At 69.7% G+C, this 55,393-nt stretch carries 57 protein-coding genes (2 of these 57 only partly in view); 20 read left to right on the forward strand and 37 right to left on the reverse strand.

Going from position 1 to position 55,393, the window contains the following annotated elements; translation table 11 throughout:
• Together DNK54_RS16510 and DNK54_RS16515 are read right to left on the reverse strand one after the other, a co-directional pair.
• A protein-coding gene (locus tag DNK54_RS16510) for an aminoglycoside phosphotransferase family protein (protein WP_239460145.1) crosses the window boundary here: on the reverse strand, nt 1–211 show its 5' portion. 728 nt of this gene lie to the left of the window's left edge; only the first 211 of its 939 coding nucleotides appear in the window; it begins with the start codon at nt 209–211; its stop codon lies beyond the left edge, outside the window.
• A complete protein-coding gene (locus DNK54_RS16515; RefSeq protein WP_420846384.1) occupies nt 208–984 on the reverse strand; it encodes an isoprenyl transferase in 777 nt (258 codons plus the stop codon). Before DNK54_RS16515 ends, DNK54_RS16510 begins: the two co-directional genes overlap by 4 nt.
• An 85-nt stretch (nt 985–1,069) precedes the next feature.
• Between DNK54_RS16515 and trhA the strand changes: the two genes are divergently transcribed.
• The 3 genes from trhA to DNK54_RS16530 all read left to right on the forward strand — a co-directional run bounded on the left by trhA (nt 1,070) and on the right by DNK54_RS16530 (nt 3,994).
• Entirely contained in the window at nt 1,070–1,810 is a 741-nt protein-coding gene (trhA, locus tag DNK54_RS16520; RefSeq protein WP_110208091.1) for a PAQR family membrane homeostasis protein TrhA, read from the forward strand.
• Nucleotides 1,811–1,907: 97 nt separating this feature from the next.
• A complete protein-coding gene (locus DNK54_RS16525) occupies nt 1,908–2,387 on the forward strand; it encodes a SigE family RNA polymerase sigma factor (protein ID WP_110208092.1) in 480 nt (159 codons plus the stop codon).
• Nucleotides 2,387–3,994 (forward strand): PASTA domain-containing protein, encoded by a 1,608-nt coding sequence (locus DNK54_RS16530; RefSeq protein ID WP_110208093.1) that lies wholly within the window; start codon nt 2,387–2,389, stop codon nt 3,992–3,994. Before DNK54_RS16525 ends, DNK54_RS16530 begins: the two co-directional genes overlap by 1 nt.
• Nucleotides 3,995–4,111: 117 nt before the next feature.
• Here the strand turns inward: DNK54_RS16530 and DNK54_RS16535 are convergent, their stop codons facing one another.
• From DNK54_RS16535 to DNK54_RS16545, 3 genes are all read right to left on the reverse strand, one after another.
• Complete coding sequence (locus DNK54_RS16535; RefSeq protein ID WP_110208094.1) at nt 4,112–4,762, reverse strand: PaaI family thioesterase; 651 nt, start codon at nt 4,760–4,762, stop codon at nt 4,112–4,114.
• Entirely contained in the window at nt 4,759–6,390 is a 1,632-nt protein-coding gene (locus tag DNK54_RS16540) for an acyl-CoA synthetase (RefSeq protein WP_110208095.1), read from the reverse strand. The genes DNK54_RS16535 and DNK54_RS16540 overlap by 4 nt, the downstream gene beginning before the upstream one ends.
• A gap of 62 nt (nt 6,391–6,452) precedes the next feature.
• Nucleotides 6,453–7,691: a hypothetical protein gene (locus DNK54_RS16545; RefSeq protein ID WP_110208096.1), complete on the reverse strand. Its 1,239-nt coding sequence runs from the start codon at nt 7,689–7,691 to the stop codon at nt 6,453–6,455.
• Nucleotides 7,692–7,747: 56 nt separating this feature from the next.
• Here DNK54_RS16545 and DNK54_RS16550 point away from each other — a divergent pair, with 56 nt between their 5' ends.
• Nucleotides 7,748–8,593 carry an LLM class F420-dependent oxidoreductase gene (locus tag DNK54_RS16550; RefSeq protein WP_110208097.1) on the forward strand — a complete coding sequence of 282 codons (846 nt, stop codon included), beginning with the start codon at nt 7,748–7,750 and terminating at the stop codon, nt 8,591–8,593.
• Between the two features lie 19 nt (nt 8,594–8,612).
• Nucleotides 8,613–9,254, forward strand: a complete 642-nt coding sequence (locus DNK54_RS16555; RefSeq protein ID WP_110208098.1) for a TetR/AcrR family transcriptional regulator — start codon at nt 8,613–8,615, stop codon at nt 9,252–9,254.
• Between the two features lie 11 nt (nt 9,255–9,265).
• On the opposite strand, the gene DNK54_RS16560 is transcribed toward DNK54_RS16555, so the two are convergent.
• A complete protein-coding gene (locus tag DNK54_RS16560) occupies nt 9,266–9,781 on the reverse strand; it encodes a hypothetical protein (protein ID WP_162602510.1) in 516 nt (171 codons plus the stop codon).
• A 126-nt stretch (nt 9,782–9,907) separates the two neighbouring features.
• Complete coding sequence (locus DNK54_RS16565) at nt 9,908–10,354, reverse strand: hypothetical protein (protein ID WP_110208100.1); 447 nt, start codon at nt 10,352–10,354, stop codon at nt 9,908–9,910.
• 41 nt (nt 10,355–10,395) lie between these two features.
• Between DNK54_RS16565 and DNK54_RS16570 the strand changes: the two genes are divergently transcribed.
• On the forward strand, nt 10,396–10,938 hold the full coding sequence (locus tag DNK54_RS16570; RefSeq protein ID WP_110208101.1) for a TetR/AcrR family transcriptional regulator: 543 nt from the start codon (nt 10,396–10,398) through the stop codon (nt 10,936–10,938).
• A gap of 13 nt (nt 10,939–10,951) precedes the next feature.
• On the opposite strand, the gene DNK54_RS16575 is transcribed toward DNK54_RS16570, so the two are convergent.
• The 17 genes from DNK54_RS16575 to DNK54_RS16655 all read right to left on the reverse strand — a co-directional run bounded on the left by DNK54_RS16575 (nt 10,952) and on the right by DNK54_RS16655 (nt 28,154).
• Complete coding sequence (locus DNK54_RS16575) at nt 10,952–11,503, reverse strand: hypothetical protein (RefSeq protein ID WP_110208102.1); 552 nt, start codon at nt 11,501–11,503, stop codon at nt 10,952–10,954.
• 4 nt (nt 11,504–11,507) lie between these two features.
• Complete coding sequence (locus tag DNK54_RS16580) at nt 11,508–13,061, reverse strand: choice-of-anchor P family protein (RefSeq protein ID WP_110208103.1); 1,554 nt, start codon at nt 13,059–13,061, stop codon at nt 11,508–11,510.
• Complete coding sequence (locus tag DNK54_RS16585; protein WP_110208104.1) at nt 13,058–13,762, reverse strand: ABC transporter ATP-binding protein; 705 nt, start codon at nt 13,760–13,762, stop codon at nt 13,058–13,060. The genes DNK54_RS16580 and DNK54_RS16585 overlap by 4 nt, the downstream gene beginning before the upstream one ends.
• A complete protein-coding gene (locus tag DNK54_RS16590; protein ID WP_110208105.1) occupies nt 13,759–14,550 on the reverse strand; it encodes an ABC transporter ATP-binding protein in 792 nt (263 codons plus the stop codon). Before DNK54_RS16590 ends, DNK54_RS16585 begins: the two co-directional genes overlap by 4 nt.
• Nucleotides 14,537–16,537, reverse strand: a complete 2,001-nt coding sequence (locus tag DNK54_RS16595; RefSeq protein WP_110208106.1) for a branched-chain amino acid ABC transporter permease — start codon at nt 16,535–16,537, stop codon at nt 14,537–14,539. The genes DNK54_RS16590 and DNK54_RS16595 overlap by 14 nt, the downstream gene beginning before the upstream one ends.
• A 28-nt stretch (nt 16,538–16,565) precedes the next feature.
• On the reverse strand, nt 16,566–18,062 hold the full coding sequence (locus DNK54_RS16600; protein ID WP_110208107.1) for an ABC transporter substrate-binding protein: 1,497 nt from the start codon (nt 18,060–18,062) through the stop codon (nt 16,566–16,568).
• A gap of 119 nt (nt 18,063–18,181) precedes the next feature.
• A complete protein-coding gene (locus tag DNK54_RS16605; protein WP_110208108.1) occupies nt 18,182–18,556 on the reverse strand; it encodes a carboxymuconolactone decarboxylase family protein in 375 nt (124 codons plus the stop codon).
• 85 nt (nt 18,557–18,641) lie between these two features.
• Nucleotides 18,642–19,502 (reverse strand): NAD(P)-dependent oxidoreductase, encoded by an 861-nt coding sequence (locus DNK54_RS16610; RefSeq protein WP_110208109.1) that lies wholly within the window; start codon nt 19,500–19,502, stop codon nt 18,642–18,644.
• Entirely contained in the window at nt 19,499–20,248 is a 750-nt protein-coding gene (locus DNK54_RS16615) for an SDR family oxidoreductase (RefSeq protein WP_110208110.1), read from the reverse strand. The genes DNK54_RS16610 and DNK54_RS16615 overlap by 4 nt, the downstream gene beginning before the upstream one ends.
• 15 nt (nt 20,249–20,263) lie before the next feature.
• Nucleotides 20,264–21,739 carry an aldehyde dehydrogenase family protein gene (locus tag DNK54_RS16620; RefSeq protein WP_110208111.1) on the reverse strand — a complete coding sequence of 492 codons (1,476 nt, stop codon included), beginning with the start codon at nt 21,737–21,739 and terminating at the stop codon, nt 20,264–20,266.
• A complete protein-coding gene (locus DNK54_RS16625) occupies nt 21,736–22,374 on the reverse strand; it encodes a nuclear transport factor 2-like protein (RefSeq protein WP_204164649.1) in 639 nt (212 codons plus the stop codon). Before DNK54_RS16625 ends, DNK54_RS16620 begins: the two co-directional genes overlap by 4 nt.
• Before the next feature lie 129 nt (nt 22,375–22,503).
• The gene (locus DNK54_RS16630) at nt 22,504–22,698 is read right to left on the reverse strand and encodes a ferredoxin (RefSeq protein WP_110208112.1); all 195 of its coding nucleotides are present in this window, start codon (nt 22,696–22,698) and stop codon (nt 22,504–22,506) included.
• Between the two features lie 43 nt (nt 22,699–22,741).
• A complete protein-coding gene (locus tag DNK54_RS16635) occupies nt 22,742–24,100 on the reverse strand; it encodes a cytochrome P450 (RefSeq protein WP_110208113.1) in 1,359 nt (452 codons plus the stop codon).
• On the reverse strand, nt 24,097–24,876 hold the full coding sequence (locus DNK54_RS16640; protein ID WP_110208114.1) for an SDR family oxidoreductase: 780 nt from the start codon (nt 24,874–24,876) through the stop codon (nt 24,097–24,099). The genes DNK54_RS16635 and DNK54_RS16640 overlap by 4 nt, the downstream gene beginning before the upstream one ends.
• A gap of 82 nt (nt 24,877–24,958) precedes the next feature.
• Nucleotides 24,959–26,173: a cytochrome P450 gene (locus DNK54_RS16645; RefSeq protein ID WP_204164650.1), complete on the reverse strand. Its 1,215-nt coding sequence runs from the start codon at nt 26,171–26,173 to the stop codon at nt 24,959–24,961.
• On the reverse strand, nt 26,170–26,748 hold the full coding sequence (locus DNK54_RS16650; RefSeq protein WP_110208115.1) for a TetR/AcrR family transcriptional regulator: 579 nt from the start codon (nt 26,746–26,748) through the stop codon (nt 26,170–26,172). Before DNK54_RS16650 ends, DNK54_RS16645 begins: the two co-directional genes overlap by 4 nt.
• A gap of 83 nt (nt 26,749–26,831) precedes the next feature.
• Nucleotides 26,832–28,154, reverse strand: coding sequence for a TolB family protein (locus DNK54_RS16655; RefSeq protein ID WP_110208116.1), 1,323 nt, complete (start codon nt 28,152–28,154; stop codon nt 26,832–26,834).
• 166 nt (nt 28,155–28,320) lie between these two features.
• Here DNK54_RS16655 and DNK54_RS16660 point away from each other — a divergent pair, with 166 nt between their 5' ends.
• The 3 genes from DNK54_RS16660 to DNK54_RS21330 all read left to right on the forward strand — a co-directional run bounded on the left by DNK54_RS16660 (nt 28,321) and on the right by DNK54_RS21330 (nt 31,717).
• Complete coding sequence (locus DNK54_RS16660) at nt 28,321–29,325, forward strand: LLM class flavin-dependent oxidoreductase (RefSeq protein ID WP_110208192.1); 1,005 nt, start codon at nt 28,321–28,323, stop codon at nt 29,323–29,325.
• Between the two features lie 103 nt (nt 29,326–29,428).
• On the forward strand, nt 29,429–30,946 hold the full coding sequence (locus DNK54_RS16665) for an FAD-dependent oxidoreductase (RefSeq protein ID WP_110208117.1): 1,518 nt from the start codon (nt 29,429–29,431) through the stop codon (nt 30,944–30,946).
• Between the two features lie 426 nt (nt 30,947–31,372).
• On the forward strand, nt 31,373–31,717 hold the full coding sequence (locus DNK54_RS21330; RefSeq protein WP_204164651.1) for a type II toxin-antitoxin system Phd/YefM family antitoxin: 345 nt from the start codon (nt 31,373–31,375) through the stop codon (nt 31,715–31,717).
• 167 nt (nt 31,718–31,884) lie between these two features.
• On the opposite strand, the gene DNK54_RS16685 is transcribed toward DNK54_RS21330, so the two are convergent.
• Entirely contained in the window at nt 31,885–33,396 is a 1,512-nt protein-coding gene (locus tag DNK54_RS16685; RefSeq protein WP_110208118.1) for a sialidase family protein, read from the reverse strand.
• Between the two features lie 236 nt (nt 33,397–33,632).
• On the opposite strand from DNK54_RS16685, the gene DNK54_RS16690 reads away from it, so the two are divergent.
• A complete protein-coding gene (locus DNK54_RS16690; RefSeq protein WP_162602511.1) occupies nt 33,633–34,280 on the forward strand; it encodes a hypothetical protein in 648 nt (215 codons plus the stop codon).
• 29 nt (nt 34,281–34,309) lie between these two features.
• The gene (locus DNK54_RS16695) at nt 34,310–35,056 is read left to right on the forward strand and encodes a hypothetical protein (protein WP_110208120.1); all 747 of its coding nucleotides are present in this window, start codon (nt 34,310–34,312) and stop codon (nt 35,054–35,056) included.
• 6 nt (nt 35,057–35,062) lie between these two features.
• Here the strand turns inward: DNK54_RS16695 and DNK54_RS16700 are convergent, their stop codons facing one another.
• Nucleotides 35,063–35,668 carry a TetR/AcrR family transcriptional regulator gene (locus tag DNK54_RS16700; protein WP_110208121.1) on the reverse strand — a complete coding sequence of 202 codons (606 nt, stop codon included), beginning with the start codon at nt 35,666–35,668 and terminating at the stop codon, nt 35,063–35,065.
• Between the two features lie 117 nt (nt 35,669–35,785).
• On the opposite strand from DNK54_RS16700, the gene DNK54_RS16705 reads away from it, so the two are divergent.
• Nucleotides 35,786–36,325 (forward strand): NADPH-dependent FMN reductase, encoded by a 540-nt coding sequence (locus DNK54_RS16705; protein ID WP_110208122.1) that lies wholly within the window; start codon nt 35,786–35,788, stop codon nt 36,323–36,325.
• Between the two features lie 119 nt (nt 36,326–36,444).
• Here DNK54_RS16705 and DNK54_RS16710 read toward each other — a convergent pair whose 3' ends face one another.
• The 4 genes from DNK54_RS16710 to DNK54_RS16725 form a co-directional block, all read right to left on the reverse strand.
• A complete protein-coding gene (locus DNK54_RS16710; protein ID WP_110208123.1) occupies nt 36,445–39,078 on the reverse strand; it encodes an FtsX-like permease family protein in 2,634 nt (877 codons plus the stop codon).
• Nucleotides 39,075–39,794, reverse strand: a complete 720-nt coding sequence (locus DNK54_RS16715; protein WP_110208124.1) for an ABC transporter ATP-binding protein — start codon at nt 39,792–39,794, stop codon at nt 39,075–39,077. The genes DNK54_RS16710 and DNK54_RS16715 overlap by 4 nt, the downstream gene beginning before the upstream one ends.
• Entirely contained in the window at nt 39,791–40,414 is a 624-nt protein-coding gene (locus DNK54_RS16720; protein ID WP_110208125.1) for a PadR family transcriptional regulator, read from the reverse strand. The genes DNK54_RS16715 and DNK54_RS16720 overlap by 4 nt, the downstream gene beginning before the upstream one ends.
• 157 nt (nt 40,415–40,571) lie before the next feature.
• On the reverse strand, nt 40,572–41,588 hold the full coding sequence (locus DNK54_RS16725) for an AraC family transcriptional regulator (RefSeq protein ID WP_110208126.1): 1,017 nt from the start codon (nt 41,586–41,588) through the stop codon (nt 40,572–40,574).
• Between the two features lie 71 nt (nt 41,589–41,659).
• Between DNK54_RS16725 and DNK54_RS16730 the strand changes: the two genes are divergently transcribed.
• Complete coding sequence (locus DNK54_RS16730) at nt 41,660–43,150, forward strand: flavin-containing monooxygenase (RefSeq protein WP_110208127.1); 1,491 nt, start codon at nt 41,660–41,662, stop codon at nt 43,148–43,150.
• Nucleotides 43,147–44,823 (forward strand): FAD-dependent oxidoreductase, encoded by a 1,677-nt coding sequence (locus DNK54_RS16735; RefSeq protein WP_110208128.1) that lies wholly within the window; start codon nt 43,147–43,149, stop codon nt 44,821–44,823. The genes DNK54_RS16730 and DNK54_RS16735 overlap by 4 nt, the downstream gene beginning before the upstream one ends.
• A gap of 12 nt (nt 44,824–44,835) precedes the next feature.
• Here the strand turns inward: DNK54_RS16735 and DNK54_RS16740 are convergent, their stop codons facing one another.
• From DNK54_RS16740 to DNK54_RS16750, 3 genes are all read right to left on the reverse strand, one after another.
• Nucleotides 44,836–45,483: an NAD(P)H-binding protein gene (locus tag DNK54_RS16740; protein WP_110208129.1), complete on the reverse strand. Its 648-nt coding sequence runs from the start codon at nt 45,481–45,483 to the stop codon at nt 44,836–44,838.
• Nucleotides 45,484–45,661: 178 nt separating this feature from the next.
• Entirely contained in the window at nt 45,662–46,465 is an 804-nt protein-coding gene (locus DNK54_RS16745; RefSeq protein ID WP_110208130.1) for a 2-keto-4-pentenoate hydratase, read from the reverse strand.
• A gap of 84 nt (nt 46,466–46,549) precedes the next feature.
• Nucleotides 46,550–47,260 (reverse strand): hypothetical protein, encoded by a 711-nt coding sequence (locus DNK54_RS16750; RefSeq protein WP_162602512.1) that lies wholly within the window; start codon nt 47,258–47,260, stop codon nt 46,550–46,552.
• Between the two features lie 172 nt (nt 47,261–47,432).
• Here DNK54_RS16750 and DNK54_RS16755 point away from each other — a divergent pair, with 172 nt between their 5' ends.
• From DNK54_RS16755 to DNK54_RS16770, 4 genes are read left to right on the forward strand one after another with little or no spacing between them, the layout of a single operon-like run.
• Nucleotides 47,433–48,083 carry an ATP-binding cassette domain-containing protein gene (locus tag DNK54_RS16755; RefSeq protein ID WP_162602513.1) on the forward strand — a complete coding sequence of 217 codons (651 nt, stop codon included), beginning with the start codon at nt 47,433–47,435 and terminating at the stop codon, nt 48,081–48,083.
• Nucleotides 48,080–50,017, forward strand: a complete 1,938-nt coding sequence (locus DNK54_RS16760; RefSeq protein ID WP_110208133.1) for a YhgE/Pip domain-containing protein — start codon at nt 48,080–48,082, stop codon at nt 50,015–50,017. Before DNK54_RS16755 ends, DNK54_RS16760 begins: the two co-directional genes overlap by 4 nt.
• A 33-nt stretch (nt 50,018–50,050) precedes the next feature.
• Entirely contained in the window at nt 50,051–50,878 is an 828-nt protein-coding gene (gene fdhD / locus DNK54_RS16765; RefSeq protein WP_110208134.1) for a formate dehydrogenase accessory sulfurtransferase FdhD, read from the forward strand.
• Nucleotides 50,878–51,486, forward strand: coding sequence for a class I SAM-dependent methyltransferase (locus DNK54_RS16770; RefSeq protein ID WP_110208135.1), 609 nt, complete (start codon nt 50,878–50,880; stop codon nt 51,484–51,486). The genes fdhD and DNK54_RS16770 overlap by 1 nt, the downstream gene beginning before the upstream one ends.
• A 13-nt stretch (nt 51,487–51,499) precedes the next feature.
• Here the strand turns inward: DNK54_RS16770 and DNK54_RS16775 are convergent, their stop codons facing one another.
• A complete protein-coding gene (locus tag DNK54_RS16775) occupies nt 51,500–51,727 on the reverse strand; it encodes a hypothetical protein (protein WP_110208136.1) in 228 nt (75 codons plus the stop codon).
• Nucleotides 51,724–52,638: a mycothiol conjugate amidase Mca gene (gene mca / locus DNK54_RS16780; protein WP_110208137.1), complete on the reverse strand. Its 915-nt coding sequence runs from the start codon at nt 52,636–52,638 to the stop codon at nt 51,724–51,726. Before mca ends, DNK54_RS16775 begins: the two co-directional genes overlap by 4 nt.
• Nucleotides 52,639–52,783: 145 nt before the next feature.
• Between mca and DNK54_RS16785 the strand changes: the two genes are divergently transcribed.
• Nucleotides 52,784–53,173: a DUF4307 domain-containing protein gene (locus tag DNK54_RS16785; RefSeq protein WP_162602514.1), complete on the forward strand. Its 390-nt coding sequence runs from the start codon at nt 52,784–52,786 to the stop codon at nt 53,171–53,173.
• A gap of 241 nt (nt 53,174–53,414) precedes the next feature.
• A complete protein-coding gene (gene greA / locus DNK54_RS16790) occupies nt 53,415–53,909 on the forward strand; it encodes a transcription elongation factor GreA (protein ID WP_110208139.1) in 495 nt (164 codons plus the stop codon).
• A 160-nt stretch (nt 53,910–54,069) separates the two neighbouring features.
• On the opposite strand, the gene ilvA is transcribed toward greA, so the two are convergent.
• Together ilvA and DNK54_RS16800 are read right to left on the reverse strand one after the other, a co-directional pair.
• Nucleotides 54,070–55,287: a threonine ammonia-lyase gene (ilvA, locus tag DNK54_RS16795; protein WP_110208140.1), complete on the reverse strand. Its 1,218-nt coding sequence runs from the start codon at nt 55,285–55,287 to the stop codon at nt 54,070–54,072.
• Nucleotides 55,284–55,393, reverse strand: partial view of an AI-2E family transporter gene (locus tag DNK54_RS16800; protein ID WP_239460146.1) — the 3' portion only. It continues 1,324 nt past the right edge of the window; 110 of the gene's 1,434 nt are visible here — the last part of the coding sequence; its start codon lies beyond the right edge, outside the window; its stop codon occupies nt 55,284–55,286. The genes ilvA and DNK54_RS16800 overlap by 4 nt, the downstream gene beginning before the upstream one ends.

A 55,393-nucleotide genomic window follows, 5' to 3' on the forward strand; every position in this document is an offset into this window, starting at 1 on the left:
TGAGGACCGCCGTACTGCCGTCGGCTGTGCGCACCGGAGCAGTGAGCGAGCAGAAGCCGTGCCAGAGCGGACCTTCGAGGTCGAGCTGCCAGTCGGCGAGCACCTCGCTGGTCAGTGCGGGCAGCTGGTCGAGCCAGTCAGCCCACTCCGTTCCCAGGTGCCGCTGGGTCTCGAGGCCGGGAGGAACCTCTATCCGGGTCTCGGAGGTCACTGGCCGAAGCGACGCTCGCGGTCGGCGTACGCGCGGATCGCCCGGATGAAGTCGACGCGCCGGAAGTCGGGCCACAGGGCTTCGCAGAAGTAGAACTCGCTGCGGGCGCTCTGCCAGAGCAGGAAGCCACCCAGCCGCTGCTCTCCGGAGGTGCGGATGACGAGATCGGGGTCGGGCTGCCCCTTGGTGTAGAGGTGCTCACCGATCTGCTCGACCGAGATCTTGGCGGCCAGCTCCTCCATCGTGGTGCCGACGCCCGCCTCCTCGAGGAGGATCGAGCGGACGGCGTCCGCGATCTCCCGGCGGCCGCCGTAGCCGACGGCGATGTTGACGAGCATCCCGTCGACGTCGCGGGTCAGCTCCTGCGCCTCCTTGAGACGGGCGGCGGTGCGCTGCGGCAGCAGGTCGAGGGCGCCCACCGGGTGGACCCGCCAGCGTCGCTGGTCGGCGAGGGAGAGCACCGCCTCCTCGATAATGTCGAGAAGTGGCTCGAGCTCGGCGGCCGGGCGGTTGAGGTTGTCGGTGGAGAGCAGCCACAACGTGACCACCTCGATACCGACCTCCTCGCACCAGCCGAGCAACGGCTCGATGTTGGCCGCGCCGGCGCGGTGACCGTGTGCGGTGTCGGCGCCGACCGCCTTCGCCCAGCGCCGGTTGCCGTCGAGCATGACGCCGATGTGCTTGGGCAGGCGGTCACGCGGAAGGGCGCGCACCATCCGCGCCTCGTACGCCGGATAGAGCGCACGCCGGATCGCGTCCTTCCACTTCGCCACAGGCTGATGGTAACCACCCCCGGGCCACGGTGAGGTGCAACGCATTCCCCTGACTCGCAACCTACGGTCCGGTAAGTTATGCCCCATGAACGACCTGATCCGCACCCGCGTCGACGCGGTCCGCGACGGCTTCGACGACTTCGTCGAGCGCGTCGAGGAGGCTGTCGTCGACATCAAGCCTCGACTGCGTGGCTGGCTCCACCTCGCCAGCGTGCCGCTGATCCTTGCGGCCGGCATCGTGCTGATCACCCTCTCCCCCACCACGACGACGCGGATCGGTTCGACGGTCTTCACGATCTCGGCGCTGGTGCTCTTCGGGGTCTCCGCGGTCTATCACCGGGGCACCTGGTCGCCGAAGACCTGGGCGTTCCTGCGGCGCTTCGACCACGCCAACATCTTCGTGCTGATCGCCGGCTCCTACACGCCGTTCGCGCTGCTCTTCCTGGAGGGCACAGCCCGAGCGACCCTGCTCGGCGTGGTCTGGGTCGCTGCCATCCTCGGGGTCGTCTTTCGGGTCTTCTGGACCGATGCGCCCCGCTGGCTCTACACCCCGATGTACATCGCGCTCGGCTGGGCCGCGGTCTTCTTCATCCCGCAGTTCATCGACGGCGCCGGCCGCTACCAGGCCGGGATCGCCATCGCCGCCCTGGTGCTCGTTGCGGTCGGCGGCGTGCTCTACACCCTCGGCGGCCTGGTCTACGGGTTCAAGCGCCCCAACCCCTGGCCCCTCACCTTCGGCTTCCACGAGGTTTTCCACTCCTTCACCGTGCTGGCCTTCATCACCCACTACGTCGGCGTCTCGCTCGCCACGTACTCGCTGCGCTGAGCGCGCCGGCCTGAACCAGCGACCTGACTCAGGGAACCGAAGCCGCGGCCTCGCCGGTCTTAGTGGTGAGAGGTAGGAACCCTGAGAGGAGCGCCGGGTGGAGTTCGCCGAGTACGTCGCACTGCGGCGGCCGCGTCTGGTGCGCTCCGCCGTACTCCTGGGGTGTCCGGAGGCGGATGCCGAGGACCTGGTGCAGACCACCTTGGCCAAGGCACTGCGGTCGTGGCGCCGGGTGCAGCGCGCGGACTCACCGGACGCCTATGTGCAACGGATCCTGGTCAACAGCCTGACCGACGCGCGTAGGCGGCGTTGGCGTGGCGAGGTCCCGACCGAGGAGCTCCCGGAGCCTGCACTGCCCGACGCGACCGAGGGCGTGACCGAGGGCTGGGCGGTACGGCGTGCCCTCGCCTCGATGAGCGCGGCGCACCGTGAGGTGCTGGTGCTGCGCTTCTTCGCCGACCTCTCCGAACGAGAGACCGCAGCCGTGCTCGGGGTGGCCCCCGGGACGGTGAAGAGCCGGACCGCGCGCGCTTTGAAGGCGCTCGCCGCAGACGGCAACATCGTGAGGAGCAGCTGATGGCCCCGGAGTTCTCCGAGCACGAATCCGGACTGGACGAGGACGAGGCGCGCCGCCTGCTGCTGGCTGCGGGTGCGACCGTCGAGGTAGGTGCTTCCGCACCACTTCCCGAAGCCCCGCGACGGCGGGCACTACCCGCCCTGGCCGCTGCCGCACTGGTCGCCGGCATCATCGGCGTCGGCGTGGCCTGGCAGCCGGACTTGTCCGGCGGCGAGCAGCCCGTGGCGACACCCGACGCCACGGACACCGCTACCCCCGGTGCGTCGGAGCCTCCCGCAGGCTCCGTGCCATCGCTGGTCGGCCTGCCGGTCGAGGTGGCGCAGGAGCGACTCCGGCGGGCCGGCCTCGAGATCAACGGAAGCCAGGACTACTCCTGCGTGATCCCCGACGGCCGGGTGATCAGCACCGAGCCAGGCGCTGGCTTGCTGCCGAAGTCGGGGACGGTCAAGGTCGTGGTGTCGGGCGGCGTCGCACCGAACGTCAGCTGTGGGTTCTTTGTCCTGGAGGAGGACTGGGGGCTCCTCGACCTGGGTGCTGGACGGCCGGCCGCAGCTGGCAACCGACCCACGTTCGCGGACGAGGTCAGCGTGGTGGTCGATGGTGGAGAACCAGAGACCTTCGACGGCCCGGACCTGCTCGATCCCCACGCCTGGTCGCGCGGCTCGGCACTCGGCATCCTCGGCTCAGCGATGGACGAGATGCGTCCACCTACCAAGGCAGGCGAAGCCTGGCAGACCCCCGAGGTCACCGGTCGCCACGGCATCCCGCCGGCGACCGAGTGCGGAGTGACCCGCCCGGGCATGAGCGGTGACCTCGACGTCACCACCGTCAGCGTCGGCTTCCCCGGCGAGCCGTGCCCCGCCTCAGTCGACGTGTTGCGGGATCCACAGAGCCGCGAGATCGTGGCGCTCTTCGCCCGCTCGGCGCGGCCCGACCTGCCGTCGGCCGCCCAGGAGATCACGGTGCCTGCCGTCCGGGGACTGCGTCTCGACGAGGCGCAGGAGCTGCTCAGCGCCACGGGCTTCGCGGTCACCACCTTTACCTGGGAGCGCTGTCAGCCCGGCACCGGCGTGACCGACCAGGGTCCCCAAGCGGGCACGAAGGCGCCGAGCGGTAGCACCGTGACGATCACCGTCGAACGGGAGCCCCACGGCGTCGACTGCGCAGCTCTCGACCGCGCGGCCGACGAGCTGATCGCCTGGGCGCAGGGCGGCAGGGCGCCCGCCCTGGCTGCGCGGGTCACCCTCATGCTCGGTTACGAGAAGGCGGACGAGCTGACCGGTCCGGACCGCCTTGACCCCGACCGCTGGACCGCCTGCGTGCCCGCGGGGAGCCCCACCTGCGGCAACGCGCTCGCTACCTTGGCGGCGTACGGCGGGCGGGTGCAGCGGCGCGATCTCGAGGACGACGTACCGACCCTCCCCGACGGCACCCCACAGCCCGACTGCACCGCCGACCTCGGCGGCTTCCCCACCCGCTTCTACGAAGCCTGGCGCCTGACCCTCACCCCCGACCTCAGCCTGCCCTGTGCCAAGCAGTGGTCCATCGACCTCTTCGTCGACGAGACCGGCGCCCTCACCGGCGTCAACCTCTCCCCTCCCCGCTGACCCGGGGCCTCTCAGTTTCCCCGCCCGGGCGGGGAAACTGTCACCTGTATGCCGTAGCTACACACACCAGGCGACCAATTCCCCGCTCGGGCGGGGAATTACCAAGATCGGAACGGTTCAAGAAGAGCGAAGCCAGGGGGCGAGGACGAAGATGCCTTCGCCGGTGGCGCAGACACCGTCGGTGGTGGCGAGCTCGGAGTGGACGGTGAAGGAGTTGCGGCCGGTGGCGGCGACCCAGGCGCGGGTGGTGATCGGGCCGAGACGGGTGGGCTGCAGGTACTTGACGGTCAGCGTGCCGGTGAAGGTGGTGCCGCCGGCGTGGATGTGTGCGGTACGTCCGCTGGCATGGTCGATCGCCAGCGCGATCCAGCCGCCGTGGACGCACCCCGGCGGACCCTCGTACGCCGCCCCGAGGGTCGCCTCGTAGACGGCCCGGCCGTCTGCATTGCTGACCTCGCTCATCGGTGGCGCGATGGCGTTGCGCAGGCCGGTCGCGGCGTTGCCCCAGTGCCAGACGTCGCCGTCGTCGTTGACGTGCACGCCATGGGAGCCGGTGTCGGTGCGCTTGCGGAGCAGATCGAGCGCGGCCGCGATGTGGCTGCGCACCTCGGCGACCACGTCGGGCTCGACCTGGCTGAGGATGGTGGCCTCCACGAGCTCGCGGACGTCGTCGGCCAACGGTGCCCAGGTGGCAGCGCGCTCGGCGAGCTCGGCCGAGGTGATCGGCTCGTGGACCCGCTTCGACCACGCCGGTCGGGAAGCGGTCACGGCTTGACCGCCTGCTCCTTGGCCCACCGGTAGTCGGCTTTGCCCGCAGCCGAGCGCAGCAGCGCGTCGCGTCGGACGATCGCCTTCGGCAGCTTGTAGCGGGCGACATGTGTGCCGGCCTCGGCCAGCAGCTCCTCGTCGGTGACCTCACCCTCGACGACGACGATCGCCACCACCTCGCTGCCCCACTTCTCCGACGGACGGCCGACGACCACGACGTCCTTGATCGCGGGGTGCGCGGCCAGGGCCATCTCGACCTCCTCGGCGAAGATCTTCTCGCCGCCGGAGTTGATGGTGACGCCTTCGCGCCCGAGCAGCTTGATCCGACCATCGGCCAGCAGCTCGGCGCGGTCCCCAGCGACCACCCAGCGGCTGCCCAACACCTCGGGGAAGGTACGTGCGGTCTTCTCCGCGTCGCCCAGGTAGCCGAGCGGGATCCGGCCCCGCCGGGCGAGCCAGCCGATCCCCTCGCCCGGCTCCAGCTGCCGCGCCAGACCCTCGTCGAGGACCACGGTGTCGGCGTTGGGGGTGAAGACCGCACTCTCCGCCTCGGCGCCGGCGGTCGACATCTGGCTCATCTGGATACCGCTCTCCGAGGAGCCGACGGCGTCGGTGATGAAGAGGTGCGGGGCCGCGGCCAGCAGCCGGTGCCGGATCGCCGGCGACATCGGGGCACCGCCGTTGCTGATCGAGCCGAGCGTGCTGAGATCGAACTCTCCGCTCTCCATCACCTCGACCAGCGGCCGGGCGATCGCGTCGCCGACCACCGGGATGTTGAAGACCTTCTCCTCCACTGCGACCCGGATGCACGCATGCGGCTCGAACGCCCGCACGTTGTCGGGCACCACCAGCTTGCCGCCGCTCACCATGAAGTGGAACGCACCCCACTGTGCCGCGCCGTGCATCAGCGGAGCGATCATCAGCAGCGCGAGCCCACCGTTGGCGTCGACCGCGGCCTTCGCGATGGCGTCGAGGTCGGCGTACGGCTCGGTGCTGCCGTACGGCGTCCCACCCATCGCGCTGACGAAGATGTCGTGGTGCGTCCAGATCACGCCCTTGGGCATGCCGGTGGTGCCGCCGGTGTAGATCAGGAACGGGTCCTCACCGTCCGGCTCCGGGAGTACGGCGGCAGGGGTGGCGAGCACGTTCTCATAGGCCACCGCGCCGGGCAGGAGCGGGTTGTCGCTGTCGTCGGCGACCTGGACGAGATGCACGAGCTCGGGCAGCTGGTCGCGGATTGCGGCGATCCGGGGAGCGAACTCGGCGTGATAGACGACCGCCTTCGCCTGCGAGTCGCGGAGCAGGTAGATGAGCTCCTCGTCGACGTAGCGGTAGTTGACGTTGACCGCACCCAGCCGGGCGCGGAAGGCCCCGATCCACGACTCCAGGTACTCGTTGCCGTTGTAGAGATAGAGCGCGACGTGGTCGTGCCCGGACTCGTGGCCGGCCAGCTCGGCGCGTGGCTGCCTGGCACCGAGCCCGCGGCCGGCGAACCAGGACGCGATGGCAGTGGCGCGCTCGTTCACCTCCCGGTAGGTGACCCGACGCTCGCGCCAGACCATCACCTCCTGATCGGGCACCGCGTTCGCGACGGCGTCGAAGACGGAGGAGAGGTTGAAACCGGGCATCGCTGTCCTTAGGAGTGAGGGCAGGGGGCTGGACCGCCGTCACTGTGACCGGTGCGGCCCTCCTACGGCGCGCCGCTCCCGCTGACCGGGTAGAGCGGCAGGCTGCGGCGCGGCGAGAACTCGAACCCGGCACCGGTGCTTATCCGCGTGACCGCCACCTCGTCGGCCTCGGCCGCGGGCGCCTCACGCTCGACCAGCCTCAGCGTCCACTCCTGGTCGCTGCCGGTGACCTCGACACCGAGAAGCGGGTCGATGGCACGCACCAGCGCTTGCAGCGGCCGCAGCTCGCTCGGACCGCACAGCGCGATCCAGGCGCCGTCTTCGTGGGCCGGGCCCGGGTGCACACGCAACGCCTCCTCCGAACGCGAGAGCTCGACGTACGCGGCCGGGTTGAGGAGCGGGTGGAGGCAGATCAGGTCGAGCGGTCCGGCGCCGACGACAGCCCGGCGGATCCGTTCGGTGGCGATGCCGGCGATCCCGACGAGGGTCCGGACTGCGATGTCGCGCGCCTGCTTCTCGGGCAGCCGGGCGGCCAGCGCCATCCGGAAGCCGTTGGTCAGCAGGTGCATCTGCAGGCAGACCTCGTCGGCGATCCGCACCAGCGCGGAGCGGGAGAAGGCACTGAAGTCGAGGTCGCTCAGCAGTGGTCCGGAGTAGTCGGCCAGACCCTCGTCGGCGGGGTCGATCGGCGCGAGCTCGAGCGTGGCTGCGCGGCTCACCTGGTTGCGGAGGCAGAGCTCGGTGGCCTGCACCGGCGGATGGGAGTCGTCGATGCGCACCGTCCAGGCGCAGTGGGGGCTGCGGTCGGCCGGTATCCGCGGCGGCCGATGGATCGGCCGTACCTGGGCACGGGGGTTGGTGGCCACGGCGGTGGCGTCGAAGGTCGGGTCCTCGATGTCGTGGCACATCGACCGCACGTAGTCGGGTCCCATCGGCTCCACGTCGACGAGCGCCCCACAGTGGTCGAGGTGGAACTCGCCGTTCCGTCGGTCGTGCACGGTGTAGCGGAAGTCCATGAACTGCGGCGGCGCACCGATGTCGAGCTGCAGTCCCTTGAAGATGGTGATCACGTCGTCGCCTTCGTAGCGGAGCGCCTGCTGCATCCGGCGTGTGTAGATGGGCGAAGCCGCGGCCCACTCGTCGATCGCAATGCGGGCCATCTCCTCGCGGCCGAGCGCGCCGATGCACCACGCCATGCCGGAGCGGTCGATCAGCTGGCCGACGAGCAGCAGCTCCGGCACCAGCGCGGCGAGCTCGGCTCGGGAGAGTGCGTCGTATCGACTGCCTTCCAGATTTCCCATAGTGGGGACTATGATAGTTCTGCTGTCAACGCCCGCCAACAGAACGGACCACGCCCATGCGCCACGGCATCGTGCTCTTCACCAGCGACCGCGGGATCACCCCCGCCCGCGCCGCGAAGGCCAGCGAGGAGGCGGGGTTCCACACGTTCTACGTCCCGGAGCACACCCACATCCCCGTCAAGCGCGACGCCGCCCATCCGGGCACCGGTGACGAGTCTCTCCCCGACGACCGCTACTTGCGCACCCTCGACCCCTGGGTGGCGCTGTCGACGGCGGCCGCCGTGACGGAGCGGATCCGCCTCTCGACCGCGGTCTGCCTGCCGGTGGAGCACGACCCCATCACCTTGGCCAAGACGATCGCCTCGCTCGACCACCTCTCCGGCGGCCGGGTCACCATCGGCGCCGGCTTCGGTTGGAACACCGACGAGCTCGCCGACCACGGCGTACCCGCCAACCGGCGACGCACCGTGCTCAAGGAGTACCTCGGTGCCATGCGGTCGCTGTGGACCGAGGACGAGGCGTCGTACGACGGCGAGTTCGTCTCCTTCGGCGCCTCCTGGGCGTGGCCCAAGCCGCCGCAGGGCAACGTGCCCGTCGTGATCGGCGCCGGCGCCGGCCCGAAGACGTTTGCCTGGATCGCCGCGCACGCCGACGGCTGGATGAGCACGCCGCTCGACAGCGACATCCCGGAGCGCTGCGAGGCGCTCCAGAAGGCGTGGGCCGAGGCCGGGCGAGACGGCGCACCGCAGGTGCACGTGCTGGTCACCCGCCGTCCCGCACCCGAGGAGCTCGCCTCCTGGGCCGAGGCCGGCGTGACCGACGTCGTGTGGGGCGTGCCGGACAAGTCCGCCGACGAGGTCGAGGCCGCGATCGCGAAGCTGGGTGCGCACCTGGGACTGTGAGCACCGATAGTCTCGGAGGGTGACTCGACTGCCCTCGTCCACGCCGACCCTGAGCGCGAAGGGGACCCGGCTCAACCGACGCGGGCTCGAGACTCGCGAACACGTGCTGCGGGTAGCCCTCCGCTGCCTGGCCTCCGGAGATCCCGACGCGGTGAGCGCGAACCTGGTCGCTCGCGAGGCGGGGGTCACGTGGGGCACGGTGCAGCACCAGTTCGGCGACGTCGACGGCCTCTGGGCCGCCGTCCTCGGCTACGTGGCCGACCACCGTGGCCCGGGGCTCACGACACTTCCCGACGTCGGCGACCTGGAGACGCGAGTTCGCGGCGTACTCGAGGTGATGTGGCAGAGCCTGGAGCTACCCGGCCAGCTCGCGCTCTACCACCTGCGCCTCTCCCTCCCACGCAACCGCGAGGACCTCGAGGAGCAGTTCCCCCAGACCGCGAAGGCGATCGCCTACTGGGACGCGGAGTGGACCGCGATGTGCGAGCAGGCCTTCGCCGACCTCCAGGTCGACCCGGAGAAGGTCGCCAAGGTGCGCCACCTGCTTCCCGGCGCGATCCGGGGCCTCCACAACGAGCAGCACCTCAGCAGCTACACCGACGCCAATGCCGGTCGCGAAGGGCTGGCCGAGGCACTGACGGCGTATCTGGGCGCATCCTGAGGCTGCACCCATCACTGCCGATCTATGCCAAGCGCCTCTCGTAGGGCCGCAAAGGTGGCCACCCCGGCCCAGCCATCTGGCTGTTCCTCCTCAGCCCAGACGTTCACGAACTTGTCCCCCGAAACTTGGATCAAGAGTCCCTGCGTAACGGGCTCGACGACTGTCGCGTCCGGCGCTCGAGTCGACCGCGGCCTCAACTCCGCCCGATCACCGAAGACTGCAATCTTCGCCCCCCTCGGGAGGCCCGACGCCATGGACTCCACCGACACAGGAGATCCCTCAGCCCAAGGCGTCATGACACTTACTCGGGACTCAACCTTCCCGCGCCATGCCTCCTCGACCGTGACATCGATAATCAGTACGGCGACATCTTCTGGCCCATAGTCGACTTCTCCCGCATACACCTCCGCGATAGTCCCGTACGCGGCCACCTCCACATCCTCCATCTGTTCGCGCGGCGACGAATACGGCAAGTAATCCGAGTGTCGAGACTCAGCAAGAGCATCAATTGCTGCAACTCGACTCATCTCTTCCCCGCACCCTTGGCCTCATCAGCCAGCCGGCCACAGGCCGCAGGCAGAAACCCAACGGCCAACACCAAGGCAACCGTGGGCACGGACCTCGCAGAAATGAACAAGCCGGCACTCCAATCTTCAGAAGGGGCACGCATGAAGCATGACGTTGCGCAGCCTAAGGAGATAGGTCTTGTCGGCCTGACAGAAGTCGCCGGCAATGGGGTGCTCGACCATCAGCTGGCCCGGCTGGATCATCGTGAGGACGCCTTCGGCGACGATGCAGTGGTCGTCGACCACGATCGACTCGGTCCGGAACTCGAGGATATGACCGTTGCTCTCCACGAGGTGTAGGCAGTAGGCCTCCACTCCGTCCAACCCTTTCGGGCCGACGTCGCCCTGCGCCTCCCAGAAGTGGTAGGCGGTCGCCGGCCCGAGGGTCGCCATCAGGTCGGCGAGGTCGCCGTCACGCTCCGCGGCAGCGTGCTCGACCACCCGCTCCAGCATGGTGCGCTGTCGCCCGTTGGCAGCCGTGTCGAGTCGGGCAGTCAGGCTGTCGACCAGGTGGCTGCGGTTCAGTTCGATCACAGCTCGGCGGCCGGCCCCGCGACGCACGCATCGACGAGGCGGTGCTGGCCGCGACCCGCGCCCTGGTGGCGGAGTCGGGCTACTCCGGGCTCACCTTCCGCGCGATCGCCGACCGCGCCGGTACGTCGCAACCCGCCCTCCGTCGCCGCTGGCGGACCAAGGCCCAGGTGGTTCATGAGGCGGTCTTCCCGACCAGCGCGGCGGCGCAGGAGTCGACCGGGGAGTTGCGAGGCGACGTCCGTCAGGTGGTTGCCTCGTGCGTCGCCCTGCTCTCCTCCGAGGCCGGCCGCCGGGCCACGCCAGGACTGATGGCCGACCTCACCGCCGATCCCGACCTGCAACGCGAGCTGAGCGCACGGATGTGGACGGCGGTCGGAGACGGGCTCGCCGCCCGACTGGCCGACGCCGTCACCCGCGGCGAGGCCGCGCACGAACCCGACGTGACTCTGTTTGTGGAGATGGTCTTCGGCACCGTCCTGATGGCCGTCGTCCTCCGCGGCCCCGAGGGGCTCGACGACGCATGGCAGGACGGCCTCACAACGATGCTCCTCGACGGACTCGCTACCTCCCGCCCTACGGAGTAGGAGCAGGCAGATCTCAGAGCGGCGTGGGGCGGCAGACCCGGCAGATCGTGAGCGCGGAGTTGCTGGCGGAGGCCGGCACCAGGTCGTCGCGGTGGGCGATGAGCGAGCAGTCGCGCCGATGCATGGTGGCGCCCTCCCCCACCGTCACCGGCGTCGCACCCAGGTCCGCGCCGACGCTCCCGGCGGCAGCGCCCGACTCGGCGACCGCCGCGGCCCGCGACGTGACCTCGGCGAGGACCAGCAGGGTGTCGCCGAGCCGCTTGGAGGCCTCACGGTTGTCGTTGGCGATCCGCGCCAGCCAGGCACCGAAGTAGAGGAACCCACCCACGAAGGTGAGCCCGAGGCCGAGCAGTCCGCCCGAGACGAGGTAGGAGAGCTGGTCGTACTGGTAGGGCGTGTTCGCGGCGCCGTACCAGCCGAGCACGATCACAACGAGGCCGAGCGGCAACAGGATGGCGCCGGCCCAGAAGAGCACGACCTGCAGCAGCGCGTAGTGGTTGTTGAGCAGCGGGGCCACGCCGGAACGCTCGCGGGCACCAGCGCGGGGCAAGGACGTCGACGTCATCTGGTCAGACCTTTCGCAAGTCGGGAAGGCCGGAGTCGAGTCCGTGCGTGCAGGCGCCGCCGGCCCCCAGGGCCAACGCACCGGCACGCCGGAACCAACTGCCGGCGGCGACCGCGAGCGCGATCGCGCCCACGGTGAACATGCCGGGGATCGAGAAGAGCTTGGGCAGGCCCGCGCTCACCGCCTCCGAGGGCGGCAGGTCGCTCGCCGTCTCGCTCTGCGGTACGTCGGCACTGGGCGCCTCCGGAGCACTGGGCGCGTCCGGGGCAGGGCCGGAGGTGTCGGCCGGAGTCGTGTCCTCCGGCGTCGCACCGGTGTCGGTGGGGTCATCGGTCGGCGTGGTCGGCGGGGGCATCAGCGGCACCGTCTCCAAGGTGGAGCGCGCCTCGCCCAGGGTGATCACGACGCGCGGCGCCAAGGAGCCGAGCCCGGCCAGCACGCTCTTGAGCGGGCCCGCCTGGTCAGGGACGAGCTCCGCCAGCTTGCCCAGCGGCAAGGCGGAGAGGATCGGCTTGAGCAGGTCGGTCTTGATCTCGACCGTCAGGCCACGGCTGACGACCGTCGACTTGCGACCCTCGACGGTGCGCTCCTGCTTCGGCACCGTGATGGTGATGCCCAACTGCTCCAGCGCCTTCGCCGGGTTGGCCGACAGCCCCGGGATGCCCTGCTTCTTGCCGACCGCTTCGATCCCCTCCGGGCCGATGGTGAACTCCTGCCCGAGGACGCTCATCTCGCCGTAGGTGTTCTTGCTGTCGGCGGTGGGCTTCTCACCGTCGCTGGCGGAGGTGGCAACTGCCTTCACCCCGGAGAGTCGGACCAGGCCGCCCAGAAGGCTGACATCACCCAGCAGCGACCGGGAGCTCACCTTCACGCTTCCGTCGACGACCTTGCTCGACGACGTCGAGACGTAGCCGTTGAAGTCGATGAGCGCCCCCAGCCCGGCCGGCATGCCCGGGATCGACGGTGCCGCCTTCGCGGTCGGCGCCAGCTTGTCGAGGCCGAGACCCCCGAGCAGCGCCGTCAGCGGGTTGTCGGCCTTGCCCTCCTGCTCCTCGACGGAGCCGTCAGGAGTGAAGCCGGTCGAGCCGGTCGCCTGGTTCTCCCCCGCGCTCGCCCGCATCACCATGCCGGGGAACGGCTCGTCCTTCGCCTCCTGCTCGTCGGAGGGGTACGCCGCGTTGACCTGCACCGGGTAACCCTTGGCGAAGAGCTGGGGCGGCAGGCCGAGCTGCTCACCGAAGGTCTTCAACCCCTCTCCGACCGGGTCACCGGGCCAGAACCAGCTGGCCCGCCCGGAGCTGCTGCCCGAGTCCGCCTTGACCTTGCTGTAGGCCATCATGAACTCCAGCTGCGGCGTCGCCGGGATCGGCAGGGACGGCTCGAAGACCTCCACATGCACCGGCGCGGCCCAGGCCGTGGCCGAGTAGCCGAACGCCGGTCCCGGAGGCGGCGCCGTCTCGTCCTCGGCCACGGCCGCCCCACTCATCCCCCAGGGCAGGAGCACGCCGACCAGTGCGGTGGCGGCCAACAGACGAGGTGCACGGCGACCGGTGCTCATGCCGCCCCCAGGATCACGTCGGCCATCGATTCCATGATCTCCTCCGGCTCCCCGGTGGCCACGATGCGACCACCCGTCATCACGGCTGCGTAGTCCGAGACCCGCAGCGCGGTGCGCGCGAACTGCTCGATGCACAGGATCGTCACACCCGTCTCAGCGATCTCGCGCACGGTGTCGTACAGCTCCTCGACGATGAGCGGTGCGAGACCCATCGAGAGCTCGTCGAGGAGGAGCAGCGCAGGGTCGGAGGCCAGCGCGCGTGACATCGCGAGCATCTGCTGCTCCCCTCCCGACATCGTCCCGGCGAGCTGCCTACGCCGCTCGAGCAGCCGCGGGAAGTAGCGGAACGCCGTCTCCATCACGGCGTCCGCCGGCACTCCGGCGTACGACATCAGGCGCAGGTTCTCCTCGACTGTCAGGTTGGGGAAGACCGAGCGCCCCTCCGGAACGGTGCACAGTCCCACTCGCGCGAGCGCGTCGGAGCTGGCGTTGCGCACATGGACGCCACCGAGATGCAGGTCGCCCGCGGTGGCCTCCTTCTGCCCGCTGATCACCTTGACGAAGGTGGACTTGCCGGCGCCGTTGGGGCCGAGCAGCGCCATGACCGCCCCGCGCGGGATGGTCAGGTCGACGCCGCGCAGCACCTCGATCCGCCCGTAGGCGGCGTGGATGCCGATCGCCTCCAGCATCGGGACAGTCATGAGGTCACCGCCGGGATCGTCGTGGTCGCGTCGAGGGGCGCCAGATCGTGCTGGGTCTCGTCGGTGTCGCTGGCGCCCAGGTAGGCGGCCTGCACCCGCGCGTCGGCACGCACCTCCGCCGGGCTGCCCGAGCAGATGATCTCGCCGAAGTCGAGCACGTGGATGTCGTCGCAGACCGTCATCACCAGGTCCATGTCGTGCTCCACCATGAGGATCGCCTTGCCCTCCGACGCCAACGCGATCAGCAGCTCGCCGAACGCATCGGTCTCCGACTCGTCGAGCCCCGAGGAGGGCTCGTCGAGCAGCAGCAGCTTGGGGTCGCCGACGAGGCAGCGAGCGAGCTCCAGGAGGCGCGCGGTGCCGGTCGGGATCGAGTCGGCCCGCTCGGCGGCGTACTCGCTGATCCCGACCCGGTCCAGCGCCTCGTCGACGCGCGCGCTGGAGCTGCGCATCAGTCCGCCGAAGCCGCCCGCGATGTCGAGCGCCACCCGCACGTTGTCGCGCACGGTCAGCGAGCCGAACGCCTCCAGCCGTTGGAACGTCCGGGCCATCCCCCGCCTGGCCCGACGGTGTACGGCGGTCCTCGTCACGTCGCGGCCACCGAAACGTACCGAGCCCGAGGTGGGTCGCTGCAGGCCGGTGATCACGTTGAAGCAGGTGGTCTTGCCGGCACCGTTGGGACCGATGAGTCCGGTGATCCGGCGCTCGTCGGCGGTGAAGCGGGCCTGGTTCACCGCGGTGACGCCGCCGAAGCGCACCACTACGTCGTTGACCTCAAGGAGTGGCATGACTGGTCTCCTCCTCCGCAACCAGGTCGCCGGCGGCACGCGGCGCCGGCAGCGGCTCGCCGATGAGGTCGAGCCCCACCGGCTCGAGCTCCTCGTCGTCGGCCAGGTTCGGCGCCCAGACCGGGATCCGCTCACGGATCCAGGGCTCGGCCTGACCGCGCACCCAGCGCCCGAGCCGGAAGAGCTGGTTGGCCAGGCCGTTGGGGTCGCGCCCCAGCGCTACCGCTCCGAAGCCGAGCACGACGAAGAAGAGGCCGGCCAGCTCCGGGTTGTTGGCCTGCAGTTCGGGCAGCAGCATGAGGCCGACGCCGCCGAGGCAGGCACCGGTGACGGAGGTGATGCCGAAGACGACCGCGAGCAGCAGCAGCGGCAGGCTGTTGAAGAACTGGAAGTCGGCGGCGCCGATGGTGCCTCGGAGCCCGGCGAAGAGCGCCCCCGCGAGGCCGGCGAGCCCAGCAGAGAGGGCGAAGAGACCTACCCGGAACCAGCGCTGGTCGAGGCCCAGCGTGCCGCAGGCCGACGGGCTGTCGCGCATCGCGACGAGCAGCCGTCCGACCACTCCGCGGCGGAGCGCCAGCACGGCGAGCGACATGAGCACCAGGAAGACCACCATCACCAGCACATAGCCACTGGTGGATTCGATCTTCACGCCCAGGACCGAGAGCCGGTCGGCAGGCAACGTGCCGTTGTAGCCGAAGGCCCACTCCTCCTGGAAGATCATCTTGTCCATGAGCACGCCGAAGGCGAGCGTCGCCAGCGCCAGGTAGAGGCCGGTCAGGCGCAGCACCGGGAGCGCCACCAGCGCGCCGACTCCGGCAGCGATCAGCGTGGTGAGCACCAGGCCGTAGAGGTTGGGCTCGGCGAGCTTCGAGTAGGTCAGCGCCCCGACACCGGCGAAGGTGAGCTGCGCGAGCGAGACATGCCCGCCGTAGCCGGTGAGCAGCACCAGCGACAGCATCACCATGGCGAAGGTGGCGGCGGTGCCGACCAACAGCAGGTTCGCCTCCGACATGCCGGTGGTGACCACGATGACGACCAGCAGCAGCACAACACCGCTGATCGCCGCACGCAGCAGCGAGGGCACGGGCGCGGAGACGATCCCCTTGACCTGGCCGATCCGAAGCTGGGCCTGGGGGAGCAGCACCAGCAGCAGGAAGAGGAAGAGCGCCGGGATCACCGGGCGGATGCCGGCGATGAAGCCGTCGGTGGGCAGGTAGCCGACCGCGAGCGACTCCAGGATGCCCAACGCCATCGCGCCAGCGAAGGTCAGCGGCAGGCTCTTGAGCCGGCCGAGCATCGCGGCGGCGTAGGCGTTGATGACCAACAGCGTCAGCGCGTAGTAGTCGAGCCCCACCACGGGGGCCAGCAGGATCCCGCCCAGGGCAGCCAGTGAGATCCCGATCGCCCAGGCCAGCTGCGCGACCCGGTCGGGCCGTCCCCCGAAGAGCTGGAGCAGCTCCGGGTTGTCGACCGACGCGCGCATCGCCGTACCCACCCGGGTGCGGTTGAGCAGCAGGTAGAGCAGCGTCGCCACCAGCACCGAGCAGACGATGGTGATCAGCTGGTGTGCGGTGACATAGGTGGAGCCCACCTGGTATCCGGTCTCCGGACGGAACGGCATCAGGATGCGCGCCTCCGGCGGCCAGAGGTACTGCGCCACCCCGATCAGGCCGACCAGCAGCCCGACGGTGACCACGAGGGAGACGCTCACCGGAGCATCCCCGAGGCCGCGGGTGACGAAGCGCTGGATGAACCAGCCGATCGCCGGCGCCACCACACCGAGCACCAACACCAGCGAAAGCCACGTCGGCAGCCCTTGGCGCACCGAGAAGTCCCAGAAGGCGAAGGCCAGCACCATGCCGAACGCGCCGTGGGCGATGTTGAAGACCCGGGTGGTGGCATAGGTGAGCACGAGGCCGCTGGCCGCGATGGCGTACGCCGCCCCGGTGAAGACCCCGAGCACCACGAAGGCGAAGAACCCGCTCACCTGGTCGCTCCCGACATCTCGTCCATGGTCAGCCGCCGATGCCGGTGCTGACCATGGAGCCGCACATGTAGCTGCCCGGGCTGACCTGGCGCCAGGTGCTGCCCTTGAGCTGGATCACCTTGGTGCACTCTGCGCCCACGCTGGCGCCGATGTGCTGCTTGGCGTGCAGCCCGTTGCCGGTCCAGTCGTTGACGCTGTTGATCGCCGAGATCAGCGTCTTGCGGTCGAGGCGGCCGCCGAGGGCGAGCGACTTCTCCACGAAGAGCCGGGCCGCCGACCACGCGTAGAGGCCGTACATGTTCGGCGCCGCGCCCGGCTTCACCTGCTGGAGCCAGGAGAGGTAGAGCTGCATCTCCTTGTTGTTGCGGTTCTCGAACAGGTCGTTGGACATGAAGACGAAGCTGCCGTCGCCGTCGCCGCCGGCCTGGTCGACGTACCGCTTGTCGTAGATCGTCGCGTCCTGGAGGTAGACGTCGGGCTTGAACTGCTGCTGCTTCATCGCCTGCTGGAGCTTGACCGTGTTCTGGTACGGCCCCTGGTACATCACGAACTTGATGCCCTTGCTCTTCATCTGCTGGACGTAGGGCGCGAAGTTGAACTCGGCGACGTCGATGCCCTGCTCGTAGTCGACCTTGAAGCCGATCTTCTTCCAGGCCGCCGCCATCGACTTCGCGTTGACGGGGGCCGCACCGGCGTTGATGTAGAGGACCGCGGTGTGCTGGGTGGCGTCCTTGTACTTCGACATGAACCACTTGCCGTAGGAGTCCGGCACCTTCGAGGTGCCGACCGGCTGGGTGGCGAAGCAGGTGGAGCACTTCTGCCGCTCCGGGTTCACGCTGACCGACCGCAGGTCGGGCAGGCCGCAGCTCTGGGTGACGCCGGCACCCCCGGAGTCGAAGGCCGACATCGAGCCGACCGCGGCGAACGCCTGGTCACAAGCCTGCAGGTAGGCCTTCTGGTCGGCGCCCGCGTCGGCCCGCGAGTCGAGCGCCATCACCTCGAGCTTGCGCCCGCAGATGCTGCTCTGCGAGTTGAAGTAGGCGACGTACGCACGGGTACCCATCTGGGCCGACTCGAAGATGCCCGGCACCGGCCCCGAGAGGTCGGAGACGTTGGCGATGGTGATCTTGGAGTCGGTGATGCCGGTCTGGTTCTTGAAGCCGTTGCAGCTGGCCTTCGGACCGTCGCCGGTCGACGAGTTCTCACCCTTCTGCGGCGAGTCGGAGGCGTTCTGGGTGCCCGGCTTGTCGGAGCTCCCCGTGTCGCCGGTGTCTCCTGTGCTGCCGGTGTCGCCGGTGTCCCCCACGTCGCCGACGTCACCGGTATCGCCGGTATCGCCGGTGTCCCCCACGTCGCCGACGTCACCGGTATCGCCGGCCTCGTTGGTCGTGCCGTTGACCTTGGCGACCGTGTCTGGGTCCAGCTGGGATCCGCAGGCCGCCAGCGTGACGGCCAACGATCCGGCCAGCAGCGCGGCGGCGAGCCTGGTGCGCCGGCCGGGACGTCGCAGAGGGAGGAACGACATAGGGGCAGGTCCTCGCAGATCAGGGGGTCAGGGCACCAGTTTCAACGAGGGCTCTATCAACAAGTTACTGGTGAATGTGACCGCGACCACGCGGCCGGCCGGACATGCGGCCCCGAGCCTCACCGGGACTTGGCGATCGTCTCCTCGACCAGCGAGTTCAGCCGCGCGCCGACCGGCCATCCGGCGTAGTGGCAGAGGAAGATGACGATCTCCCGCAGGGCATCTGCATCGAGTTCGCCAGCTGCGACGGCCGCCGGGATCTGGATGGTCAGGACGTCGTGCGCGCCTTGTCCGGCCAGGAGTCCGATCAGAAGCAACCGGCGGTCCCGGTCACTCAGCCCGGGCCGGTTCCAGATGTCGGCGAAGAGGTGGTCGGCTGTGTAGCCGAAGAAGTCACCGTCGCCGTCGGACATCGTGAAGCCGTAGACCTGCTCCATCTTCTCCAGCCCACGACGCCGGGTCTCCGGCAGCCGCGCGAAACGCTCGTCACTCATCCGCTGCTCCTTCACTCATGGTCGAACTCGACGAACTCCCGGTGGTCGAGCCCTTCGACAGGCTCAGGAACCACCTGTCGAGACCTCACACCTCATTCCGGCAGCCCAGCCCGGGGCCGAGTCGCTCCAGCGCGAGCCGCGCCATCGGCGTCTCGACACCCAGCCCGTCGGCCAGCTCCAGCGCGAACCCGAGGTCCTTCTCCCCCAGTGCGCGGACATGGCCGAAGATGCCGGCCCAGAAATCGTCGGCCGGGAGGGGCGCCGCGGTGGCGCGGTGCATGATCGCGCCGGGGCCGCCGGTGATGGCGTCGGTGTGGCGCACCACGTCGCCGAGCGCGACCAGGTCGAGCCCGGCCGCCTCGGCCAACCGCTGGGCCTCGGTGGCCGCGGTGAAGGCGGCGAAGTGCATCAGGTTGCGACACAGCTTGAACGCGGTGCCGGCGCCGACCGGCCCTGCGTGCACCACCTTGGAGCCCATCGCGGCTAGCACCGGCTCCGCCCGCGCGTACGCCGTCGCGTCGCCACCCACCATGATCGCCAGGGTGCCATCGGCCGCCCCCATCGCGCCGCCGGAGACCGGGGCGTCGAGGACCGCCATGCCTGCTGCCGACGCCCGGGCGTCCAGTTCGGCGGGTGTGGTCGGCGCGACCGTCGAGTGCACGAGGACGACGCGCACCATGCCGTCGGCCGCAAGCACCTCATCGAGCACCGAGCGCACCTGGTCGTCGTCGCGCACCATCACCGACAGCACCTCGACCGAGGCCGCCAGCTCCGCCACCGAGGCTGCTGCACGGGCGCCCGCGGCAGTCAGCTCCGCCATCGGCTCCGGGGCCACGTCGAAGACCGACAGCGCGATGCCTTCTGCCGCTGCCAGCCGCAACGCCATCGGCTTGCCGATGTTGCCGAGGCCGACGAACCCGACCGGCGTGGCGTCGTACTCGCTCACGAGCGGAAGACCTGACCGCCGTCGACGGCGAGGATCTGACCGGTCACCCAGCTCGCGTCGTCCGAGAGCAGGTAGAGGCAAGCGCCGACCATGTCCTCGGGCTGACCCATCCGCTTGATGGCCAGGCTGTTGCGCACGATCTCCTGGGCGGCGTCGCCGGCCTGCACCCGCGTGGCAGGCGTGTCGGTAGGGCCAGGAGCGATGGCGTTGACACGGATGCCCATGCCGCCGAGCTCGTGCGCAAGCTGCTGGGTAAGGCCGTTGATGCCCACCTTCGCCAGGCCGTAGAAGCCCGAGTAGAGCCACGCCGCGGTCGACGACTGGTTGACGATCGCGCCGCCACCGCGCGCCTGCATGTGCGGGTAGCAGGCGCGCGTGACGACCAGTGCGCCGTCCATGTTCACGCTCATGAACCGTCGGTAGTAGTCCCAGTCGACGGTCACCAGCAGGTCGAAGGCCATCTCTCCGTAGATCGCGGCGTTGTTGACCAGCAGGTCGATCCCGCCGTACTTCTCCACGGCCGCCTCCGCCAGCGCCGCAGCGGAGGCCGGGTCCGCCACGTCGGTGCGCCAGAAGCTGGCGCACCCGCCGTCGGCCTCGATCTCCTTGGCGACGGCCGCGCCGGACTCCTCGTTGAGGTCCGCGACCACGACCGCCGCCCCCTCCGCTGCCAATGCACGCGCGTATGCCTCGCCGATGCCCTGAGCCGCGCCGGTCACGATCGCGACCTTCTCGTTGAACCTCATCTGACTCACTTCTCCTCACGCCGGTTCGGCGACGACCTTGGTCTCCAGGTACTCCTCGAATCCGGCGACGCCCATCTCGCGGCCGATGCCGGAGTGCTTGTAGCCGCCGAAGGGCGCGTCGGGACTGAACCAGACCCCGCCGTTCACCGCCATCGTCCCGGTCCGGATCCGCGCCGCCACCGTCTTCGCCCGGTCAAGCGAGCCGGAGTCGACCGAGCCGGAGAGCCCGTAGTCCGATTCGTTGGCGATCCGCACGGCGTCGTCGTCGCCGTCGTGGGGAATGACCACGAGCACCGGGCCGAAGATCTCCTCCTGTGCGAGCCGCGACCCGTTGTCGAGCCCGGCGACCACGGTCGGAGCGATCCAGTAGCCGCCTGCCAGCTCGCCGTCCATGGTGGCGACCGTGCCACCGGTCGCGAAGCTGCCCCCATCCGCCTCGACCAGGTCGAGGTACGCAGCCACCCGGTCCCGCTGCACCGCAGAGATGACGGGCCCGCAGATGGCACCCGGATCACTCGGGTCCTTGGCACCGATCGACTCCATCACCGCGGCCGCCGCCTCCACAGCGACGTCGTACTGCGCACGTGGCACCACCAGGCGGGTGGTGAGTGCGCAGCCCTGGCCGGCGTGGATGCAGGCGGCGAAGGCGGTCGCGCCGGCCGAGGCGGCGACGTCGGCGTCGTCGAGCACGACGGCTGCGGACTTGCCACCCAGCTCGAGGAAGACCTTCTTCAAGGTAGGGGCTGCGGCCGCCATGATCGCCTTGCCGGTCGAGGTCGAACCGGTGAAGGAGACCATGTCGATCCGAGAGTCGGTGGCCAGTACCGAGGCGACCTCGTTGGAGCGCGGAGTGACCACGTTGAGCACGCCGGGCGGGAGGTCGGTGTGCTCGGCAGCGATCCGACCGAGCTCACAGGCCAGCCACGGCGTGTCCGGCGCGGGCTTGAGCACGACCGTGCAGCCGGCCGCGAGCGCCGGGCCGATCTTGGCCAGGTTGATCTGGGTAGGCACGTTCCACGGGGTGATCGCGGCGACCACGCCGACCGGCTCGCGGTGCACGGTGCGGCGCGAGGCGATGCCCATCGGCGAGGCGACGCCGAGGTCGGTGCTGAACGCGTACTCCTCCAGGAGGTCCGTCACCCAGCGCAGGCCGTCGACCGGCACGTCGAACCCGGCGGCGCCCATCATGAAGGTCGGCATCCCGACTTCGACGGTGGTGAGCGCCTTGAAAGCATCGGCGTTCTCGAGGAGTGCGGCATGCAGCTGGCGCAGGCACCGGACCCGCAGCTCTCGATCGGTCGCCCAACCGCTCTCGTCGAACGCAACCCGAGCCGCGGCGATGGCTGCCTCGACGTCGTCGGCCGTGGCATCCGGCGCCGCACCGATCGGCTGGCCGGTTGCAGGATTCAGGATCGGGTACGTCGCACCGTCCGACGCCGCGGTCAGCTTGCCGTCGACGAGCAACCGGGCAGGGGGCGGCAGGGTGGTCATGAGGTGGTCTCGACAGGCTCGACCGACGTCTGGGTGACGAAGTCACCGCGCTCGACGGGCGGCGGCCAGACCGTGGACGGCAGGTCCTTGAGCCTGTAGTGCCCCGGCTGGGACGGACCGTGCACCGCCATCCGGTCGAGCAGGCCCTGGGGCGCCTTGCCGGAGGAGGCGAGGGCGAGGAACGTGTGCGCCGTCGAGCCCAGGTCGAACCAGTCGCGCTGCCAGGTGAACTTCACCTGGCCGGCGTCCGGCCCCGACGTCATCCGGTCGACGCCGAACCAGGATCCGCCGATGCCGAGGATCTCGAACTCCTCCCCCGTCGCGTCGTCGAGAATGCCGGACCGCTGCTTCCAGAAGCCGCAGACCATCCCCTTGGCCTCGTCGACCATGGTGGCCTGGTAGTCGTAGTGCCACCCCTCCAGCCCGGCCATCTCCTGACCGATGGCGAGCTCACGGATCTCCTCCCGCCCGATGGCCATGAAGTGCTCGTCGGGGGTGTACATCCAGCCGTAGGTCGCGTCCTCCGCGTAGTGGTCGGCCATGATCTTCCAGTCCCCGCGACGCTCGGCCTCCCGGTTGATCTCGAGCCAGGAGTTCCAGAACTCCTCTATCTCGGCCCTGCTGAGGTTGCTCATGCCTGCTCCTGTCGATGTGCCACGTTTGTCATGTTGAAGTGCCAGTTCCGTCGTGTTGAGAAGCCAGTTCCGTTGTGTTGAGAAGCCAGTTGCAGCTGGTTGAGACGCCGGTTCTTCGCCCCACCAAGCTCAGTCGTGCAGCGTGAGTGCCATCGCCGGGCAGTACTTCACCGCGGTCGCGACGGCGTCCCGCAGCGACTCGTCCGGCTCCTCCTCCAGCAGGACGACGACATCCGTCGCTGCGTCGAACCCGAAGACGGACGGCGCCTCGCCCTGGCACATCTGGTGCCCCTGGCAGAGACCGGTGTCTGCCTCGACCCTCATCGCGCGCTTCCTCCCGCCGTACGACGCGCACCCTGGCAGGACATCAGCGGACCCTGCGGCGGTAACGGACCCGGCAGGGCTGCTCCAGCTGGATCACCATCTTGGAGGTGTCGTCCCGGTAGCTCTCGGCAGGTTGGGCCATCTCGAAGGTGTAGTCCCGCAGGATCACCGAGAAGATCGCCTTGAGCTGCATCATCGCGAACGCGTTGCCCACGCAGCGGTGCTTGCCGGCGCCGAAGGGGATCCAGGTCCACCGGTTCTGCAGGTCCTCCTGGCGAGGGTCGATGTAGCGCCCCGGGTCGAACCGATCCGGCGCAGGGAAGTCCGCCGCGATCCGGTTGGAGACCCTCGGCGTGGCGCCGACCATCGTGCCGGCGGGGACCGCGAACCCCCCGAGCTCGACCTCCTCCTGCGCGACCCGCAGCAGCAGCACCAGCGGTGGGTGCAGTCGCAGGGTCTCCTTCAGCGCGGCCTCCAACTGGGGAATCGAACGCAGGGCCTGGAAGGAGACCTCGGAACCGTCGGCATACAGATCGTCGAGCTCGGCGACGACCGACGCCATGATCGACGGGTTGCGCAGCAACTCGATCAGCGTCCAGGCGGCCGTCCCGGAGGAGGTGTGGTGGCCCGCGAACATCATCGAGATGAAGATGCCGGTGATGACGTCGGCGGAGTAGTAGGCCGAGCCGTCCGGGTTGGTCAGCGAGATCAGCACGTCGAGCAGGTCGCGCTCCTCACGCGGCACGGTGCCGCGGGCCACCCGCTTGTCGATGATCTCCTGCACCAGCGCTACCAACCGCTCCCGAGCCGCGTCACGGATCCGGAACGACTCGATGTCGGCGTAGGGGTCGACGTACGCGATGGCGTCGGTGCCGCGCTCGAGATCGTGGTAGTGCTGAGCGAAGGAGGCGTCGAGCTCCTCGCGGAAGGGCTTGCCGATCAGGCAGGAGGAGGTCGTGTAGATGGTGAGCTCGGCGAAGAAGTCGAGCAGGTCGATCTCACCCTCCTCGCCCCAGCCGGCGACCATCCGGTTGATCTCGGCCTCGATGGTCGTCGCGTGTCCGCGCATCATGTCGCCGCGCAGCGCCTGGTTCTTGAGCATCTCCTGGCGTTGCTCGGGGGTGGCGTCGAAGACGACACCCTTGCCGAAGATAGGGGTCATGAACGGATAGGCCTCGCCCTGGTCGAGCACCGAGTCCGGGGCTCGGAAGAACGACTCGTTGGCCTCGGCGCCACTCACCAGCACGACATCGCGGTCGCCCAGCCGGAAGCGGCCGACGTCGCCGCACTCCTCGCGCACCCGGTGCAGCAGACCGACGGGGTCGTGCCGAAGGTCTTCCAGGTGGCCATGCTCGTGGCCGGGGAACTCGCTGGAGACCTCGGGGATCCGGGTCAGGCTCATGACTCCTCCAGAGCGATCTCGGGCTGCACCTCGACCAGGGGCAGCATCGCGCCACGCGGCATCCGCACCATCGTGGCGATGACGTCGGCAACGACGTCGGGCTTCATGAAGTGACCACTGCGGGTGAAGCCGAGCTTGCTCCAGCCCTCCAGCACCATGGTGGTGTCCTCCGCGTTCCAGTCCATGCCCATGCCGGTCATGGTCGGCCCGGGGCGCACCACACCGACCCGGACGCCTGTGCCTTCGGTCTCGAGCCGCAGCGACCGAGCGAATCCTTCGATCCCCCACTTCGTCGTGGCGTACGACGACATGAAGGGGCGAACCTGGTCGGCACAGTCCGAGGAGACCAGGACGACGTCGCCACGGCGCCGCTCGACCATGCCGGGCACCAGGGCCCGCACCAGTCGGTGCACACCGAGCACGTTGATCTCGACCTCGCGGGCGAACTGCTCCGGGTCCGTCTCGATGATCCGCCCCGGCCGGAGTACGGCGGCGCTGCAGACGAGCGCTTCGACCTCCCCCAGGTCGGCACGCACCGCAGCGGTGAAGTCGGCGACGGAGTCGGCCGATGCGGTGTCGAGGGGGTGCGCGACCGCCGTACCACCGTCGGCGGTGATCGTGGCAGCCAGTTCGGCGCAGGCTTCGGCCCGGCGGGCACCGAGCGCCACCGGATGGCCGAGCGCGGCAAGAGCCGTCGCGGCGGCCGCGCCGATGCCCGAGGAGGCGCCGGCGACCACGACGGGGCGGCGCTCGGGGTGGTCGGGAAAGACGCTCATGCCGTGCCCTCCTGCGGCCTCACTGCGGTGCCCCACTCCGGCGCACCTCGTACCTCGGCGCATCGCCGCGGCGTCTCCTCGTTCATGCGCGAACCCTCTCTCGCAGGGCTACCTTCATCGGGACGGAGGCGAAGCCGCGCACGTTGGTGGAGTGGACGCGGACGCACCGCTCGTGGTCGACCTCGATGTCGCTCACCCGGCGGACCAGCTCGTGCAGCACGATCCGGGCCTCCAACCGGGCAAGGTTCGCGCCCAGGCAGTAGTGGCGGCCGCCACCGAAGCTGGCGATCTGCGTCAGCTCGTCCTTGTCACGGTGGATGTCGTAGGCGTCGGCCCGGGTGAAAACACGCTCGTCCCGGTTGGCCGAGCCGAGCACCAGCATCACCTTGGAGCCGGCCGGCGCCACCACGCCGTCGATCTCGTAGTCCGTCAGCAGATGCCGGGCCAGCATCTGACTGGAGGTGTCGAAGCGCAGCGTCTCCTCGATCCACACGTTGACCAGGTCGCGGGCCGGGTCGAAGACGGCTGCGAACTGCTCCGGGCGCTGGGTGAGGTGGAAGACGGCGTTGCCCAGGAGCTTCGTGGTGGTCTCGTTGCCCGCGACGACCATGAGGAAGAGGAAGGCGATGATCTCTTCGTCCTCCAGCTTGTCTCCGTCGACCTCCGCCTGACACAGCGCCGAGGTCAGGTCGTCGACCGGGCGTACTCGACGCTCGGCGACCATCTCGGCGTAGTAGGCGACCAGGTGCAGGGATGCCTCCATCCCGGCGACCGGCACATCGCGCACGCCCTCCTCCCGATGCACCACGAGGTCGGCAAGACGGCGGATCTCGTCGCGGTCGGCTGCGGGCACGCCCATCATCTCGGAGATGACGTCCATGGGCAGCCGGCCGGCGACGTCGGTGATCCAGTCCAGCTCGCCGTCCAGGGAGGCGTCGAAGTAGTGGGCGGTGAGCTGCTCGATCCGCGGGGTGAGTTCCTGCACCCGCTTCGGCGTGAAGCCGCGGGAGACGAGCTTGCGCAGCCTGGTCTGCCTCGGCGCGTCCATCGCCAGGAACGACATCACCTTGTAGGCGTCGGGACGCCAGGCACTGGCGTCGAGGGAGACGCCCATGGCGTTGGAGAAGCGGGCGTCGTCGCGCAGCGCGGCGGTCACGTCGGCGTGCCGGGTGATCGCCCACAGGTCCAGGGCCGTGTTGTGATGCAGCGGCGCGTGCTCCCGCAGCTGCGCATAGGTGGGGTAAGGGTCCGCTTGGAACCCGTAGTCATAGGGGTCGAACGCCAACGTGCTGGTCACGCCTGCTCCTTGAGGATCACCGCGGTCACCGCGTCGAGTCGATCCCGGAACTCCGGGTAGGTCATCAGGCCCATGCCGACCTGGAGCAACGCGCCAGAGAAGGCGAGCAGCAGCGCATCGAGCACGTCGGCGCGGTTCGCGTCGCCGAGCGCGGCGGCGAAGCGGCGGGCGAACTCCGATCCGATCCGCAACCGCAGTCGCTCGACCTCCGGGTCGTCGCCGAGCAAGGCGGGGGTGACGGCGGCGGTGATCTCGGGCGCCGCATGCAGCAGGTCTGCGAAGTGGTGCACGACCGCGCGCACACGCTCGTACGCCGTCTCCTGCGTCACCTCCGGCGCTGGATTGTCACCGAGCAGCCGGGCGAACAGCTCGGCGTAGAGGTGGTTGCGCGAGGCGAGGTAGGTGTAGGCAGTGGCCGGCGAGACGCCCGCCCGCTGCGCGACGGTGCGCACCGTGAGCGCATCGCGACCCACTGCGCGGAGTTCGGCCTCGCCGGCAACGAGCAGCCGCGCGTAGGTCTCGGCCTGCCGCGGGTTCAGCCCCTGGCGGGGGCCGCTGGACACCTGACTGGACATGTGTCCAGTTTGGCGACGTGAAGGGGGAAGCGCAAGGGGTCCGGCGAGACTTTCTCACCGGACCCCTCACGTCGAACCACGTGTCAGCGGCGCACCTGGACCGCCCGGGAGGTCGCCGACCCGTCACGGAAGCCTGGACGCTTGGCCGTCACCCGCACCGCGAGTCGCTTGCCCCGATCGCCCTTGCGAACCTTGTAGGTCGCCTTCGCTCCCTTCGCACCCTTGATCGCCTTGCCGTTGCGCAGCCAGCGGAAGCTCACCGCCGTGGGCGCCTTCGACCAGGTGCCCATCGTTGCCTTGAGGATCTTGCCGGCGGCGGCCTTGCCCTTGACCTTGGGCGCCTTCTTGGCCTTGAGTGCCTGGGCAGCGCTCGACGTGCCGGGGGCATAGGTTGCCTTCGACCAGTCCGGATCGCTGCCGCCGGCGATGATCTTGCTGACGACCGCACCGCCTTCGCAGGCAGCGAAGTTGCTGATCTTGTAGATGCTTCCGTACTGCTCGTAGACGACCTCGTCATCGGTCGGGCCGAAGCTCGGTCGTTCGTGATGACTCAGGTAGGGCTCCGGGACCTCTCCCTCCTCGACCGAGGCGCATGCGAACGTCGGTGGGGCGGGAACGCCGGTGCGCGGGTTCCCAGCCACCGTCGCCAAGGCCAGCATGTTGCCGCCGCTGCCCAGGAACGCCAGGTGCGTGCCGCCCGGTGAGAGCACGGGCTCGCTGAGGTCCATCCACTCCAGCCAGCCGAGCTCGAAGACGTCCTCGTCGCGGAACCAGGTCGTCGACTCGGCGCCGCTACCCCAATCGCGCAGCTGCACGGGTCCCGACCGGGAGAGGACGATGCGCGAGTTCGTCAGCCACGACGCGTCCGTCCCCTCGAAGAGGCCGCCGTCGAAGTCGACATCGCCGTTCCCGACCGTGCTCAGCGCGGTCAGCGACTCGACCGTCCAGGAGGTGGAGCCGCTGTATTGGACCGTGCGGAACTGCGAGTAGGCGACTCGCTTGCCGTCCGGCGAGATGGCCGGCTCCGTGAGCCGCGTGACGCGGATGGTCGTGCCGGCACCCTCGATGAAGAGATCACCGGGCGTCATCGAGTTGAGCACCTTGCCGGACTGGTTGATCACCCGGATCGTGTTGTCCCCCTTCATCACCGCGATGCGTCCGTTGTCGGAGATGCTCGGCTCCGCGTAGGGGCTCGACGCGGTGCCGTCAGTCGTGATCCTGGTCTGACCCGAGCCGTCTCCCCGCGCCACCCATACGTTGTTGCTCTTGATGAAGGCGATGGTCCCGCTCGAGGTACCGGCGCCGGCCGCATAGGCCGACGTAGCCGTCATCGCACCCGACGTCACAGCACCGAGGGTCGCCACCAGGGTCAAAGCGGTCGCACTCGCGACACGTCTCCATCGCATTCAAGTTGTCCTTTCGTCGAACCTCCGATCCTTCACTCGTTGCCCTTCCCGCCGCGTCGTCCCAGGTTGACAGTCGGGTCCGACTTTCGTCGTACGGCAAGCGCGGTCAGGCGCCTGAGTGGAACCGCCGGCCGAACCTGTCGGCGAGTTCTGCGAGGCTGCCGCCATGGCCGTCTTCGTCACCCGCTACGACTTCCGCGCCCCCGACGCCTCCCCCGAGCAACGCCAAGAGCTCTTCGCCCGCGCGGTGCGGCAGGCGGCGTACGTCGACCGGCACGGCCACGACGTCCTGCTGCTCTCCGAGCACCACGCCTCCGCGGACGGCTACCTGCCGAGCCCTCTGGTCGTAGCCGGCGCGTTCGCGGCGGTCACCGAACGGATCCAGCTGTCGGTCTCCGCGCTGCTCGCCAATCTCTACGACCCGGTGCGGCTCGCCGAGGACATCTCGGTGCTCGACCACCTGAGCAAAGGCCGGGTCAGCTACACCTTCGGGCTCGGCTATCGCACCCTGGAGTACGACCTGCTCGAGCGCGACTGGCACACCCGCGGCGCCGACCTCGAAGCACGCCTGCAGACCCTCCTGGCAGCGCTGCGCGGCGAGGAGATCGACCGGGGCGGGCAACGCCACCGGATCACTCCCGCTCCTTACAGCCAGCCCCATCCGATGTTCCTGCAGGGAGGCGGCTCGGTCGCGGCAGCACGTCGCGCGGCCCGGCTGGGCATCGGATTCGCACCGCAGACAGCCGACCCGGGACTACGAGCGGCCTACGAGGACGCCTGCCGCGACCTCGGCCGCGATCCCGGCTGGGTGATGGCGCCCCCGAGAAGCGGGCCCGCTGCCATCTTCTGCTCCGAGGAGCCGGGCGCCTTCTGGGAGCAGTACGGAACCCACCTGCTCCACGATGCCACGGCCTACCAGGCCTGGCGCGACGAAGCGGGGCGGGACCCGGCAACGGCCACGCACGTCGCCGATGCCTCCACCTCGGTCGAGGAGATGCGCGCCGCCGGCGTCTACGCCGTCCTGCACCCCGACGACCTGATCGCCAGGCTGCAGGCGAAGGAGATCCGGGTGGTGACCAGTCACCCCTCCTGCGGCGGGCTGCCTGAGGAGCCATCGTGGGAGCACCTGCGCCTGCTTGCCGAACGGGTCATACCCGCCGTCCGCGGCTGACCGTCGCCGGCCGAGCGTCTCGCCCCGTGCTGAGTGGGACTCCGACCCGCGTCGCCGGGCGCCGGGAAATAGAGTGCTTTCGATCCGAGGAAAGGGATGGCCCATGAGCAACGAGCAGGTCTTCGACGTCGTCATCGTCGGCTCCGGTGGCGGCGCGATGACAGCCGCGCATCTGGCTGCCAAGCACGGCCTCTCGACCGTGGTGGTCGAGCGCACCGACCGGGTCGGCGGCACGTCGGCGTACTCCGGTGGGGCCTGCTGGCTGCCCGGCACCCAGGTCCAGCAGCGGCTCGGCATATCTGACTCCACGGACTCGGCGCGCACCTACCTCGGCGCTCTCCTCGACGAGCCCGACCAGGCGAAGATCGAGGCGTTCCTCGCCGAGGCGCCACGCCTGGTCGCCGAGCTCGAGAGCGATGACCTGATCGAGTTCGAGTTCACCCCATTCCCCGAGTACTACGACCGCCCAGGGCGTGTGCCCGGCGGTCGGTCGATCCAGCCCAGCAACATCAGGCGAGACGAGCTGCCGGCCGCGGAGCGGGTCGATGCACTGCTCCGACCGCCGGTCGACAAGGACCGCGTCGGCGAGCGCGGACGACGTACGCTCACCGGCGGGCAGGCCCTGATCGGGCGGCTGCTCGGCGCCTTCCTTCGAGACGGTGGCACCGTCCTGACCGGCCACCGGATGACGGAGCTGGTCACCAGCGAGGGCCGCGTGACGGGCATCGTGGCGGAGACCGCCGACGGACCGGTGACGATCGTGGCCCGCAGGGGTGTGGTCCTTGCCAGCGGCGGCTACGAGGGCGACGCGGCCCGACGCGCCGAACGTGGCGTGCCGGGTTCGGCGGAGTGGACGATGGCGCCGCGCGGCACCAACCAGGGCGAACCGATCGACGCGGCCATGGCGGTGGGCGCGGCCACTGCGCTGCTGAACGAGGGCTGGTACTGCCCCGGCCTGGCCCAGCCCGATGGGTCGGGCACCTTCACCTTGGGCTTCCGCTCCGGCCTCATGGTCGACCAGACCGGCCAGCGCTACGCCAACGAGTGCCTGCCCTACGACCGGTTCGGTCGCGAAATGGCGAAGGCGCCCGAGCGCATCCCGTCGTGGTACCTCTTCGACAACACCGAGGGCGGCCAGCTGCCCGCGATCGCGATGCCCCAGGGCGACCCCGCCGCACATCTGGCGGCAGGCACCTGGGTGCAGGCCGACACCGTCGAGGAGCTGGCCGCGAGGCTCGGCATCCCGGCGATCATCGCCACCGTCGAGCGGTTCAACGCACTTGCCGAATCCGGCGTGGACGAGGAGTTCGGCCGCGGCGACGACGAGTTCGACACCAACTTCGTCTTCGTCGACAACGGCAAGAACAAGGCGCTCGTGCCGCTGGCGAACGGCCCCTTCTACGCCGCCAGGTTCGTCCTCTCCGACCTCGGCACCAAGGGCGGCGTGGTGACCGACGCCGCCGCCCGGGCCCTGCGCGAGGACGGCACCGCGATCCCCGGCCTCTACGCCACCTCGAACGCCTCGGCCTCTGTCTTCGGTGCCTACTACCCCGGCCCGGGCGCCCCGCTCGGCTCGGCCATGGTCTTCGGCTCGCTGGCGGTGCGCGACCTGCTGGGCTGAATCCACCCCCGCTCCGCCGTACGCCGCCCCTGGCCTTCGATGGAGCGTGAGGGCTGGCAAAACTCAGAAGAGGAGCTCTGGCGCTCCATCGAAGCGTCTCGGCCGGCACGCCGCTCTGCTACTCCGCGGTGGCGAGCCGCGTTCCTGCCGCGTGTCCCGCGACCTGTCGGCCTGCTGCTCGTGCTCTGGGCAGCGTCGCACCTCGCGATCCTGTCCCGACTCCCATGATGGCCGGCACAATGGATAGTTGTCAGACGTGATGAGGACGCGCAGATCAAGATCGCCAAGGCGTCCCAGCCTGCTCGTCGTCGCATCATCGCGGCGATCGAGTCTCTGGCCATCGATGCTCGTCCTGCTGGCGTCAAGAAGCTCACGGGTCGTGACGACTACCGGGTGCGCGTGGGCGACTAGCGGATCATCTCCACCGTGGAGGATCAGATCCTGACGGTGGAGGTTGTGAAGGTCGGCCACCGACGCGACATCTACGAGGGGGGATGGACCATGCACATGATCGCTATCAGCGAGGCGGAGGCCAAGCTCACTGAGTTGGCCCGCATCGCCGACAATGAGCCGGTGTACCTGCTCCGGCACAGCAAGCCTGCGGGAGTGCTCGTGTCGCCTGAGCGCTACGAGGATCTGATGGAGCGCCTGGAGGATGCCGAGGATCGGGTGGCACTGCTGGAGCACCGACTCAATCCCCAAGAATCGATCTCGCTCGACCAGGTGAGGGCCGGTCTCGCTGGCGTTGACGATCCCGCGGTTGGTGCGTGACTCCCGAGATATCCATCCCGCAATCAGATCGAGCCCGGCCCGGCCACCTCGTCCCCACACACGTTGCTCTCCCGATGCCTCCCACTCCGCCCACGCGGCGGCGTACTGGTCTTCCAGCTCAGGGAAACGGAGCAGGCTCACAGCAGCGCGCACACCACTAACCCGCGTCAGCCCCGGCGCGGCAGCTGCATCCTCCCGTAGACCAGCTCCGGAAGGTCCTTGCGGTGGAAGCGGACGAACGCCGCCCGGACCTGCCGCTTGCCGGTGAACCGTACTCCGCTGTACTCGATGAACATCTGCAGACTGGCGCAGCACCCGGTTGCGTTGGTGATCTGCGGAGGCGCTTTCGCGGCACTGGTCGCGGCGCTGCTGAAGACCGGGCGCTTGGCGAGGGCGTTGCGGCTGTGCGTCATCCAGCCGCGGTACTTCTCCCCGAAGCCGAGCAACGGATCGGTCAACGCCTCGGTGCCCCACCAGGCCAGCGCCACCTCGCCGCGGCCACGAGCAGTCACCGACACGTTGACTGCTCCCTTGACCTGCGGCGGCGAGACCCGGCCGAGCTGGCGCCAGCTCTTGCCTCCGTCGCGCGAGACCGCCAGGTGTACGCCGTCACGCACCCACCCGACGTACAGGTTGCCTCGGTCGTCCTGGGCGAGGGTCTGATCGAAGAACATGTTCATGAAGACGTTCTGGGCCAGGCTCTCCGCCGAGCCGTCGAGGAAGTTGCGAACGCTTCCGGCCTTGCCGATCGCCGACGAGCTCGTCCAACTGCGACCGTTGTCGATGCTGCGTAGCGCGATGATCGTGCCGCACATGTCGACCGGCACGACGACCGTGCCGTCGCGCAGCACCTGACCGGTGCCATGCACGATCGTGTGGAACGAGCCGCCGGCGGTCTCGCCGGAGCGGCAGACCAGACTCCTGACCGGCAGGTTGCCCAAGAAGCCGAAGGTCTCCCCACTGTCGTCCGAGCGCCAACACGCGATGGTGACCGCGACCCAGATCGACGGGATGTAGTTGCACAGATAGACCGCACGGCGTGGCATGGACCCGGCGGCGACCTCGGCGGTCTTCCGGTAGGGCCCGGTGAAGAGCTTCGGCCAGTCGCCACCGCTCAACGGCTGACAGCCGGGTCGCTTCTTGGCGGTGCGCCAGGTGACGCCCTCGTCGTCGCTCCACGCCACGGGCGCGCCGCACGGCAACCCGAGGTTGGTGGAGGTGACCCAGAGGCGGTCGGTGGCCGGGTCGACGTACGGAACGCCCTCGGAGGTGTTGATGCCCCGGGGCAGAGCGATGCGCTGCCAGCTGCGGCCGTCGTTGCGGCTGCGGAGGAGGTAGGACTGGGCGGTGCCCGTGAGGAAGCCGGCCTGGGTCAGCACTCCCTCCTTGCTCGCCATGCCGAGGAAGATCGTCCCGCGACGGTTGACGGCGAGCATCGGCTCCTGGCCGAGCACGCCGGTCCCGTCCTCGCAGACCTTCGCCTTCCGCTTGCCCGTGACCGCGACTGGCGCCTTCTCGCCGCCGCGAGCGCGGTACGCAGTGGTGCGCTGGACACCGTAGTCACACGCCGCAGCACTCGGCCCCCGTGACGCCGGGGCCGCCGGAGCGATGGGGGTCAGGCCGGCGCCAGGGAGGAGGAGCGCGACCAGGAGTGCCGCCGTACGAAGAGCCAGGTGCATGCGCCGCAGGTTAGTTCCGCAGCGCAGTCAGCGGTGGGGTCTTCGCAGAGTTCAGTCACGAGGCGAGACAGCCACTCATGCTGCCAATGCTTCAACCGTCGGCAGGAAACTTGTCACCCGCATGACAAGTTCGGCGACGAATTACCCGTCGCGTCCAGCTTTCACCCTCATGTCCCTTGCCAGCTCAGGAATGACCGCACAGGCTCACCCCACGGAACGAACAGAGGAGCTAGGCCTTGAACTTCGCGGCAGCTCAGGCGCGGGCAGGCGTATTAGGCCTCATGACTCTTGGCTTCATGACAGCGATTGCGGTCCAGGCCGCACCAGCCGACGACCTCATCGTTCCGAACGGCACCTGGAGTGGACCATGCGAGGCCGGCATGGGGATCAATACGATCTGCGCAACTGACAACTCCTCGGTCAGCTACTACATGGACAGCGCCGGCGCCCTAGAACTGGAAGCACCTGACCGTGAAGTAGTTGCGAAGGTGATGAGCAGGTACGACACGAAGACCGACTTGGCAGTGTCCTACGACGCCACCCCCGTCTTCTCGGGGGTCGGCGAAACAGACGTGGTCTGGCAGGAAGGAGCCTTCGGCCGCCCGGACTGGGTGTTGGGTACGACGTGGTGCGACGACCCGGTCGACGGCACACGCCATCGCTGCGACCAGCACTACATCAGAATTCGGGGTGCTGGGACCTACAGCCAGCGAGTGGCCGGGCACGAGGCAGGGCATGCCTTCGGACTCTTCCATGGCCCTCAAGCAGACCCCGTCCGCGCATTCGATGCCGGGGTAATGGGCATCATGCGAGCCCCACTCGACGCGATCCCGGGCCCGGGCCTCGGGGAAACGGTCAAGAACAACATCAACTGGGTTTACTGATTGGTCGGATCCTGATGAATCACCAACGCATGAGCAGTATCGCAGCAGTGCCGCTAGCAGCCGTCGCCATCACCATCGCCGGGTGGTCGGCTCTCGGCGCCGGCGACACAGGTCCCGCCCAGTCCAACACGGCCCTGTCGCAGCCCGACGTCCGCTTGGTCGAGGGCCTCGAATCAGTGCGATCCAACACCCTTGTCGACTGGGTGAACGTAGCCGATCACGTCGTCACCGTGCGAGTAATCGACGAGGAGCCGATCCAAGCTGCTTCCCCAGCAGAGGCATCACTCTCCGTCGGTCGCAAGGTGACCATGGAGGTGAGCGACGTGCTCTGGTCATCTCGGAGCACCTCTCGGCCGGCGCCGACGGTCTTCACGACATCCGAGATGGGCTGGGCCTACCGTTCCGACGGCACTCTTATCGAAGAGGCTCTACGTGCGTCGTCTCGACTCGAGGTTGGCGAGGACTATGTCATTGCGCTGAGGTGGAAGCGGGCCGAGTGCGATGAGAACGACTATTACCCGGCACGCTGGTCGGCCATCGGATCAGGCGGCATCTTGCCGGCGAACGACGGCGTTCTCGGGCGGGGCGAGTTCGAAGGACAGCACCATCCACCGAGCAGCATGCAGAGCGTTGGCCCCATGCTGGCTCACAAGCTCGCGGGCATGCCCCCATCGACGTTGAGCAACCTGTTGGCCGCCGCTGAATCCACATCAGCGCCGACCTTCGAGGGCGGCAAGACCACGGGCTGCCCCAGCGACGGCGATCAGAGAGAGTAGACCGCGCTAGTCGGCAGCCGCCGCCACTCGGCGCGCCAGGTCACTCCACGCCGCAACAATGCGGTCAGCCGGGTAGCCCTCGCGCAACTGTTGCCTGACGATCGTGACATCGAGCGGCGCCAACAGAGCAGTGGCAAGGAGCGGCAGGTCGCCGGCGACCCCGCACTCCCCCAGCAGGTGTCGCACATGGAGAGCGGCGAAGGCCCAGGCGGGGTGCGAACGGCGATCGCCTCCGGCGGCTGCCTCGATGAGGTCGGCGTGGCGCAGGTTGAGCTCGAGTCGCGACCGACCGAAGGCCAGCAGCCGCGCCAGCGGCTCCGCTCCCGGACCGAGCGGTGGCTCGCCCCCGATGACGGACGCCTGCCACTCCAGTTCCGACTGATGGAGCACCTCGGCCATCAGGCCCTGTCGATTGCCGAACCGCCGGAACACCGTGCCCTTGCCGACCCCCGCCGCCTCGGCCACCGACTCCATCGTCACCGCCGGCGCCCCCTCCCGGGCAACCAGGCACAGCGCAGCCTGCAGCACCGCATCCCGGTTACGCGCGGCGTCACGTCGCTGGCGGGGCGGGTCGTCGAGGAGCGGAAGCAGAGGGCGCTCAGCGTCAGGCATGGTCGGTCCAGCCTAGTGAGAACCCGGCCAGCGTGGCCCAGATCACGGGAATGAAAGCGGACCGCGGTCCGTTTGACCCCTCAGACCTGACCCCTGAACGCTTCGAGGAGCACCCCCATGTCGGACATCCGCATCGCCACCCTCGTCGGCAGCCTCCGCGCCGACTCCGTGAACCGCAAGCTCGCGGAGGCACTGCGCGAGAGCGCACCCGAAGGCGTGAGCATCGAGATCGTCGAAGGTCTGGCCGACGTCCCCTTCTACAACGAGGACCTCGACGGCGAGGGCGCTCCCGAGTCCGCCGCGCTGCTCCGCAAGCAGGTCGACGCCGCCGACCGCGTGCTGGTCGTCACCCCCGAGTACAACGGCACCATGCCGGCCGTCCTCAACAACGCCATCGACTGGCTCTCCCGCCCCTACGGCGCGGGTGCCATCGTCGGCAAGCCGCTCGCGGTCATCGGCACCACCCCCACGCCGTACGGCGGCAAGTGGGCCCACGAGGACACCGTCCGCTCCACCCGGATCGCCGGCGCCACCGTTCGCGAGGACCTGGTGATCTCCCAGTCCGCCCTCGATGTCGATCCGCTGACCGACGCCGAGGTCCAGACCAAGATCGCCGCCCTGCTCACCGACCTGGTCGCCCACACCGACGAGGCCTGAGCGTCGAGTTCGCGCGAATGACGCGTTGAGTGCGCCCAAACGGCATGGCCGTGGCAACTCAACGCGTCATTCGCGCGAAGTGAGCCCGTCGTTCGCGCGAACTCGGCGGCAGGGAGCGCTCAGTCGAGGCGGGTGGCCAAGGACACGCGGTTCCTGGTCGTCGCCCACACGAGTGCCGCGGTGATGAGCGGCAACGCGACGACGAGCGCGCCGATCAGCAGCCAGGGGATCTCCAGGAAGTGGTCGGGCAGGCCGGGGGGACGCTCCTCTCCCAACCAGGTGGTGCTGGTCAAGGGGAAACTGATGGCGACCCCGGGTATCAGCCCGATCAGGGCGCCCAGGAGCGCCCCCACTCCACCGACGACCAACGCATAGCTCGCCGCCACCGAACGCCGTACTCCCGGCGAAGCACCGACGGACTCGAGCGTGGCCAGGTCCGGACGGGCCTCCGAGAGCGCGAGGAGCGTCGCGATCAACGTGCCGGCCAGCATCAGCACTCCACCTCCCGCGCCGAGGATCAGCTGGACCATGCCGGGAGTGATCGGGTCCTGGGAGTAGTCGACCATCACGCTCACATCGTTGGAGATGAGATAGAGCCGATCCGTCAGCCGCTGCTCCCGCTCACCCGAGAGCGCGACCGGTATCTCCAGCGCCCGCACTTCGGTGGGCAGGCTCCACCGCGCCGCCAGCGCCGGGGACACGATGGCCGCGGCCGGCGCATCGAGGCCGGCGCGCGCGACGTATGCAGGTGCGGCTCCCAGCGTCACGGCGCCCGGCTTGGCCTGGCCCTCGCCCGCGGGCTGGACGGTGCCGCGCGCACGCGCCACCGCCTCGGTGTGCTCGCTCCGCGACGCGGAGAAGAGCACCACGCCGCCACTCGCCAAGACGCGATCGGCCGCCTCCCTGTCCGCCACCTTCGCCAGCCAGACTGAGCCCGGCACCCGATCCGCGACCACGACCTCGTTGCCGTAGACGAGCATGGAACTCTCGTTGCGCCGCACGGGTACGTCGAAGCGCAGCCGACGCTTGCTGGGCACGGTCGTGACCTCGCGGGCAACACCGGCACCGATCTCCGCGTCGACGGCCTCCTGTATCCGGCGCCACGTGTCGTCCCGGTTGGCCGCGCCGCCTCCCATGTCGTAGAGCGACACCACGGCAGCATCGGGATCCATGACAGGAAGGCTCGTCGCCCGCTCCTGCGCAGCATCGCTCGCATTGCCGACACCGAGCGCCACGATCCCCATGACCGTGATCGCCACCGCACCCACGGCGGGCACCGTCCGGGCGCGGTTTCGCAGCGCGTCGCGGGCTGCGAACCGCAACGGGAAGGGCAACCAGCCGGCGGCGCGCCCGATCACGCCGAGCAGCGCCGGAACCACCAGCAGCATGCCGATGGCCAGAGGCACTGCGGAAATGCCGACGGTCGCATCCCCGCCAGGCTCCTGCGCGCCACCGATCGCGCCCACCGCGCCGAACCCCAGGAGAGCCAGCCCGATGATCGGACGTCCGGATCGCGGCTGCGGTTCACCCCGCCGCCCACCCAGGACGGCCACCGGATCGCGCCGCGACGCCGCCCAGGCGGGCACCGCTGCCGCCAGGAACGCACTGAGGAGTGCGAAGAGGGCGACCCCGCCGAGCTCCAGCCAACGCAGATCGAGCGGACCGGCGCTCTCCGAGGCGGTGCGGGCCGCGAAGTCCACCGAGGCCCAGCCGACGGCCACTCCGAGGCCGACACCGAGCCCGGCGGCGATCACTCCCAGCAGCCCCGCCATCGCGAGCACGACCCAACGTGCCTGCCGCGGCGTCGCGCCGCAGACCATCATGAGTGCCGTCGTACGCTCCTGGCGGCGGGCCGCGACCGCGAACGCCGGCCCGGCCAGCAACACGACCTCGAGCAACACCATCGCCACGATCATCCCGACGACCGCGACCATCACCGGGTTGTCACCGCCGCCGCTGCCGGGGATGCTGTCGGGGGCATCGCCGGGATCCGCCAGCACCGCACGGGAGAGCGCGAAGACTCCTATCTTGTTCAGAGCACGGACGTCGTCCCAGGTGACGTCTCCGCCGCCGACCAGCCACGACCGGGAACTGCCGCTGGGGATCGGAAGCGTCTGCGGGAGCCCCACCATCATCCGGCTCGCCTGGGAGCCATGGGGGCTCCCCACGCCGACCACGCGCACCATGCTTCGCTCGCCGGATGCGGATCGGACTGTCAGCGGATCCCCCAGCCCGATCCCGCGGTCGGCCAGGCCCGCATTGATCAACACCTCTCCCGCCGCCCGGGGCAACCGGCCCCGCTCAACGCGGACCAGGCCCGCGGTGAGCCGGTCTCTCGTGTCGAGCGCCAGCACGTCGGCGTAGGTCGCGCCATCAGTGAACTCGACGTCGACCCCACCGCGCGACAACTCCACCAGCGGTACGTCGCGCCCCAGCGCCCGGCGCAGGTCGGCGGGCTCGACCGGTTTCAGACCGGGCTTGCTCGACCAGCTCGCGGACTGGTCCGGGTCGATCCCCTGCTCGACCTGGAATGCTCCGCTCTCGGCGCGGATCACCGCATCGGCCGCACCCATCCAGCGCTCGGGCGCCTCCGCCGGCGTGACCTCCAAGGTACGCAGCAGCACCGACGCCGTCGCCACGACGAAGACCGGTAGCGCGATCAGGAGCACGGCCAGCAGGCTGCGCCGCCAACCGCGGCGCAGCTCACGGCGCGCCACCCGGGCCGAGGGCCGCAGGGAACGCCACGACGTCACCGCGCATCCCCTGCCAGGAGCACGTCGACCGGTTCGCTCGCGCTCTCGTCGACCACCATGCCGTCCCGGATGAAGAGCACCCTGTCTGCCCAAGCCGCGTGCCGCGCATCGTGGGTGACGACCATGCCGGCTGCACCGGCGTCGCACCGCTCCCGGATCAGGCGCATCACGTCCTCCCCGGTCTGCGAGTCGAGGGCACCCGTGGGCTCGTCCGCCAGCAGCAGGCGGCGGTCGCCGACGACCCCGCGGGCGATCGCCACCCGCTGCTGCTGCCCACCGGAGAGATCGTCGGGGAAGCGAGCAGCCTCGTCCACGAGACCCACCTCCGCCAGCGCCTCCTGGGCCAGGCGTCGCGACTCCCGCCCGCCGAGGCCATCGAGCTCCAGCGGCAACGCCACGTTCTCGGCGGCCGTCAACGACGGGATCAGGTTGAACCCCTGGAAGACGTAGCCGACCTTGGTACGCCGCACTTCGGCCAGCCCGGAGCGCGTCAGCGACCGCAGATCGACACCGTCGACGCGCACCGTGCCCTCGGTCGGCCGGTCCAGCCCGCCGGCGAGGGTCAGCAGCGTCGACTTGCCGGAGCCCGACGGCCCCATCACCGCCACCAGCTCACCTCGGGCGACCGAAAGGCTGGCCGCGCGCAAGGCCGTGACGGACGCCGCGCCCTGGCCGTGCACGCGAGTCACGCGCTCGAAGGTCAGGTAGCCGCTCATCGCGCCGCCTCCTCGGCATGCTCCGCACCAGTGGCGGGCTTCGCCCGCGTGGCCGGCGGCGCGGCGGCGGGCGCGGCGGCGGGCGCGGCGGGCGCGGCGGCATACCGGCGCACCCGAGCCTCACAGTGGTCAAGCCACCGGATCTCAGCCTCGGCAGCAAAGATCAACGAGTCGACGACCAACGACCACGAGAGCTCTTCGCGCCCCTCGGCAGGATCACCCGAACGCTTCAGGCGCGTGTAGTCCTGCAGCGCCTTCATCGTCGCCCGCCGCTGCGCCTGCAGCACTGCGCCGACGTCGACCCCGGGCGAAGTGACCGCGAAGGCGAACTTCATCGCCACCTCGTCGCGACGGGCCTGGTCGCGGGCGACCGGCGTGGCGAACCAGTCGAGGACCGCAGTCCGTCCGTCGTCGGTGATCCGGTAGTGGTGCTGACCGTCCGCACCCGGCTCGTCAGCCGCCACCAGGCCGTCGCGCTCCAGGCGCCCGAGCGTCGTGTAGACCTGGCCGATGTTGAGCGGCCAGGTCGCCCCGGTGCGCGACTCGAACTCTGCGCGCAACTGGTAGCCGTACATCGGCTCCTGCGCGAGCAGGGAGAGCAGGGCGTGCTTCACAGACATGGCGACTCCTCGCTTGGGGATACCGAGTATGTATACCACGTATGCATACCCAGTATGCCCGTCGAGACGCCAGCTTCAGCGCGTCGAGACGCCAGCTTCAGCGAGTCGAGACGCCAGCTTCAGCGCGTCGAGACGCCAACTTCAGCGAGCCGAGGCGTCAACCGAGGTACGCCGCGGGCGTGGTGCCGCGCCAGCGCCGGAAGGCGACGATGAAGCTCGACGCCTCCGCATAGCCCATCCGCAACGCGACGTCCTCGACGCTCAGCAGGCCGGTCTCCAGCAGCTGCACGGCGAGCGTCTCGCGCACCTCGTCGAGCAGCTCCTGAAAGCTGGTCCCCGCGGCGGCAAGCCGGCGACGTAGGGTGCGCTCACCGACTCCGAGCGCGGCAGCGATCCCTGCCATGGGGGCGCCTGCGGGCAACTGCTGGGCGATCACCACGCGGACCTCCTGCGCGATGCCACCGCGCTCGCGGCGCCGGGAGACCAACTCCGCACACATGGCCTCGGTAAGAGCGTGGCCGCTCCCGCCTCCGCCGGCGAGCCGACTCTCCAAGAGGGACGGCTCGAAGACGAGACTGTTGGCGGCAGCCCCGAACTCCACCGGCACCCCGTGCACCGCCTGGTGATGCGCGGGCGCCGCAGCCCGGAAGGTGACCCGACGGGGCGGGAAGCCACCCGGTCGCAGCTGGTCGAGGACCGCCCAGACCGCCGTCAGATCGCGCTCGACCAGGAACCCGGCGACATCGTCGGGAAGTGCTGAGTCGTCAAAGTCGACGATGACCAGACCGCCCTCCAGCCGGGGCGCCGGAAGGGCGAACGTATGGCTGAGGTCGATGAAGCGCAGGGCCAGGTTGGCAGCCTCCGCCAGCGTGCGACTGCTCAGCAACGCGAAACCGAGCGCCCCGAACGTCTCCGCCCGGTAGCGCGCGCCTACCGCCGTCCCCGACACCTGCGGTACGGCGCCACGCAGGTTGCGCACCACCCGGAGCTCCTGGCGCGCGGTCACCAGTCGCTCGCCCTCCTCCAGATCCGACGGCGCGATGCCGGTCCCCGCCAGCAGGGCCGCGTCGGAGACTCCCTGCTCGCGACCGACGCTGATCAGCACGCCCAGCCCGGCGGCGTCGCGCGGGAAGTCCCAGGAGACGGCGGCCGAAGGCTCGAACGACAACGACATGTCCGCAATTGTGGATCGGATGGCCGAAGTTGTCTCCCACCGGGGTCTGACCGGCGCCTACCTTTCCAGCCATGACGAGCGCACACTCCCCCTCGGTGCTGATCATCGGCGCCGGCCTCGGCGGCCTCGGCGTGGCCGCCCACCTGGCGCGCGCCGGCCATCACCGCATCACCCTGCTCGACCGGGGCGACGGCCCAGGTGGGGTGTGGCGCGACAACACCTACCCCGGCGCGGCGTGCGACGTACCGTCCTCGCTCTACTCCTGGTCCTTCGCCCCGAACCCGGGCTGGGAGCGTCGTTACGGCACCCAGCCCGACATCCTGCGCTACATCGAGCGCGAGGTCGATCGCCTCGGGCTGCGCGGGCAGATCCGGACCGGTCAGCGCGTGGTCTCCGCGCGGTGGGAGGAGGACGCCCGGCAGTGGCGGGTGACCACGGCAGCCGGCCAGGAGTACGTCGCCGACGTCCTCGTGCCGGCCACCGGCCAGCTCTCCGACCCGGTGATCCCCGATCTTCCCGGCATCGAGTCCTTCGCCGGCCACGCCTTCCACTCCGCGGCCTGGCGCCACGACGTCGATCTCACCGGCAAGCGGGTCGCGGTCATCGGCACCGGTGCCTCGGCAGTCCAGTTCGTGCCCGCCATCGCCGACCGGGTCGCGGCACTCACCGTGCACCAGCGGTCCGCGCCCTATGTCGTGCCGAAGCCTGACCGCGCCTACACGCGGCTGCACCACGCGGCGTACCGACGGCTGCCTGGCACCCAGAGCGCCGGACGCCAGCTGACCTGGCGGCTCTCGGAGTGGCTCAACGGATCCTTCGAGACCGGCGGCGTACTGCCGAAGCTGCTGTATGCCGCGTGGCGCGGCCACCTCCGCGCGACCGTGAAGGATCCGGCGAAGCGCGCCGCACTCGTGCCCGACTATCCGATCGGCTGCAAGCGTCTGCTCTTCTCCAACGACTGGTATCGGGCTCTCGACCGGGAACAGGTCGCAGTCGTCACCGATGTGGTCTCGGGGGTCGAGCCCGACGGCGTACGCACGATGGACGGCACTCTCCACCAGGCGGACGTCATCGTCTGGGGGACCGGCTTCGCCGCCACCGACTTCCTCGGTGGCATCGACCTGCACGGAGTGGGGAACCGCTCGCTGGCCGAGGTATGGGCGGACGGCGCCTATGCCCACCTCGGCATGACCGTGCCCGGCTTCCCCAACCTCTTCTGGATCTACGGTCCCAACACCAACCTCGGTGGCGGCTCGATCGTGTCGATGATGGAGGCTCAGGCCGCGTACGTCGTCCGTGCGGTCGACCATCTGGCGGCCGGGCTGCGACGGGGTGAGCGGCGCGCTCTCGAGGTGCGCCCTGACGTCGCGGCGGCGTACGACGCGGAGATGCAGCGTCGCCTGGGCGACTCGGTCTGGAGCCGCTGCGCGAGCTGGTATCGCACCGACGGCGGCCGGGTCACCACCAACTGGCCAGGCACCATCGCCGAGTACCAGCGCCGCGCGAGCGACGTCGCGCTGTCGGACTTCCACCCCACGACGACAACAGGAGCCCTCGCATGAAGCACTACGACGTGATCGTGATCGGCTCCGGCTTCGGCGGCTCGGTCTCCGCGTTGCGTCTGACCGAGAAGGGCTACCGGGTCGGGGTCCTCGAGGCCGGCCGCCGGTTCGCGGACGATGAGCTCCCCGCCACCTCCTGGCGAGCCCGCGACTACCTGTGGGCTCCGGCGCTGGGCTGCACCGGCATCATGCGGATCACACCGCTGCGCGACACCCTGGTGCTCAGCGGTGCCGGTGTAGGCGGCGGCTCACTGGTCTATGCCAACACGCTTTACGAGCCCCCGGCACGGTTCTACGCCGACCCGCACTGGGCCCACATCACCGACTGGGCCACCGAGCTCGCGCCCGCCTACGACCAGGCGAAGCGGATGCTCGGGGTCACCACCTACCCGCACTCCTCTCCCGCCGACGAGGTGATGAAGGCGGTCGCCGACGATCTCGGTGTCGCCGACACCTTCCATCCCACCGAGGTCGGGGTGCTCTTCGGCGATCGGCCCGGCGAGCGGGTCGCCGATCCCTTCTTCGGGGGCAAGGGCCCGGAACGGACCACGTGCACCGACTGTGGCGCCTGCATGACGGGTTGCCGCCACGGCGCCAAGAACACCCTCGTCAAGAACTACCTGCACCTGGCCGAGCAGGCCGGCGCCGCGGTGCATGCCCTGACCACGGTGACCGACGTCCGGCCTCGCGCCCAGCGCGGCTACCTGGTCCGGACCCGGCGGACCGGCGGCGTACGCCGAGAGAGCTTCACCGCCGACCAGGTGGTCTTCTCGGCTGCCGCGCTGGGCACGCAGCGACTGCTGCACCGGCTGCGCGACCGCGGCAGTCTGCCTCGGATCTCGCCGCGCCTGGGCGAGCTCTCGCGCACCAACTCCGAGGCGATCCTCGGCGCCCGGTCACGCCGCGCGGATGCGGACTTCACCCGTGGCGTCGCCATCACCTCCTCGATCCACCTCGACGAGAGCACCCACGTGGAGCCCTGCCGGTACGGCGACGGCAGCAACGCGATCAGCCTGATGATGGCGACGCTCACCGACCCCGAGCCGGGACGCATCCGACTGGCCAGCGGCGTCCGGGCGATGTGGCGGCAGCGACGTGACCTGCGGCTGCTGCACGACCCCCGGCGCTGGTCGCAACAGACGATCCCCCTCCTGGTGATGCAGACCGAGGACAACTCGCTCACCACCTTCACCCGCCGCCGGCCCTGGGGCCGGCGGATGACGACGCGGCAGGGCATCGGCGAGCCCAACCCGGTCTGGATCCCGGCAGCCCACGACGTGGCACGACGGGTGGCGGAGAAGATCGACGGCGTCCCGGGCGGCACCTGGGCAGATCTGGTCAACGTGCCCACCACCGGACACTTCATCGGCGGCTGCCCGATCGGTCTGACCTCTGCCGAGGGTGTGGTCGACCCCTACCATCGCCTGCACGGCCATCCGGGTCTGCACGTGATCGACGGCTCGGTGGTGGCCGCCAACCTCGGGGTGAACCCATCGCTCACGATCACCGCGATGGCTGAGCGGGCGATGGCCTTCTGGCCCAACAAGGGCGACACCGACCCGCGGCCACCCATGGGGGCGGCGTACCAGCGACTGCGTCCGGTCGCTCCGCGTACGCCGACCGTGCCCCCACTGGCGCCCGCGGCCTACCGGTTCTCGATCACTCCGGTCTAGGGAAGCGCGTGCTCAGCCCCGCAGCGCGTCGGCAAGGGGCTGAGCGCCGTTGTTGAACTCGATCGTCCGGCCGATGGTCGCGGGTTCCACGAGGGCGGCCGCGACGACGGCGGCGACGTCTGCCCGGCCCACCTCGCCCTTCCCTACCTCGGGACCGGTCTCGATCAGCCCGGTCGCCGGTTCGAGCGTCAGCCGGCTCGGCCCGAGTACGGTCCAGTCCAGATCGGTCTCCCGCAGGTACGCATCGGCGGCGGCCTTCGCCTCCGCGTAGTGGAAGAACGGCTCCGAGTCGGGCACGCCATGCTCCGGCCCGGCCCCGAAGTAGGAGACCATCACGAACCGGCGTACGCCTGCCTGCGCGGCGGCGTCGACGGCGCGGATCGCGGCGTCGCGGTCCACCGCATAGGTGCGCTCGGGGTCGCCGCCGCCCGCGCCGGCCGACCAGACGATCGCGTCGTGGCCGCGGAGCAGGTCGGCCAGCTCCTCGACCCCCATCCGCTCGACATCCGCCACCACAGGGTCTGCGCCGGCAGCGCGGACGTCCTCCACATGCGCCGGATTGCGGATCACCGAGGTGACCTCGTCACCGCGACTGGCCAGCAACGGCGCCAACAGGAGGGCCACCTTGCCGTGGCCGCCGATCACAACGATGCGAGACATGTCCCCCACGCTAGCTGCCGAGGCCTCACCAGCTCCCCGTCGAGGCGCCAGCTTCAGAGCGTCGAGACGCCACTTTCAGACTGTTGAGGCGCCAACTTCCCCGTACGCCGCCGAGGAAGTTGGCGTCTCAATGCTCTGAAAGTGGCTACTCAACGCGACGAAGCTGGCGTCTCGACGGTCAGGAGGAGAAGGTGGCGGTGGCGGTGCCCAGCGAGGAGATGTGGGCGGTGACCACCTGGCCGGGCTCGACCGGGCGCATCGGGCCGAGGGCGCCGGAGAGCAGCACCTGACCGGCGCGCAGCGGCACACCGAAGTCGCGGGCGTAGCGGGCCAGCCAGGAGACGGCGTTGAGCGGGTCGCCGAGGCAGGCGGCCCCGTTGCCGGTCGAGACCTCGACGCCGTCGATCGTCATCGACATCTCCACCTCGACCGGCTCGAACTCAGCCAGGGTGCGGCGCTGGCTGCCCAGCACGTAGAGGCCGCTGGAGGCGTTGTCGGCGACGGTGTCGCCGAAGGAGATGTTCCAGTTCTCGATCCGGGAGTCGACGATCTCCAGCGCGGCGACGGCGTAGTCGATGGCTCCGCGCACCTGGGCGACATCGAGGGGGCCGTCGGCGAGGTCTTCGCCCAGCACGAAGGCCACCTCGGCCTCGACCTTCGGCTGCAGTAGCCGAGACATCGGCACGACCTGGTCCTCGCGGTACTCCATGTCGGCCAGCAGGACGCCGAAGTCGGGCTGGTCCACCCCCAGCTGCTCCTGCACGGCCTTCGAGGTCGCCCCGATCTTGCGGCCGACGACCACGGCACCGGCGGCGATCCGGGCCGCGATGAGCTGCTCCTGCACCTGGTAGGCCGCCGCGACGTCGTTCTCGCCGATCTGGTCGCGCACCGGGGCGCACGGAGTGTGCGTCTCGATCGCCTGGATGAGCCGCCGCGCGGCGGTGTCGATGGCCTCGGGGCTGGCAGCAGGCTGGGTCGTCATGGCCTCATCGTCGCCGACGTGAGGATCCGTAGGCAGCCCTGGGGTCCATTCATCGGAACTCCGCGGCCGGGCCCCGCCCAGTGTTCACGCCCTACGACGCACCAGCACCGCGCCCGCGAGGCCCGCCCCCACCACGAGGAGCACGCCCCCGATCCCCCACCGTACGGCGTCACGCGAGCCACTGCCCGCGGCCTCCCCCGCCCCGGCACCACCCTTGTCGCTCGCCGCACCCGTGCTGTCGGACGCGTCCGTTGCGCCGGCTCCGGTCGGCGCGCTGCGCTCACCGGTCAGCGCAGCGATCTCGGTCAGGTCGACCTCGGTGCTCGGCCCAGAGCCACCACAGATGTTGACGCTCCAGGCGTCCTGGTGACCCTCGACGCCGGGCACCCCCTCCTCCCCGACCCGGTGGGCATACCAGACCCACTCCTCGTCCTTGCCCGGCAACGTGTCATAGCCACAAGCCGCGGAGTTTCCGGCGGAGACGAGCGTGATCTCGGCACCGACCTCGCCCTTGAAGACCTCGTCGACCGCGACAGCGAACTCGCGGCTGCCGCTGGTGAACTGGAGCCGATCACCGGGCTCGCCCTCAGCGTCGGTCTCGGGTGAGACCACGGCGACGACCCGGCCGGTGAAGACGCGGTCTGCCCATTCGACGTGGTCGGCCGTCTTGCCCATGGCACAGGAGCACGCATGTGCCGGTGCCGCCGCCACCAGGATCACCACGGGAGCGAGCAGCATGCTCGCCACGAATACCAACGCCGTCCGCAGGGAGCGCCCCGCACCCAGATGCCTCACCAAAGTCCTCCGCCTCTCGCTCGACCGACTGCCACGATCAGTGGTCAGCCTCAGCCGGCCACCATCTCGATCGCGACCGGCCCGCCTCATGATTGTGACGCGCACCGCCCCGAGCCGGTTCCCCACTCCGGCGTTCCCTCCCCGCAGCCGGAGAGACAAGTAGATTCCCGGTGTGGATGACAAGGCCGACACCGGACCCGTGCTCTTCGCCGATGACCTGGAGCTGCGCCAGCCGCATCGCACCCTGCTGCCCCGCACGTCACTGCGGATCGCTCCCGGCGAGGTGGTGGTGGCGGCCGGTAGGCCAGGGAGTGGCCACACGGTCATCGCCCTGGCCCTGGCGGGACGGATCGTGCCCAGCTCCGGTCAGGTGACGTTGGGAGACACCCAGGACCCGCGCACGCTGCAGGCTCAGGTGGCGCTGGTCGACGTACCCGGGGTGACCGAGCCGGAGGAGTCGGTCCCGTTGCACGTGATCGTCGGCGAGGAGCTCGCGATGGCCGGTCGCCCGGCGCGGCGAAGCGCAGTGCGCAAGGTGCTCGCCGAGCACGGGATGTCCGATGCCGAGCAGCTCGCCATGGAGGAGGTGCCGGCAGCCCAGCGGGTGCGCTTGCTCGCTGATCTGGCGACGGCCCGTCCCGGAGTCACCCACGTCGTGCTCACCTATCCCGAGCGGCACGGCATGGTGCCCTCGGAGGTGCACGACCTCGCCCGCGATCTGGCCGCGCGCGGGCTGGGCGTCCTGGTGACCGCCAGCCCGACGTTCCCGGTCCCCGACGACCTGCAGCTGGTGCAGATCGACCAGGAGGAGAAGACCCGATGACTTCGCTAAGGATCGCCTGGACCGAGCTGCGCCGGATCACCGCGGGCAGGATGCCGAAGATTGCGGTACTTGCGCTGATCCTCATCCCCTCGCTCTACGCGGGGCTCTACCTCTATGCCAACCATGACCCCTATGCCCGGCTCGACCAGGTGCCGGCGGCGCTGGTGATGGCCGACACCGGCGCCACCGACACCGGCGGCAAGGAGATGGAGACCGGGCGCAAGGTCGCAGACAACCTGCTCGACTCCGGGGACTTCGACTGGCACGAGGTAGCGCTCAGCGACGCCGAGAAGGGCGTCAAGGGCGGCGACTACGACTTCGCTCTGGTCATTCCGAAGGAGTTCTCCTCCTCTCTCTCCAGCGTCGGCACGGACGATCCGCACCAGGCTCGGATCCGGCTGATCACCAACGACGCGAACTCCTATCTCTCCACCACGATCGCCAACACCGTCGTCGACAAGGTCCGTGACGCCGTGGCCAGCGAGGTGTCCGTCGAGGCGAGCCGTACCTTCCTGGTGGGCCTCGCCGACGTCCGCTCCGGTCTGGTCGAGGGAGCCGACGGTGCCGCCCAGCTACGCGATGGCCTGGCCACCGCCAAGGCCGGCGCTGCGCAGGTGGGGAAGGGCGCCAACCAGCTCCGCAACGGCACCCGGCAGTTGCACGACGGCGCCGGGCGGCTCGCCGACGGTCTCGGCACCATGCAGCAGAAGGTCGCGCCGCTGCCCGCCAGCACCCGCAAACTCGCCGACGGAGCCAAGCAGGTCGCCGATGCCGACCAGCGGATAGCCGACGTCGGTGACCGCGTCTCCGGCGTGGTGAGCGAGATCGACCAGCAGTACGACGCCGCCCGCGCCGACCTGGTCCGGCAGATGCAGCAGGACGGTCTGACCGAGGCACAGCAGCGGCGCCTGCTGCGGATCTACGACCGGCTGGGCGCTCCGATCCGGAAGGCCGATACGGCCGCTACCGACGTCCGCGACCAGCTCGACAAGTTGGCCCGCGGAGCCCGCGACGTCGCCAACGGCGCCGACCAGCTGGCTGCGGCGATGCCTGCGCTGGTCGACGGCGTGAGCGACGCCCGCAAGGGGGCGGACCAGCTCGATACCGGATCCGGGAAGTTGGCCACCGGCGCCGGAGACCTCGCGAAGGGGGCCGGCGACCTGCGCACAGGCCTCAAGAAGCTGCACAGGGGAGCCACCCAGCTGCACACCGGCCTGACCGACGGCGCCGAACGGATCCCCGCGATGGACGACGCCACCCGCGAAGCGATCGCCGACACCATCGGCAACCCCGTCGACATCCGCTCCACCGCCCAGACGAAAGCCAGCTCGTACGGCGCGGGGCTGGCGCCGTTCTTCCTGGCGCTTGCCACATGGATCGGCGGCTACGTGCTGTTCCTGCTGATCCGGCCGCTCTCCGCGCGCGCCCTGGCAGCCAACCAGACCCCGCTCCGGGTCGCGCTCGGCGGCTGGTACACGCCAGCCCTGATCGGCTTGGTGCAGGTGAGCGTGATGATCGCGATCGTGGCGCTGGCCCTGGGGATCGAGCCCGCGAACGTCGTCGGCACCTGGCTCTTCCTGATCCTCTGCTCGGCCTGCTTCGTGGCGATCATCCACATGCTCAACGCGTTGCTCGGCTCGCCGGGCCAGTTCCTCGGGCTGGTCTTCATGGTGCTGCAGCTCGTGACCTCCGGGGGCACGTTCCCATGGCAGACGATCCCTGGTCCTCTGTATGTCTTCCACCACCTGCTTCCGATGAGCTACGCCGTCGACGGCCTCCGGCAGCTGATGTACGGCGGCTTGGACGCCCGTGTGCTCGCCGACGTCCTGGTGCTGCTCGCCTGGACCGCGGTGGCGCTGCTGATCACCAGCCGGGTGGCGCGCAAGCAACGGGTCTGGACACCGAAGCGGGTCAAGCCCGAGCTGGTGCTCTGACCCGGAGTCGAGCAGCAGTGGTTGGATGAGGTCGTGAGTCCTCGAGCTGAGCGCCGCAAGGTGATCCGGGTGCGCGGCGCACGCGTCGACAACCGCCCTGACACGATCGCCGTCGAGGAGCCGCTCGAGATCCGGGTGAACCAGGATCCGGTGGCGGTGACCATGCGCACCCCCGGCGACGACTTCGAGCTGGCGGTGGGCTTCCTGCTCTCCGAAGGCACCCTCAGCACGCCTGACGAGCTGGCGGGCGTGCGCTACTGCGACGACGGCCGGCCCGATCCGACGAAGAACATCGTCGACGTCACCGTGCGCGGCGACGCCGCTCACGTCGCCCATCGGCAGCACACGGTCTCCAGCTCGTGTGGTCTCTGCGGGCGGGACAGCTTGGATCAGGTCCGCATCTCGGCCCGGTGGCGACTCGACGAGGACGACACCCGTGTCGACGTACGTCTGGTGGGTCAGCTGCCCGAACGGCTGCGGGAGGGCCAGGCCGTCTTCGAACGCACGGGCGGGATCCACGCGGCAGGACTCTTCACGCCAACAGGCGAGCTGCTGGTGCTGCGGGAAGACGTCGGCCGGCACAACGCCGTCGACAAGGTGATCGGTTGGGCGCTGATGCAGGGCCGGCTCCCCGTCCGCGGAAGCGTGCTGCAGGTGAGCAGTCGACTCTCCTTCGAGCTCGTGCAGAAGGCGTGGCTGGCCGGGATCCCGGTTATCTCCGGCGTCTCAGCGCCCTCGACCCTCGCCGTCGACCTGGCTGCCGAAGCCGGGATGGGGTTGGCCGGCTTCGTGCGCGGCGACTCCCTCAACGTGTACGCCGCCACGCACCGGTTCGCCGGGCTCGTTGGAGAGGGAGACTGATGGACGCGACCGAGTGGAATGCGCGCTATGCGGCCGGGGAGCTGGTCTGGTCGGCCGGCCCCAACCAGTACGTCGAGACGCGGCTCCGCGACCTCGCGCCCGGCACGGCTGTGGATCTGGGCACGGGCGAGGGACGCAACGCGTTGTGGCTCGCCGAGCAAGGCTGGCGAGCCAGCGCGGTCGACTTCGCCGACGCCGGGCTGGCCAAGGGGCGCGCGATCGCCGAGCGCCGCGGGGTCGAGGTCGACTGGATCTGTGCCGACGTGCTGACGTGGCGGCCGTCCGAGCCGGTCGATCTGACGGTGGTCGCCTACCTGCAGTTCCCGATGCCTCAGCGCGAGCAGCTGGTCACCAATGCGGCAGCGATGACGGCGGCCGGCGGCACCCTCTTCTGGATCAGCCACGACCGCCACAACCTCGAGCACGGCGTGGGCGGCCCCCAGGACCCGACGCTGCTGAGCGACGCCGAGGAGCTGGCTTCGTTGCTCATCCGTCAGCCGGGCGACTGGCACCTGACGGAGGCAGGCCGTGTCGAACGCGAGGTGAGGACCGGCGACGGCACCCGCGCGACGGCGTACGACACCCTGATCGTCGCACGCCGCTCCTGACCGAAGGCGAGAGCTACTCCGCGGAGTTCTCGGACTCCTTGCGGGCGGCCGGGTCGTCGTACACCCCGGCCTCCTTGGCCTGGTTGACCTTCTTGAGCTGGCGCACCAACGACCAGCAGAGCAACGCGACGGCCACGATCAGCCCGATGAAGAGCCAGAAGGCGGTCCACCCGGCGACGACGTCCTTCGCCTCGGGGGGCTTCTTGGCGACGATCTCCAGGGCCAGGACGAGAGGACTCATGGCTCCATCCTCTCAACCTCGGAGGCGTCGACCGGCAGCGGGATGCCTGCGAAGAGGTCGTCCTCGGGCGTGGGCGAGTCGACGTGGCTGATCACCAGCTCGAAGTCCTCGGTCGGCCACACCTTGCGCTGCAGGTCGAGCGGCACGGCGAACCAGTGTCCGTCGGGATCGATCTGGGTGGCGTGCGCCAACAGGGCCTTGTCACGCACTTCGAACCACTCACCGCACTCCACGCGCGTGGTCACGCGGGCGTCGTGCACAGGGTCCGGCTGCCACTTCTCCAACCGCTCACCCCAGGGTGACTCGAGACCAGCGGCCAGCATCGCGTCGTGGATGGCGACGGTGCGCGGTCGGTTGAAGCCATGCTGGTAGTAGAGCTTGAGCGGCTGCCACGGCTCCCCCAGCTCCGGGTGGAAGCCGGGGTCACCGGCCTTCTCGAAGGCGAAGACGGAGATCTTGTGGCACATGATGTGGTCGGGATGCGGATAGCCGCCGTTCTCGTCGTACGTCGTCACGACGTGCGGCCGGAAGTCACGGATCAGGCGCACCAGCGGAAGTGCCGCCTCCTCGACGGGGATCAGCGCGAAGCATCCCTCCGGGAGCGGTGGCTTGGGGTCGCCCTCCGGCCAACCGGAGTCGATGAAGCCGAGCCAGTCCTGCTTGATGCCGAGGATGTCGCGAGCCGCCTCCATCTCGCTGCGGCGGATCTCGGTGATGTTCTCCCAGACCTCGGGGCGGTCCATCTTCGGGTTGAGCACGGAGCCACGCTCTCCGCCGGTGCAGGTGGCGACGTGCACGTCGACCCCCTCGGCGACGTACTTCGCGGTGGTGGCAGCACCCTTGCTCGACTCGTCGTCGGGGTGGGCGTGCACATGCATCAGCCGGAGACCGGCCCGCGGAGTGGAGGACATGAGGAGATTCTAGGGAACCGCTGATCAATCTCGCCTGCTGCACACCGGGGACCTCGATCAGCACCTCCCCGTGGCGCGCATCGGGCTTCTCGCCGACGGCGACCGGCAAGCGGGCACCCGGGGCGCGCGTGAGAGGATCACCGGCGTGAGCGTGGACCTGGCCGACCGTTACGGCACCAAGGGCGGGCGTCGCCCCCTGCTGATCACCGTCGTCGTGATCGTCGTGGTCGCGTTCCTCGGTTGGCTGGTGTGGGCTGCCTGGCTGCACTCCAATCCGCAGGTCTCCTCGACCATGAACAGCTGGAAGGTCGTCGACGACCACAAGACGACCATCGTGGTCCGGGTGAAGCTCGAGGACGGGGTCGACTCCCCCAATTGCCGCGCACGCGCCCTCGCCTCTGATCACAGCGTGGTCGGAGAACTGCAGTTCAAGCCTGTCGACGGCACCAACGAGCAGACCATCACGACCGAGCGGCGGGCTGACTCGGTGGAGTGGATCGGTTGCACCTCGAAGGACCAGCGCCGAGCTCAGTAGCGGTTGTCCGGCCAGCGGGGCGACGCACCGCCTGTGCCGCGGAACACACCTGAAGGCGGGATCGGCGCCCTTCTTTTGCTAGCCTTGGAACTTCTACGCCTCACGCAGGGCCGTGCCGTGCTGTCGACGAAGGGCGGCACGATGCCCACCCGATGTCGGCTATACGCATTGCCGGGAAAGCACGAGGCTGACCGACCGGCGGAGCACCGATGCTCCGCACCAGTAACGCAGGAGTACGCACATGACTGAGCAGAAGACCATCTGGCTCACCCAGGATGCTTTCGACAAGCTCCAGGCGGAGCTTGAGGAGCTGCGTGGGCCCGGGCGTGCCGAAGTCATCGAGAAGATCGCCGCCGCTCGCGACGAGGGCGACCTCAAGGAGAACGGTGGCTACCACGCCGCCCGCGAGGAGCAGGGCAAGATCGAGGGGCGGATCCGGCAGCTCGAAGACATGCTGCGCCGCGCCGAGGTCGGCGAGACGCCGCCCGACGACGGCGTCGTCGAGCCGGGCATGGTCGTGACCTACAAGTTCGTCGGCGACGATGACGACGAGGCGGAGTCGTTCCTCCTCGGCGCCCGCGAGATCGCACCGGAGGGCCTCAAGGTCTATTCCCCCGAGTCCCCCCTGGGCTCCGCCATCCACGGCCGCTCCAAGGGCGAGACCGTGAGCTACGAGGCACCCAACGGAAAGACGCTCGAGGTCGTGATCCTCGACGCAAAGCCGTTCACAGGCTGATCGCGCAACAAGACGGAGCCCGGCCCCAGGGGTCGGGCTCCGTTTCGTTGTCGACAACGTCCTGCCCTCAGGTCCCCCAGGCGACCACCTCGCAGGACGTCCTCGTCAACGTCCTGCCATGCGGTCGCCTCAGCAACCCGGACGCAGGACGTCCGTCGGGCTATTCCACGACGCGGTAGCCCCGTTGCCGCAATGCTGCCAGTACGGCGCGGGCGTGCGCGTCGCTCCGCGTCTCCACCTGCAGGTGCACCTCGACCTCGTCGAGCGTGAGGGACGGCGACGTGCGTTCGTGCACCACGTCGAGCACGTTGGCCTGCTCGTCCGCGAGAGCGCCGAGGAGCCGCGCCAGGCCACCCGGGGCGTCGGGAATGCAAACGGTGAGGGCCAGGTAGCGCCCGGCTGCCGCCATGCCGTGGCGGATCACCTTGCCCAGGAGCAGGGGGTCGATGTTGCCACCGGAGAGAACCGCGACCGCGGGTGTCTTGAAGGTGCCGGGCTGCTCCATGAGGGCGGCCACCGCCACGGCCCCGGCCGGCTCGACCACCAGTTTCGCGCGCTCCAGCAGCGAGAGCAGGGCCCGAGACGTGTACTCCTCGGAGACGGTCACGACCCGGTCGACGTACTGCTGGACGGTGCCGAAGGGCACGTCGCCCGGACGCCCCACAGCGATGCCGTCAGCGATCGTGGTCATCTGCTCCAACGGTTCCGGGCGGCCGCGCGCGAGTGAAGCAGGATAGGCAGCCGCAGTGGCCGCCTGCACGCCGACGACTTCGACGTCGGGCCGGAGCGTCTTCACTGCCACAGCGATGCCCGCCAACAGACCGCCTCCCCCCGTGGGTACCAGCACGGTTCGTACGTCGGGCGCCTGGTCGACGATCTCCAGGCCCGCCGTGCCCTGGCCGGCGACGACGTCGGCGTGGTCGAACGGGTGGATGAGGATCGCCCCGGTGCGGTCGGCGTACTCCCGAGCGGCGACCAGCGCCTCGTCGACGTAGCGGCCGTGGAAGACGACCTCCGCACCGTAGCCGCGGGTCGCCTTCTCCTTGGGGATCGGAGCTCCCTCCGGCATGAAGACCGTCGAGCGGCACCCGAGCAGTTGGGCTGCGAGCGCGACCCCCTGCGCGTGGTTGCCTGCGGAGGCCGCGACGACCCCCCGCGCGCGCTCCTCGTCGGTCAGTCGGGCGATGCGCGTGTAGGCCCCGCGGATCTTGAATGAGCCGGTCCGCTGCAGATTCTCACACTTGAGCTGCACCGAGCCGCCGACCACCGAGGAGAGCCAGCGCGACTCCTCCATCGGCGTGCGGATGGCGACTCCGTCGAGCAGGTCGGCCGCAGCCCGGACCGCCGCCAGATCGACGATCCCGCCACGCGAACTCATGTGGCCGCTCCTTCCGGCCCTGGTCCTTCGAGCGCATCTTGGACCGCATCGTCCACCTCTTCGACCACCTCCGCGAAAGAGGCCAGGTGCTGCACGACGGCATTGA

Origin of the sequence: Nocardioides daejeonensis, assembly GCF_003194585.1 — a bacterium.
In the GTDB taxonomy this organism is placed as follows: domain Bacteria; phylum Actinomycetota; class Actinomycetes; order Propionibacteriales; family Nocardioidaceae; genus Nocardioides; species Nocardioides daejeonensis.

What these genes read in the sequence shown, in the direction of transcription:
- trhA (WP_110208091.1), top strand. Translation starts at nt 1,070, where the DNA reads ATGAACGACCTGATCCGCACCCGCGTCGACGCGGTCCGCGACGGCTTC.
- DNK54_RS16530 (WP_110208093.1), top strand. Translation starts at nt 2,387, where the DNA reads ATGGCCCCGGAGTTCTCCGAGCACGAATCCGGACTGGACGAGGACGAG.
- DNK54_RS16540 (WP_110208095.1), bottom strand. Translation starts at nt 6,390, where the DNA reads ATGCCCGGTTTCAACCTCTCCTCCGTCTTCGACGCCGTCGCGAACGCG.
- DNK54_RS16545 (WP_110208096.1), bottom strand. Translation starts at nt 7,691, where the DNA reads ATGGGAAATCTGGAAGGCAGTCGATACGACGCACTCTCCCGAGCCGAG.
- DNK54_RS16550 (WP_110208097.1), top strand. Translation starts at nt 7,748, where the DNA reads ATGCGCCACGGCATCGTGCTCTTCACCAGCGACCGCGGGATCACCCCC.
- DNK54_RS16560 (WP_162602510.1), bottom strand. Translation starts at nt 9,781, where the DNA reads ATGAGTCGAGTTGCAGCAATTGATGCTCTTGCTGAGTCTCGACACTCG.
- DNK54_RS16575 (WP_110208102.1), bottom strand. Translation starts at nt 11,503, where the DNA reads ATGACGTCGACGTCCTTGCCCCGCGCTGGTGCCCGCGAGCGTTCCGGC.
- DNK54_RS16580 (WP_110208103.1), bottom strand. Translation starts at nt 13,061, where the DNA reads ATGAGCACCGGTCGCCGTGCACCTCGTCTGTTGGCCGCCACCGCACTG.
- DNK54_RS16585 (WP_110208104.1), bottom strand. Translation starts at nt 13,762, where the DNA reads ATGACTGTCCCGATGCTGGAGGCGATCGGCATCCACGCCGCCTACGGG.
- DNK54_RS16590 (WP_110208105.1), bottom strand. Translation starts at nt 14,550, where the DNA reads ATGCCACTCCTTGAGGTCAACGACGTAGTGGTGCGCTTCGGCGGCGTC.
- DNK54_RS16600 (WP_110208107.1), bottom strand. Translation starts at nt 18,062, where the DNA reads ATGTCGTTCCTCCCTCTGCGACGTCCCGGCCGGCGCACCAGGCTCGCC.
- DNK54_RS16605 (WP_110208108.1), bottom strand. Translation starts at nt 18,556, where the DNA reads ATGAGTGACGAGCGTTTCGCGCGGCTGCCGGAGACCCGGCGTCGTGGG.
- DNK54_RS16615 (WP_110208110.1), bottom strand. Translation starts at nt 20,248, where the DNA reads ATGAGGTTCAACGAGAAGGTCGCGATCGTGACCGGCGCGGCTCAGGGC.
- DNK54_RS16620 (WP_110208111.1), bottom strand. Translation starts at nt 21,739, where the DNA reads ATGACCACCCTGCCGCCCCCTGCCCGGTTGCTCGTCGACGGCAAGCTG.
- DNK54_RS16625 (WP_204164649.1), bottom strand. Translation starts at nt 22,374, where the DNA reads ATGAGCAACCTCAGCAGGGCCGAGATAGAGGAGTTCTGGAACTCCTGG.
- DNK54_RS16630 (WP_110208112.1), bottom strand. Translation starts at nt 22,698, where the DNA reads ATGAGGGTCGAGGCAGACACCGGTCTCTGCCAGGGGCACCAGATGTGC.
- DNK54_RS16635 (WP_110208113.1), bottom strand. Translation starts at nt 24,100, where the DNA reads ATGAGCCTGACCCGGATCCCCGAGGTCTCCAGCGAGTTCCCCGGCCAC.
- DNK54_RS16640 (WP_110208114.1), bottom strand. Translation starts at nt 24,876, where the DNA reads ATGAGCGTCTTTCCCGACCACCCCGAGCGCCGCCCCGTCGTGGTCGCC.
- DNK54_RS16650 (WP_110208115.1), bottom strand. Translation starts at nt 26,748, where the DNA reads ATGTCCAGTCAGGTGTCCAGCGGCCCCCGCCAGGGGCTGAACCCGCGG.
- DNK54_RS16655 (WP_110208116.1), bottom strand. Translation starts at nt 28,154, where the DNA reads ATGCGATGGAGACGTGTCGCGAGTGCGACCGCTTTGACCCTGGTGGCG.
- DNK54_RS16660 (WP_110208192.1), top strand. Translation starts at nt 28,321, where the DNA reads ATGGCCGTCTTCGTCACCCGCTACGACTTCCGCGCCCCCGACGCCTCC.
- DNK54_RS16665 (WP_110208117.1), top strand. Translation starts at nt 29,429, where the DNA reads ATGAGCAACGAGCAGGTCTTCGACGTCGTCATCGTCGGCTCCGGTGGC.
- DNK54_RS16685 (WP_110208118.1), bottom strand. Translation starts at nt 33,396, where the DNA reads ATGCACCTGGCTCTTCGTACGGCGGCACTCCTGGTCGCGCTCCTCCTC.
- DNK54_RS16695 (WP_110208120.1), top strand. Translation starts at nt 34,310, where the DNA reads ATGAGCAGTATCGCAGCAGTGCCGCTAGCAGCCGTCGCCATCACCATC.
- DNK54_RS16700 (WP_110208121.1), bottom strand. Translation starts at nt 35,668, where the DNA reads ATGCCTGACGCTGAGCGCCCTCTGCTTCCGCTCCTCGACGACCCGCCC.
- DNK54_RS16705 (WP_110208122.1), top strand. Translation starts at nt 35,786, where the DNA reads ATGTCGGACATCCGCATCGCCACCCTCGTCGGCAGCCTCCGCGCCGAC.
- DNK54_RS16715 (WP_110208124.1), bottom strand. Translation starts at nt 39,794, where the DNA reads ATGAGCGGCTACCTGACCTTCGAGCGCGTGACTCGCGTGCACGGCCAG.
- DNK54_RS16720 (WP_110208125.1), bottom strand. Translation starts at nt 40,414, where the DNA reads ATGTCTGTGAAGCACGCCCTGCTCTCCCTGCTCGCGCAGGAGCCGATG.
- DNK54_RS16725 (WP_110208126.1), bottom strand. Translation starts at nt 41,588, where the DNA reads ATGTCGTTGTCGTTCGAGCCTTCGGCCGCCGTCTCCTGGGACTTCCCG.
- DNK54_RS16730 (WP_110208127.1), top strand. Translation starts at nt 41,660, where the DNA reads ATGACGAGCGCACACTCCCCCTCGGTGCTGATCATCGGCGCCGGCCTC.
- DNK54_RS16735 (WP_110208128.1), top strand. Translation starts at nt 43,147, where the DNA reads ATGAAGCACTACGACGTGATCGTGATCGGCTCCGGCTTCGGCGGCTCG.
- DNK54_RS16740 (WP_110208129.1), bottom strand. Translation starts at nt 45,483, where the DNA reads ATGTCTCGCATCGTTGTGATCGGCGGCCACGGCAAGGTGGCCCTCCTG.
- DNK54_RS16745 (WP_110208130.1), bottom strand. Translation starts at nt 46,465, where the DNA reads ATGACGACCCAGCCTGCTGCCAGCCCCGAGGCCATCGACACCGCCGCG.
- DNK54_RS16760 (WP_110208133.1), top strand. Translation starts at nt 48,080, where the DNA reads ATGACTTCGCTAAGGATCGCCTGGACCGAGCTGCGCCGGATCACCGCG.
- DNK54_RS16770 (WP_110208135.1), top strand. Translation starts at nt 50,878, where the DNA reads ATGGACGCGACCGAGTGGAATGCGCGCTATGCGGCCGGGGAGCTGGTC.
- DNK54_RS16775 (WP_110208136.1), bottom strand. Translation starts at nt 51,727, where the DNA reads ATGAGTCCTCTCGTCCTGGCCCTGGAGATCGTCGCCAAGAAGCCCCCC.
- mca (WP_110208137.1), bottom strand. Translation starts at nt 52,638, where the DNA reads ATGTCCTCCACTCCGCGGGCCGGTCTCCGGCTGATGCATGTGCACGCC.
- greA (WP_110208139.1), top strand. Translation starts at nt 53,415, where the DNA reads ATGACTGAGCAGAAGACCATCTGGCTCACCCAGGATGCTTTCGACAAG.
- ilvA (WP_110208140.1), bottom strand. Translation starts at nt 55,287, where the DNA reads ATGAGTTCGCGTGGCGGGATCGTCGATCTGGCGGCGGTCCGGGCTGCG.